Raw genomic sequence first — 56,079 nt, forward strand, 5'->3', positions numbered from 1 at the left:
TGTGAGAGTAGGTCATCGTCAAGATTAAATTCCGAAACCCCTCATCGCTTACGCGGTGAGGGGTTTTGTTTTGGGCGTCTAAAAGTCCTGGCACGGAGCTAGCGGCTTGATTGCCCAACGCAGATGGCTAAGATGCGAACCTGGTAGAAGGGCTGACGCTATGCATACATTGTTAAAGCTTCTTGGAGATGGCGAATTTCATTCGGGAGAAACATTAGGCGCCGCACTTGGGATCAGTAGGGCCGCTGTTTGGAAAAAGCTTCAGCAGGCCGAAGCTGAGCTCAGCATCGTGATCCATAAGGTTCGCGGGCGTGGTTATCGCTTGGCAAGTCCTGTGCGCCTATTGGACGCTGAATCCCTTGCGCTAGTCCTTTCCAAGCTTAAGTGGACCGTACAAGTATATGAAAGCGTCGGATCGACTAATGCTGAAGCAATGCGGTTACTAGGCAGTGGACATACCCTCCCCCTTCTCGTGTTGGCGGAGCAGCAAACCGCCGGGAGGGGGCGGCGCGGTCGGAAGTGGGTCAGCCCTTTTGGTGAGAACCTTTACTTCAGTCTGGCTTTGAGAATTGATGGGGGTATGCGCCAACTCGAAGGGCTTAGCCTTCTGGTGGGGCTCGCCGTGATTAAAACTCTTAGAGAGGCAGGGATAAGCTCGTCAGGTTTGAAATGGCCGAATGATATTTTGGTCAACCGCCACAAGCTGGCTGGCATCCTCCTGGAGCTTTCAGGAGATCCTGCAGATGTTTGTCATGTGGTCATTGGTGTGGGAATCAATGTGAACATGCGGAGTTCGGCGGAGGTTGATCAGTCATGGACGTCGATGTGTATTGAAGCAGGCAACGAGTTTGATCGTAATTTAGTGGTCTCAGCACTGGCATCGAACCTAGATAGTTACATGCGTGCGCACAAAGTCCAGGGATTTGCGGGGTTTCAAGAAGAATGGGAGCGATCGCACCTCTGGCAGGGCGCTGAAGTTAATTTGCTGGCCGGACATGCTGAGATCCAAGGCGTTGTTTTGGGCGTGGATTCGACCGGCGCTCTGCGTCTGGAGGTGGGGGGACAGGAGAGGGTGTTCAGCGGAGGTGAATTAAGTCTCCGGCTAAGAAATCCGGATAAGGACTAGCCACAATCGAAATCCAGAATATAAATAAAAAATATACAGCGATATGAAAAGGGATTGCAACTGCGGATTAGTTTGCATAGAATGGCGCCCGCTTCGCAGTGAGAGATGCACTATAATCGCCGCGAAGCAGTAGTCAACGTTTGTAACCTCAGGTTTTTTATGAGAAAACGGTTGACAGAAGGGTGGCATGAGTTGAGAATGCTGCCTCGCTTAGGAGGGGTTCCCGAGCGGCCAAAGGGATCAGACTGTAAATCTGACGTCTACGACTTCGAAGGTTCGAATCCTTCCCCCTCCACCAAATTTCGAGAGTAAGCAGCAAGTTTTGCGGGTGTAGTTTAGTGGTAGAACCTCAGCCTTCCAAGCTGATGATGCGGGTTCGATTCCCGCCACCCGCTCCAAGTTTGTTGATTGCGCAATGTGTTTTGCTCTTGTAGCTCAGTTGGTAGAGCACACCCTTGGTAAGGGTGAGGTCAGCGGTTCAAATCCGCTCAAGAGCTCCATTACTCAGGCAGATATGAAAGTATCTGCCTTTGTTTTGAGTGTCAGGTTTGGTCGTGTTGGTGTTAGGCCTCGCTTCTTTCCTGGCTCGACAGCGATTTGAGTGCGGCCATTGCTGGCTTAGGTCGATAGCTGTTGAAATGTTCTTGTTGGGTCATCATAATGGTCGGCCTGATTTTGCTTTTAGGTCAGTAGCTCAATTGGCAGAGCGACGGTCTCCAAAACCGTAGGTTGGGGGTTCGATTCCCTCCTGACCTGCCAGATTCACTAAATGTATCTGGCTTTCTTTTCACAGGATTTTAGTAGATGAATCCAAAGGCTGAAGCCCAAGACTCCCGCTTTGATCTCCTTAAATGGCTTGCAGTAGTCATTTTGATCGCAGTGGGTGTCGTCGGAAATCAATACTATTCGGCGCAGCCAATCCTGTATCGCGTGCTCGCATTGCTTGCCATTGCTTTTGTTGCCGCCTATGTAGGGCTGCAAACGGGCAAGGGCAAGGCTTTCTTTGTGTTGGCCAAGGAAGCTCGCGCCGAAATTCGTAAAGTCGTATGGCCTACTCGCCAAGAAACTACACAGACCACTCTGATTGTTGTGGCTGTGGTTCTCGTAATGGCGCTGCTCTTGTGGGGTTTAGATTCCCTGCTTGGCTGGCTTGTTTCCTTGATTGTTGGCTAAGGGTGTCCCGTGGCTAAGCGTTGGTACGTTGTTCATGCTTATTCGGGTTACGAGAAGCATGTGATGCGCTCGCTGGTCGAGCGAGTAAAGCTAGCCGGCATGGAAGATGGCTTCGGCGAGATTCTGGTTCCCACTGAAGAAGTGGTTGAAATGCGTAACGGCCAGAAGCGCAAAAGTGAGCGTAAGTTCTTTCCAGGCTATGTGCTGGTACAGATGGATATGAACGAGGGTACTTGGCATTTGGTCAAGGATACTCCGCGGGTCATGGGCTTTATTGGTGGAACTGCTGACAAGCCGGCTCCTATCACTGATAAGGAAGCTGAGGCGATCTTGCGTCGCGTTGCTGACGGCAGTGATAAACCCAAGCCTAAGACCTTGTTTGAGCCAGGTGAAGTGGTTCGGGTAACCGACGGGCCATTCGCTGACTTCAACGGTACCGTAGAAGAAGTTAACTACGAAAAAAGCCGGATTCAAGTGGCCGTGCTTATTTTCGGACGCTCCACCCCGGTGGAGCTCGAGTTCAGTCAGGTCGAAAAGGCATAACTGAACGGAAGATCCCATACCCCGCAGCCTTGGGCTGTGGGGTTTTGTCGTCACTGGGATATACGTGCAAGTAACCGGGGAGCCTTTCGAGGCGTTTGAACCCGTAATTGGAGTGCCTCATGGCCAAGAAAATTACCGCTTACATCAAGCTTCAAGTGAAGGCCGCTCAGGCTAATCCAAGTCCGCCAGTCGGTCCTGCTTTGGGTCAGCACGGCGTGAACATCATGGAATTCTGCAAGGCATTCAACGCCCGTACACAGGGTATTGAACCAGGTCTCCCTACTCCAGTGATCATCACTGTTTATAGCGACCGCAGCTTTACGTTCGAAACCAAAAGTACCCCGGCTTCGGTCCTGCTGAAAAAAGCCGCTGGCCTGACCAGTGGCTCAGCGCGCCCGAACACCGTTAAGGTCGGCACTGTCACTCGTGCTCAACTCGAAGATATCGCAAAGGCAAAAAATGCCGATCTGACTGCTGCTGATATGGACGCTGCTGTGCGTACTATCGCCGGTTCTGCTCGTAGCATGGGCCTTAACGTGGAGGGTGTGTAATGGCTAAGCTGACTAAGCGCCAAAAGGCAATTGCTGCCAAGATCGAACCAGGCAAGTCCTACAGCTTTGTTGACGCGGCAGCTTTGCTGACTGAGTTGTCGACAGTTAAGTTCAGCGAGTCCGTGGACGTTGCTGTGAACCTTGGTGTCGATCCGCGTAAATCGGATCAGGTCGTACGTAGCGCAACCGTTTTGCCGCATGGTACTGGCAAGACTGTCCGCGTTGCTGTTTTCACCCAGGGGCCAGCTGCTGAAGCTGCTTTGGCTGCCGGCGCAGACCGCGTTGGTATGGATGATCTTGCTGCCGAAATGAAGGCTGGCGATTTGAACTATGACGTTGTTATTGCCTCTCCGGACGCAATGCGCGTAGTAGGTCAATTGGGTCAGATTTTAGGTCCTCGCGGCCTGATGCCTAACCCAAAAGTCGGTACCGTTACGCCAGACGTCGCTACAGCTGTTAAGAACGCTAAAGCTGGTCAGGTTCGTTACCGCACCGACAAGAACGGCATCATCCACACTTCCGTTGGTAAAGTCGGCTTTGATGCAGACAAACTGAAGGAAAACGTCGAAGCGCTGATCGCTGATCTCAAGCGAATCAAGCCTGCTTCCTCGAAAGGTATTTACGTTAAGCGCGTTACCCTGAGCACCACAATGGGCCCGGGCTTGGTCATCGACCAAGGTTCGCTGGACGCGTAAGACTGGCATGGCATGGTAAACGTGCCCTGCACAAATTGGGGTCCCTGCTTTGCGGGGGCTATCCAAGACCGTAGGCGGCGAAAGTCTTAAAATTCAAGCCTACGCAGATGGTGCTCCCGGTTCCTTACCGAATCAGACACCAAAACGACATCTGGCTTCGGCCAGATGAAACGGTAACAAGCAGGAGTTAAACCCGTGGCAATTAAACTCGAAGACAAGAAGGCCATCGTCGCTGAAGTCAACGAGGCTGCCAAAGTCGCTCTTTCCGCTGTTGTGGCTGACGCCCGCGGTGTGACAGTAGGCGCAATGACCGGACTCCGTAAAGAGGCCCGTGAAGCTGGTGTTTACGTACGCGTTGTACGTAACACTCTGCTCCGACGTGCCGTTGCTGACACTCAATACAGTGTCCTCAACGATGCGTTCACCGGCCCGACCTTGATTGCGTTCTCCAACGAACATCCTGGTGCTGCTGCCCGTTTGTTCAAAGAGTTTGCTAAAGGTCAGGATAAGTTCGAGATCAAGGCAGCTGCGTTCGAGGGCAAGTTCCTCGCAGCTAATCAGATCGACGTGCTGGCAACTCTGCCGACCCGTGACGAAGCAATTTCCCAGCTGATGAGCGTGATTCAAGGCGCTACCAGCAAATTGGCTCGTACTTTGGCGGCTATTCGCGACCAAAAAGAAGCTGCTGCAGCGTAAAGCTCGCCACTTCCGATCGCGTATTTTTGTTTATTTCGATGGTCGCGTAGGCCGTCCCCAATTCAGGAATTAGATTCATGTCTATCTCTCAAGACGATATCCTCAACGCAGTAAGCGAGATGTCCGTTCTGCAAGTCGTTGAGCTGATCAAAGCCTTCGAAGAAAAGTTCGGCGTTACTGCTGCTGCAGCTTCGGCTGGTCCAGCTGCTGCTGCTGCTGTTGTTGAAGAGCAAACTGAATTCAACGTCATGCTGCTGGAAGCTGGCGAGAAGAAAGTTAACGTCATCAAGGCTGTACGCGAGCTGACTGGTCTGGGCTTGAAAGAAGCCAAGGCTGTAGTTGACGGCGCCCCAGGCATCGTTCTGGAAGCTGTTGCTAAAGACGCAGCTGACAAAGCCAAGGCTACCTTGGAAGAAGCAGGCGCTAAAGTCGAGCTGAAATAAGCATCGACTTTGCGTCTCCAGCCCGCGCTTCTCGCGTAAGGCTGATGGCTGGTGGCTTCTGCCACCGGCCTTTTTCCGTTATTGGCGGCCGGCTAGGTCGGCGCCTCTAACGTGCTGTAACCACCTCGAACGGTGGCGCAAACCAAGGGGTTTGCAAGATTTTCTGGCTGCTCCCGTCGGGAGGGGCCAAACAAGCAGGTGACCAAGCTGGGGAACGCTGATGGCTTACTCATATACTGAGAAAAAACGTATCCGCAAGGACTTTAGCAAGTTGCCGGACGTCATGGATGTGCCTTACCTCCTGGCCATCCAGCTGGATTCGTATCGTGAATTCTTGCAAGCGGGAGCGACTAAAGATCAGTTCCGCGACGTGGGCCTGCATGCGGCCTTCAAATCCGTTTTCCCGATCATCAGCTACTCCGGCAATGCTGCGCTGGAGTACGTCGGATATCGTCTGGGCGAGCCGGCTTTTGATGTCAAGGAATGCGTGCTGCGCGGCGTGACGTACGCTGTACCTTTGCGGGTTAAAGTGCGTCTGATCATTTTCGACAAAGAATCGTCGAACAAAGCGATCAAAGATATTAAAGAGCAAGAAGTCTACATGGGTGAAATCCCCCTGATGACTGAGAACGGTACCTTCGTTATTAATGGTACCGAGCGCGTTATCGTCTCTCAGCTGCACCGTTCCCCAGGCGTGTTCTTCGATCACGACCGTGGTAAGACTCACAGCTCCGGTAAGCTGCTTTACTCCGCTCGGATCATTCCTTATCGCGGCTCTTGGCTGGACTTCGAGTTCGATCCAAAGGACTGCGTATTCGTCCGTATCGACCGTCGTCGCAAGCTACCTGCATCGGTGCTTTTGCGTGCATTGGGTTATACGACTGAACAAGTCCTGGATGCTTTCTATACCACTAACGTTTTCCACGTTCAGGGCGAAAACCTGAGCTTGGAGTTGGTGCCTCAGCGCCTGCGCGGTGAGATTGCAGTACTCGACATCCTGGATGACAAAGGCAAGGTAATTGTCGAGCAAGGTCGTCGTATCACAGCTCGCCACATCAACCAGCTGGAAAAGGCCAACATTAAGCAGCTGGAAGTGCCGCTGGACTACGTCCTGGGCCGCACTACTGCCAAGGCTATTGTCCATCCTGCGACCGGCGAAATCATCGCTGAGTGCAATACTGAGTTGAACACCGAAATCTTGGCCAAAGTGGCTAAGGCTCAGGTAGTTCGCATCGAAACGTTGTACACCAACGATATTGACTGCGGCCCGTTCATCTCCGATACGTTGAAGATCGATTCGACCGGCAACCAACTGGAAGCGCTGGTAGAAATCTATCGAATGATGCGCCCTGGCGAGCCGCCAACCAAAGACGCAGCAGAAACTTTGTTCAACAACCTGTTCTTCAGTCCAGAGCGCTATGACCTGTCTGCGGTCGGCCGGATGAAGTTTAACCGTCGAATCGGTCGTACCGAAATCGAAGGTTCGGGTGTGTTGTGCAAGGAAGATATCGTCGCAGTCCTTAAGACGCTCGTCGATATCCGAAACGGCAAAGGCATCGTCGATGACATCGACCACCTTGGTAACCGTCGCGTGCGTTGCGTAGGTGAGATGGCCGAGAATCAGTTCCGCGTGGGCTTGGTGCGGGTAGAGCGTGCAGTCAAAGAACGTCTGTCTATGGCTGAAAGTGAAGGTCTGATGCCTCAGGACCTGATCAACGCCAAGCCAGTCGCTGCTGCGGTCAAAGAGTTCTTCGGTTCCAGCCAGCTTTCTCAGTTTATGGACCAGAACAACCCGCTCTCCGAGATCACGCACAAGCGTCGTGTTTCCGCACTTGGGCCTGGCGGTCTTACTCGTGAACGCGCCGGCTTTGAAGTTCGTGACGTACACCCGACGCACTACGGTCGAGTTTGCCCGATCGAAACGCCGGAAGGTCCTAACATCGGTCTGATCAACTCCTTGGCTGCCTATGCTCGCACCAACCAGTACGGCTTCCTTGAAAGCCCGTACCGAGTGGTAAAAGATGCGTTGGTGACTGACGAGATCGTATTCCTTTCTGCTATTGAGGAAGCGGATCACGTCATCGCCCAAGCCTCTGCGGCAATGAATGACAAGAAGCAGCTGATCGACGAGCTCGTTGCTGTTCGTCACCTGAACGAATTCACGGTGAAAGCACCGGAAGACGTTACGTTGATGGACGTCTCGCCTAAGCAGGTTGTGTCGGTAGCGGCTTCGCTTATCCCGTTCCTTGAGCACGATGACGCCAACCGTGCATTGATGGGTTCGAACATGCAGCGTCAAGCTGTTCCAACCCTGCGCGCAGACAAGCCGCTGGTTGGTACTGGCATGGAGCGCAACGTTGCTCGCGACTCCGGTGTTTGCGTTGTAGCGCGTCGTGGCGGTGTGATCGACTCTGTCGATGCCAGCCGTATCGTGGTTCGTGTTGCAGATGACGAAGTCGAGACCGGTGAAGCCGGTGTCGATATCTACAACCTGACCAAATACACCCGCTCGAACCAGAACACCTGCATCAACCAGCGTCCGCTGGTCAGCAAGGGTGATCGAGTTCAGCGCAGCGACATCATGGCCGATGGTCCTTCCACCGATATGGGTGAGCTGGCTCTTGGCCAGAATATGCGCATTGCGTTCATGGCCTGGAACGGCTTCAACTTCGAAGACTCGATCTGCCTGTCGGAGCGAGTTGTTCAGGAAGACCGTTTCACGACGATCCATATTCAGGAACTGACCTGTGTGGCGCGTGATACCAAGCTTGGGCCTGAAGAAATCACCGCTGACATCCCCAACGTGGGCGAAGCAGCGCTGAACAAGCTGGACGAAGCCGGTATCGTTTACGTCGGTGCTGAAGTCGGCGCTGGCGACATCCTGGTAGGCAAAGTCACTCCGAAAGGCGAGACTCAGCTGACTCCTGAAGAGAAGCTGTTGCGTGCAATCTTCGGCGAAAAAGCGAGTGACGTTAAAGACACATCCCTGCGCGTACCTACAGGTACCAAAGGTACTGTCATTGACGTTCAAGTCTTCACGCGTGATGGTGTAGAGCGTGACGCTCGTGCACTGTCTATCGAAAAGACTCAGCTCGACGAAATCCGTAAAGACCTGAACGAAGAGTTCCGCATCGTTGAAGGCGCGACATTCGAGCGCTTGCGTTCTGCTTTGGTCGGTCGTGTTGCCGAAGGTGGTGCTGGTCTGAAGAAAGGCCAGGAAATCACTGACGAAGTTCTTGACGGTCTTGAACATGGTCAGTGGTTCAAGCTGCGCATGGTTGAAGATGCGTTGAACGAGCAGCTCGAAAAGGCTCAGGCTTACATCGTTGACCGCCGCCGTCTGTTGGACGACAAGTTCGAAGATAAGAAACGCAAGTTGCAGCAGGGCGATGATCTGGCTCCTGGCGTCCTTAAAATCGTTAAGGTGTACCTTGCCATCCGTCGTCGTATCCAGCCAGGCGATAAAATGGCCGGACGTCACGGTAACAAAGGCGTGGTCTCCGTGATCATGCCAGTTGAAGACATGCCGCACGATGCCAATGGCACGCCCGTCGATATCGTCCTCAACCCGTTGGGTGTACCTTCGCGTATGAACGTCGGTCAAATTCTCGAAACTCACTTGGGCCTAGCAGCCAAAGGTTTGGGCGAGAAGATCAACCGCATGATCGAAGAACAGCGCAAAGTTGCCGACCTGCGTAAGTTCTTGAATGAAATTTACAACGAAATCGGTGGCCGCCAGGAAAGTCTGGAAGATTTGTCCGATCAGGAAATTCTGGATCTCGCAAAGAATCTGCGTGGCGGCGTTCCGATGGCTACCCCGGTATTCGACGGTGCCAAGGAAAGCGAAATCAAGGCCATGCTGAAGCTGGCTGACATGCCAGAAAGCGGACAGATGCAGTTGTTCGACGGCCGTACCGGCAACAAGTTTGAGCGTCCGGTTACTGTTGGCTACATGTACATGCTGAAGCTGAACCACTTGGTGGACGACAAGATGCACGCGCGTTCCACTGGTTCCTACAGCCTGGTTACCCAGCAGCCGCTGGGTGGTAAGGCGCAGTTCGGTGGTCAGCGTTTCGGTGAGATGGAGGTCTGGGCGCTGGAAGCATATGGCGCGGCTTACACGCTGCAAGAAATGCTCACAGTGAAGTCGGACGACGTGAACGGCCGTACCAAGATGTATAAAAACATCGTGGACGGTGATCACCGCATGGAGCCGGGCATGCCCGAGTCCTTCAACGTGTTGATCAAAGAAATCCGCTCACTCGGTATCGATATCGATCTGGAAACCGAATAACACGTGACGTGAATCGAGGGTGGGTCTGTACGACTGCCCTCTGCTCCGCCAGGAGGAAAGGCCTTGAAAGACCTACTGAATTTGCTGAAAAACCAGGGTCAAGTCGAAGAGTTCGACGCCATCCGTATCGGATTGGCTTCACCTGAGATGATCCGCTCATGGTCGTTCGGTGAAGTTAAAAAGCCGGAAACCATCAACTACCGTACGTTCAAACCTGAGCGTGATGGCCTGTTCTGCGCCAAAATCTTTGGCCCGGTCAAGGATTACGAGTGCCTGTGCGGTAAGTACAAGCGCTTAAAGCACCGTGGTGTGATCTGCGAGAAGTGCGGCGTTGAAGTCGCCCTGGCTAAGGTTCGCCGTGAGCGCATGGCTCACATCGAGCTCGCTTCGCCGGTTGCTCACATCTGGTTCCTGAAATCGCTGCCGTCCCGTATCGGCTTGCTGATGGACATGACGCTGCGTGATATCGAACGAGTTCTCTACTTCGAGAGCTATGTCGTTATCGATCCGGGCATGACCACTCTGGAGAAAGGTCAACTGCTCAATGACGAGCAGTACTTCGAGGCGTTGGAAGAGTTCGGCGATGACTTCGACGCCCGCATGGGTGCCGAAGCTGTTCGTGAGCTGCTGCACGCTATCGATCTTGAGCACGAGATTGGCCGTCTGCGCGAAGAAATTCCGCAAACCAACTCCGAAACAAAAATCAAGAAGCTGTCCAAGCGCCTGAAGTTGATGGAAGCCTTCCAGGGTTCCGGCAACCTGCCTGAGTGGATGGTGTTGACCGTTCTGCCGGTTCTGCCGCCGGACCTGCGTCCACTGGTCCCTCTGGATGGCGGTCGCTTCGCGACTTCCGACCTCAACGACCTGTATCGTCGAGTGATCAACCGTAACAACCGCTTGAAGCGTCTGCTCGATCTGTCCGCTCCGGACATCATCGTGCGCAACGAAAAGCGTATGTTGCAGGAAGCCGTCGATGCGTTGCTCGACAATGGTCGTCGTGGCCGCGCTATTACTGGTTCCAACAAGCGTCCTCTGAAATCCCTGGCTGACATGATCAAGGGTAAGCAAGGTCGTTTCCGTCAGAACTTGCTCGGTAAGCGCGTTGACTACTCCGGTCGTTCGGTAATTACCGTTGGTCCGACCCTGCGTTTGCACCAGTGCGGTCTGCCGAAGAAGATGGCCCTGGAACTGTTCAAGCCGTTCATTTTCGGCAAGCTGGAGATGCGTGGCCTCGCGACCACCATCAAAGCTGCCAAGAAGATGGTCGAGCGCGAGCTGCCAGAGGTTTGGGATGTTCTTGCCGAAGTGATTCGCGAACACCCAGTGCTTCTTAACCGTGCACCGACTCTTCACCGTTTGGGCATCCAGGCGTTTGAACCGGTATTGATCGAAGGTAAGGCTATCCAGCTGCACCCTCTGGTCTGTGCTGCGTACAACGCCGACTTCGACGGCGACCAGATGGCGGTACACGTACCGTTGACGCTGGAAGCTCAGCTCGAAGCCCGCGCGCTGATGATGTCGACCAACAACATCCTGTCTCCAGCGAACGGTGAACCAATCATCGTTCCTTCTCAGGACGTTGTATTGGGTCTGTACTACATGACTCGTGAAGCGATCAACGCCAAGGGCGAAGGTCGTGTGTTCGCGGATCTGCAGGAAGTTGATCGCGTATTCCGCGCCGGCGAAGCCGCGTTGCATGCCAAGGTCAAAGTGCGGATCAATGAAACGGTCAACGACCGTGACGGTGGTAGCGTCAGCGGCACCCGTATTGTCGACACTACTGTGGGCCGTGCGCTGCTGTATCAAGTTGTGCCGAAGGGTCTGTCGTACGACGTCGTCAACCAACCGATGAAGAAAAAGGCGATCTCCAAGCTGATCAACCAGTGCTATCGCGTGGTTGGCCTGAAAGAGACTGTCATCTTTGCTGACCAGTTGATGTACACCGGTTTTGCCTACTCAACGATCTCGGGCGTTTCCATCGGCGTTAACGACTTTGTTATCCCGGATGAGAAAGCTCGCATCATCGATGCCGCAACCGAAGAAGTTAAAGAGATCGAAAGCCAGTACGCGTCGGGCCTGGTTACACAGGGCGAGAAGTACAACAAGGTGATCGACCTTTGGTCCAAGGCAAACGACGAAGTCTCGAAAGCGATGATGTCGAACTTGTCCAAAGAACGTGTCATCGACCGTCACGGTGTCGAGGTTGATCAGGAATCCTTCAACTCGATGTACATGATGGCTGACTCGGGCGCCCGGGGTTCGGCTGCACAGATTCGCCAGTTGGCGGGTATGCGTGGTTTGATGGCCAAGCCGGATGGCTCGATCATCGAAACGCCGATCACAGCGAACTTCCGTGAAGGCTTGAGTGTACTTCAGTACTTCATCTCCACTCACGGTGCTCGTAAAGGCCTCGCGGATACCGCGTTGAAAACCGCGAACTCTGGATATTTGACTCGTCGTCTCGTAGACGTGGCTCAGGATCTGGTAGTGACTGAAGTCGACTGCGGTACTGAACACGGTCTGGTTATGACGCCGCACATCGAAGGTGGTGACGTAGTTGAGCCGCTGGGTGAGCGCGTATTGGGTCGAGTTATCGCTCGTGACGTATTCAAGCCAGGTACCGACGAAGTCATCGTTCCTGCGGGTTCGTTGATCGATGAGAAGTGGGTCGAGTTCATTGAGCTGAACAGCATCGATGAAGTGATCGTGCGCTCGCCAATCAGCTGTGAAACACGCTACGGCATCTGCGCCAAGTGCTACGGTCGTGATTTGGCTCGGGGTCATCAGGTGAATATCGGTGAAGCTGTGGGCGTTATTGCCGCTCAGTCGATCGGTGAGCCAGGTACTCAGCTGACGATGCGTACGTTCCACATCGGTGGTGCGGCAAGCCGGACCTCCGCTGCGGACAGTGTTCAGGTGAAAAACGGCGGTATCGTTCGCCTGCATAATCTGAAGCATGTTGAGCGTCTTGACGGTCACCTGGTAGCGGTATCCCGCTCCGGCGAACTGGCTATCGCGGACGAATTCGGTCGCGAACGTGAACGTTACAAGCTGCCGTACGGTGCGGTAATTCTGGTGAAGGAAGGCGATAAGGTCGATGCTGGCTCTATCGTTGCCAAATGGGATCCGCACACTCACCCGATCGTTACCGAAATGAAAGGTACCGTGACCTACGTAGGCATGGAAGAAGGCATTACGATCAAGCGTCAGACCGATGAACTCACAGGTTTGACCAACATCGAAGTGCTGGATGCCAAGGACCGTCCTGCTGCAGGCAAAGATATTCGTCCTGCGGTGAAGATGGTTGGTATCGACGGTAAGGATCTGTTGCTGCCGGGTACTGACGTACCTGCTCAGTACTTCTTGCCAGCCAACGCCCTGGTCGGTGTAGCGGATGGTGTGCAGGTAGGTGTCGGTGACGTCATCGCTCGTATCCCACAAGAAACTTCGAAGACTCGTGACATCACTGGTGGTTTGCCACGTGTTGCCGACTTGTTTGAAGCGCGTCGTCCGAAAGAAGCCTCGATTCTGGCTGAAGTCAGCGGCACCATCGCTTTCGGTAAAGAGACCAAAGGCAAGCGCCGGCTGGTTATTACGCCGAACGATGGTAGCGATCCGTATGAAGAGCTGATTCCGAAGTGGCGTCACCTGAACGTCTTCGAAGGCGAGCAAGTGAGCCGCGGTGAAGTCATCTCCGACGGTCCTAGCGATCCGCACGACATCCTGCGTTTGCTGGGTGTCAGTGCGTTGGCCAAGTACATCGTCAACGAGATCCAAGACGTATACCGCCTGCAAGGCGTTAAGATCAACGACAAGCACATCGAAACGATTCTTCGTCAGATGCTGCGTAAGGTCGAGATTGCCGAGTCGGGTGATTCAACCTTCATCAAGGGCGACCAGATGGAGCTGACTCACGTACTGGTAGAAAACGAGCGTTTGGCTGCAGACGAGAAGTTTGTATCCAAGTTCACCCGTGTGTTGCTTGGTATCACTAAGGCGTCGTTGTCGACTGAATCGTTTATTTCCGCAGCGTCCTTCCAAGAGACGACTCGCGTACTGACCGAGGCAGCGGTAACTGGCAAGCGCGATTACTTGCGCGGCCTGAAGGAGAACGTGGTTGTGGGTCGTTTGATCCCCGCAGGTACTGGCTTGGCGTATCACAGCGAGCGTAAGCGTCGTCGTGAAGTCGATAAGCCATTGCGTGTCAGTGCAAGTGAAGTCGAAGCAGCTTTGACTGAAGCGCTGAACTCCAGCAGTAATTGAGAGTAAGGCCCTGATCTTCATATCTACCCGGTTTTCAGCTTTAAATGCTCTGAGCCAGGTTGATGTGAAGGTTGGGGCTTTGCCTTGACTGGGGGCAGGATCCTCTTTAGACTCTTGTACCCCTAAATTTGGCGGGACGCATGTCCTGCCATTTTGCTTTTCTTGCAAGACAATAGCGTCGCAAGACAACAGTGGAGCTAGTAGATGGCAACTATCAACCAGCTGGTACGTCAGCCGCGTAAGCGTATCGTCGAGAAATCCGACGTGCCTGCGCTGCAGAACTGCCCGCAACGTCGTGGCGTATGCACTCGTGTGTATACCACTACGCCGAAAAAACCTAACTCGGCACTGCGTAAAGTATGTCGTGTACGTCTCACCAACGGTTTCGAGGTTTCCTCGTACATCGGTGGTGAAGGCCATAACCTGCAAGAGCACAGCGTCGTACTGATTCGCGGCGGCCGTGTAAAAGACTTGCCAGGTGTTCGTTATCACACCGTTCGCGGCTCCCTGGATACCTCCGGCGTTAAAGGTCGTAACCAAGGTCGTTCGAAGTACGGTACCAAGAAGCCAAAGTAGTAGCGGCTTTTTGTAAACACTGAATTATCTATTTTTCTGAGTCGATAAGAGTAAGGTCGGAGGCGCCCCGCAAAGGGCACTGATTCCGAGCGAACCTGAAGACCGTTTGAGGGCTTATCCATGCCAAGAAGACGCGTAGCAGCCAAGCGCGAAGTGCTTGACGATCCAAAATACGGCAGCCAGATTCTGGCCAAGTTCATGAACCACGTAATGGAGAGCGGCAAAAAAGCCGTTGCCGAGCGTATCGTTTATGGCGCGCTGGAGAAGGTTAAAGAACGCAAGAACAGCGATCCCCTGGAAATCTTCGAGAAAGCTCTCGACGCCATCGCTCCGCTGGTCGAAGTGAAGTCGCGCCGTGTAGGCGGTGCTACTTACCAGGTTCCGGTCGAAGTTCGTCCGTCCCGTCGTAATGCTCTGGCAATGCGTTGGCTGGTAGACTTCGCGCGCAAGCGCGGTGAGAAGTCTATGGCTCTGCGTTTGGCTGGCGAACTGTTGGACGCCGCTGAAGGTAAAGGTGCTGCAGTTAAGAAGCGTGAAGACGTGCACCGTATGGCTGAAGCCAACAAAGCTTTCTCGCACTACCGCTTCTAATCACAGCGTCACTAATTTTGCGAGGGCTTTATGGCTCGTACTACACCGATCAACCGCTACCGTAACATTGGTATCGTAGCTCACGTGGATGCTGGCAAAACCACCACCACCGAGCGCGTCCTTTTTTACACCGGCAAAAGCCACAAGATGGGCGAGGTGCATGACGGCGCCGCGACCACAGACTGGATGGTGCAGGAGCAGGAGCGTGGTATTACCATTACTTCTGCTGCTATTACCGCCTTTTGGCAAGGCTCCGAGAAGCAGCACAAAGACCAATACCGTTTTAACGTCATTGACACCCCAGGCCACGTTGACTTCACGATTGAAGTTGAGCGATCCCTGCGTGTACTCGACGGCGCGGTTGTTGTGTTCTGTGGTACTTCCGGTGTTGAACCTCAGTCCGAAACCGTATGGCGCCAAGCCAACAAATACGGCGTTCCGCGTCTCGTTTACGTGAATAAGATGGACCGTGCTGGCGCGGACTTCTTGCGCGTGATCGGTCAGATCAAGCAGCGCTTGGGTCACACTCCTGTGCCGATCCAGTTGGCTATTGGTGCTGAAGACAACTTCCAAGGTCAGATTGATCTGATGTCCATGGAAGCGGTCTACTGGAACGATTCTGACAAAGGTATGGTTCCACGTCGCGAGCCTATCCCTGCCGAGTTGCAGGAAATGGCTGACGAGTGGCGCGGCAATATGGTCGAGGCTGCGGCTGAAGCCAGTGAAGAGCTCATGAACAAATACCTCGAAGGTGAAGAACTCACCAACGAGGAAATCAAGGCTGCTCTGCGTCAGCGTACCATCGCTGGTGAGATCGTCTTGGCTGTTTGCGGTTCTTCCTTCAAGAACAAGGGTGTTCCCTTAGTTCTCGACGCCGTTATCGATTACCTGCCGGCACCTGTCGATATTCCTGCCATCAAGGGTACAGACCCAGATGACGAGACTAAAGATTTGGAGCGTCATGCAGACGACAATGAGCCGTTCTCGGCCTTGGCGTTCAAAATCGCTACTGACCCATTCGTGGGTACTTTGACCTTCGTCCGAGTCTACTCGGGTGTGTTGGCTTCCGGCGACGGCGTGATCAACTCGGTTAAAGGCAAGAAAGAGCGTGTAGGTCGTATGGTGCAAATGCACGCAAACGCCCGTGAAGAGATTAAAGAAGTTCGCGCTGGTGACATCGCGGCATTGATCGGCATGAAGGACGTCACCACTGGTGAAACTTTGTGCAATGCTGACAAGCCAATCATCCTGGTTCGCATGGACTTCCCGGAGCCTGTTATTTCGGTTGCCGTTGAGCCAAAAACCAAGGATGACCAGGAAAAAATGGGTATCGCTCTGGGCAAGCTAGCTCAGGAAGACCCTTCTTTCCGCGTCAAAACTGATGAAGAGACTGGTCAAACGATCATCTCTGGCATGGGCGAGTTGCACCTGGACATCTTGGTTGACCGGATGCGCCGTGAGTTCAACGTCGAAGCCAACATCGGTAAGCCTCAGGTTTCCTATCGTGAGCGCATCACGAAGAACTGTGAAATCGAAGGCAAGTTCGTTCGTCAGTCCGGCGGTCGTGGCCAGTTCGGTCACTGCTGGATCCGTTTTGCCCCTGCTGACGAAGGTCAGGAAGGTCTGCAATTCGTGAACGAAGTAGTGGGTGGTGTGGTTCCTAAGGAATACATTCCGGCTATCCAGAAGGGTATCGAAGAGCAGATGAAGAACGGCGTTGTTGCCGGCTATCCGCTGATCGGCCTGAAGGCTACCGTGTTTGATGGTTCTTACCACGACGTCGACTCGAACGAGATGGCGTTTAAGGTGGCTGCTTCCATGGCGACCAAGCAACTGGCCCAGAAGGGTGGTGGTGAGTTGCTTGAGCCGATCATGGCTGTAGAGGTTGTTACGCCTGAAGACTATATGGGTGACGTAATGGGCGACCTTAACCGTCGTCGCGGCATGATCCTGGGTATGGAAGATACGGTGTCCGGCAAGGTAATTCGCGCTGAGGTTCCGTTGGGTGAAATGTTCGGTTATGCGACCGACGTTCGTTCCATGTCTCAAGGTCGCGCAAGCTACTCTATGGAATTCAAAAAATACAATACAGCTCCGTCGCACATCGTCGAAACTGTAACCAAAAAACAAGGCTGATTCAGCGCCTTTAGGCTAGGAGTTATTTGTCGTGGCTAAAGAAAAATTTGAACGTAACAAACCGCACGTCAACGTTGGCACTATCGGTCACGTTGACCACGGTAAAACCACTCTGACTGCTGCTTTGACTCGCGTCTGCTCCGAAGTATTCGGTTCGGCTCGTGTTGACTTCGACAAGATCGACAGCGCACCAGAAGAAAAAGCTCGTGGTATCACCATCAACACCGCTCACGTTGAATACGATTCGGCCGTTCGCCACTACGCGCACGTTGACTGCCCAGGTCACGCCGACTACGTAAAAAACATGATCACCGGTGCTGCACAGATGGACGGCGCGATTCTGGTTTGTTCGGCTGCTGATGGTCCGATGCCTCAGACTCGTGAGCACATCCTGCTGTCACGTCAGGTTGGCGTTCCATACATCGTTGTCTTCCTGAACAAGGCTGACATGGTTGATGACGCTGAGCTGCTGGAGCTGGTTGAAATGGAAGTGCGTGACTTGCTCAGCACTTACGATTTCCCAGGTGACGACACTCCGATCATCATCGGTTCTGCTCTGATGGCTCTGAACGGCCAAGACGACAACGAGATGGGTACCACTGCTGTCAAGAAGCTGGTTGAAACTCTGGACACATACATTCCAGAGCCAGTTCGCGCGATCGACAAGCCGTTCCTGATGCCTATCGAAGACGTATTCTCGATCTCCGGTCGCGGGACTGTTGTTACTGGTCGTGTTGAGCGTGGCATCGTTAAGATCCAGGAAGAAGTAGAAATCGTGGGTCTGCGTGACACCACCAAGACTACTTGCACTGGCGTTGAGATGTTCCGCAAGCTGCTGGACGAAGGTCGTGCTGGTGAGAACTGCGGCGTTCTGCTGCGTGGCACCAAGCGTGACGACGTTGAGCGTGGCCAGGTTTTGGTCAAGCCAGGCACCGTCAAGCCGCACACTCAGTTCGAAGCTGAAATCTATGTTCTGAGCAAAGAAGAAGGCGGCCGTCATACTCCGTTCTTCAAAGGCTATCGTCCACAGTTCTACTTCCGTACTACCGACGTAACTGGTAGCTGCGAACTGCCGGAAGGCACCGAAATGGTTATGCCAGGTGATAACGTGAAAGTTTCCGTTACCCTGATCAAGCCTATCGCAATGGAAGATGGTCTGCGTTTCGCTATTCGTGAAGGCGGTCGTACCGTCGGCGCTGGCGTCGTAGCCAAAATCATCGCGTAAGCGATGATTTAAGAAAAAGCCCCCGCTTGCGGGGGCTTTTTTATTGGGTTGACACTGCGTTGGCCCGTCTATAGAATTGCGCCTCCTTTTAACGGGCGTATTGCGCTCGGTGGGAAGTAGCCTGGAGTCTGAAATCCAATGCAAAATCAGCAAATCCGTATCAGGTTGAAGGCTTTTGACCATCGCCTGATCGACCAATCAACCCAGGAAATCGTGGAAACCGCGAAACGTACTGGTGCTCAAGTGCGTGGTCCAATTCCACTGCCTACCCGTAAAGAGCGGTTCACCGTTCTGGTCTCCCCGCACGTCAACAAAGACGCGCGCGACCAGTACGAGATCCGTACTCATAAGCGTGTTCTGGACATCGTCCAGCCAACGGATAAAACCGTTGATGCACTTATGAAGCTTGATCTTGCGGCCGGTGTGGAAGTGCAGATCAGCCTCGGCTAAGACTTGGGTCTTAGTCGTGTAACGCTCTGAAATGGGCGGCCATAGCGGGTGAAAGCCCCGTACACTCATGAGGTTTACAACATGACTATTGGTGTAGTCGGTCGTAAATGCGGTATGACCCGTATTTTCACCGAAGAAGGTGTCTCCATTCCGGTTACGGTCATTGAGATCGAGCCGAATCGCGTCACCCAGTTCAAAACCGAAGAAACTGATGGCTACCGTGCAGTGCAAGTCACTGTCGGTGAGCGTCGTGCTTCGCGTGTGACTGCTGCTCAAGCTGGTCACTTCGCTAAGGCGAACGTTGCCGCAGGTCGCGGTGTTTGGGAATTCCGTCTTGAAGAAGGCGATTACCAGGCTGGCGATCTGATCAATGCTGAAATCTTCGCTGCTGGTCAGATGGTCGATGTGACCGGTCAGTCCAAAGGTAAAGGTTTCCAGGGTACGATCAAGCGCCACAATTTCCGTGGTCAAGATAATACTCACGGTAACTCCGTCTCCCACCGCGTCCCGGGCTCTATCGGCCAGTGCCAGACTCCTGGTCGTGTATTCAAGGGCAAAAAAATGTCCGGTCATATGGGCGCTGAGCGCGTGACCGTGCAGTCCTTGGAAGTGGTGCGCGTGGACGCTGAACGCAATCTGTTGCTTGTCAAGGGTGCTGTTCCTGGCGCTACTGGCGGTAACCTGGTTGTACGTCCAGCAGCCAAGGCTCGCGGTTAAGGGGAAGCTGACATGCAATTAAATGTAAATGACGCTCAAGCGATCGAAGTTTCCGAACTGACGTTTGGCGGCGAATTCAACGAGACGCTGGTTCACCAAGCAGTCGTGGCCTACATGGCTGGCGGCCGTCAGGGTAGTAAACAGCAAAAGACCCGTTCCGACGTTTCTGGTGGCGGTAAGCGCCCTTGGCGTCAGAAGGGTACTGGCCGTGCTCGTGCCGGTACTATCCGTAGCCCGATTTGGCGTGGCGGTGGTACAACTTTCGCAGCTCGTCCACAAGACCACTCTCAGAAGCTCAACAAGAAGATGTATCGCGCAGCCTTGCGCTCCATCCTTGCTGAACTGGTTCGTACTGATCGTCTGGTCGTGGTTCAGGATTTCGCTGTTGAAGCACCGAAAACCAAAGACCTGCTGAATAAGCTGAATGACATGGGTCTGACTGATGTCTTGATCGTGTCTGACGCTGTTGACCAGAATCTGTACCTGGCTGCTCGCAACCTGCCCCACGTCGATGTACGTGATGTTCAAGGTTCCGATCCAGTTAGTCTGATCGCATACGACAAAGTGTTGATCACTGTGTCGGCCGTGAAGAAATTCGAGGAGCTGCTGGGATGAACCAGGAACGCGTATTTAAAGTTCTACTTGGCCCGCACGTTTCCGAGAAGGCCACGGTTCTGGCTGACAAGAAAGGCCAGTTCGTTTTCAAGGTTGCAACCGATGCAACCAAGCTGGAAATCAAGAAGGCCGTCGAAAGCCTGTTCAGCGTGAAAGTAGAGCGTGTTACTACCCTGAATGTTCTGGGTAAGAGCAAGCGCACTGCTCGCGGTCTGGGCAAGCGTAATGACTGGAAGAAGGCAGTTATCTCCCTTCAGCCAGGCCAAGATCTCGATTTCAGCAGCAGTGCTGAGTAAGGAAGGGGTGCATCATGGCAATCGTTAAATGCAAACCGACTTCCCCTGGCCGCCGTTTCGTGGTCAAGGTGGTCAACCAGGAGCTGCATAAAGGCGCTCCTCACGCACCGCTGCTCGAGAAAAAATCGAAGACTGGTGGTCGTAACAACAATGGCCGTATTACCACGCGTCACATTGGTGGTGGTCATAAGCAACACTATCGTTTGGTCGACTTCCGTCGCAACGACAAAGATGGCATCGCTGCCACTGTTGAGCGCATTGAATACGATCCAAACCGTACTGCTCACATTGCTCTGCTGCTGTACGCAGACGGTGAGCGTCGCTATATCATCGCGCCTAAAGGTGTGAGTGCTGGCGACCAGCTGATCGCAGGCGCATTGGCTCCAATCAAGCCGGGTAACGCTCTTCAACTGCGTAACATTCCAGTTGGTAGCACAATTCACGGTATCGAATTGAAGCCGGGCAAAGGTGCTCAGATCGCCCGTTCCGCTGGTGCTTCGGCTCAGCTGATTGCGCGTGAAGGCGTCTACGTGACTCTGCGTCTTCGCTCAGGTGAAATGCGTAAAGTTCTGGCTGAATGCCGTGCAACGCTGGGTGAGGTCTCGAACTCCGAGCACAGCCTGCGTTCCCTGGGTAAAGCTGGTGCTAAGCGCTGGCGTGGCGTTCGCCCAACCGTTCGTGGTGTTGCCATGAACCCGGTTGACCACCCACATGGTGGTGGTGAAGGTCGTACCTCTGGTGGTCGTCATCCGGTATCGCCGTGGGGCTTCCCGACTAAGGGCGCGAAGACTCGTGGTAATAAGCGTACCGACAAAATGATCGTCCGTCGTCGCAAGTAAATAGAGGGATACGACAGTGCCACGTTCTCTGAAAAAAGGTCCTTTTATTGATCTTCACCTACTGAAGAAGATCGAAGTGGCGGCGGAAAAGAACGATCGCAAGCCGGTGAAAACCTGGTCGCGTCGTTCAATGATCCTGCCACAAATGGTCGGTTTGACCATCGCTGTGCATAACGGTCGTCTTCATGTCCCAGTTCTCGTGAGCGAAGACATGGTCGGCCACAAACTAGGCGAGTTTGCCGGTACCCGCACATATCGTGGGCACGTGGCAGACAAGAAAGCCAAGCGTTAAGGGGTAAGGAACGATGGAAGTAGCCGCTAAGTTGTCGGGCGCTCGAATCTCCGCCCAGAAAGCCCGCTTGGTCGCCGACCAGATCCGCGGGAAGAAGGTGGGCGAAGCGCTCAACCTGTTGGCTTTCAGCAGTAAGAAAGCCGCCGAGATCCTGAAAAAAGTGCTGGAGTCGGCCGTAGCCAACGCCGAGCATAACGAAGGCGCAGACGTTGATGACCTTAAGGTCTCCACCGTTTTCGTCAACGAAGGGCGTTCGCTGAAGCGAATCATGCCACGTGCCAAAGGCCGTGCTGATCGCATCGTCAAGCGGTCTTGCCATATCACTGTCAAGGTTGCTGACAAGTAACGGAGTCGAAGAGATGGGTCAGAAAGTACATCCCATTGGCATTCGCCTGGGAATCGTCAAGGAGCACACCTCCGTCTGGTACGCAGACGGTCGGACTTATGCGGACTATTTGTTCGCTGATCTGAAGGTGCGCGAGTATCTCCAAGACAAATTAAAAAGCGCGTCCGTAAGCCGTATCGATATTCATCGTCCGGCGCAAACTGCACGTATCACCATCCACACCGCTCGTCCCGGCATCGTGATCGGCAAGAAAGGTGAAGATGTTGAGAAACTGCGTCAGGACCTGACCAAGCAAATGGGTGTGCCTGTGCACATCAATATCGAAGAGATCCGTAAGCCGGAGCTTGACGGTATGCTGGTTGCGCAGAGCGTAGCTCAGCAGCTGGAGCGTCGCGTAATGTTCCGTCGCGCTATGAAGCGCGCAGTACAGAACGCAATGCGCATTGGTGCCAAAGGCATCAAAATCCAAGTGAGCGGTCGTCTCGGCGGTGCTGAAATCGCACGTACTGAATGGTATCGCGAAGGGCGTGTGCCACTGCACACCCTGCGTGCCGACATCGACTATGCCAACTACGAAGCTCACACCACATACGGTGTGATCGGTGTAAAGGTTTGGATCTTCAAAGGCGAAGTAATTGGTGGTCGCCAAGAAGAGCTGAAACCACAAGCACCAGCGCCTCGTAAAAAAGCTGCTAAGTAAGGGGTACGCCAAATGTTGCAACCAAAGCGTACGAAGTTCCGCAAGCAGATGACTGGCCACAACCGTGGCTTGGCACTGCGCGGTAGCAAAGTCAGCTTCGGCGAATATGCGCTGAAGTCTGTTGCTCGTGGTCGTCTCACCGCTCGTCAGATTGAGTCAGCGCGTCGTGCTCTGACCCGTCACGTTAAGCGTGGCGGTAAAATCTGGATCCGTGTATTCCCGGACAAGCCTGTAACCAAAAAGCCACTCGAAGTTCGGATGGGTAAAGGTAAGGGTAACGTGGAGTACTGGGTTGCCCAGATCCAGCCAGGAAAAGTCCTGTATGAGATCGAGGGTGTGTCTGAAGAGTTGGCGCGTGAGGCTTTCGCCCTGGCTGCTGCAAAGCTGCCGCTCGCCACCTCCTTTGTTAAGCGGACGGTGATGTGATGAAAGCGAATGAACTTCGTGAAAAATCAGCACAGCAGCTGAACGAGCAACTGCTCGGCCTGCTGCGCGACCAGTTCAATCTGCGTATGCAGAAAGCAACTGGCCAGTTGGGGCAGTCTCACCTGCTCTCGCAAGTTAAGCGTGACATCGCTCGCGTGAAGACTGTGCTCAACCAGCAGGCAGGTAAGTAATCATGGCTGAAGCCGAAAAAACCGTCCGTACGCTGACTGGCCGTGTTGTCAGCGACAAGATGGACAAGACCATCACCGTTTTGATTGAGCGTCGCGTAAAGCACCCGATCTACGGTAAATACGTTAAGCGTTCGACTAAGCTGCACGCGCACGACGAAACCAATCAGTGCCACATCGGCGACAAGGTCACGATTCGTGAAACTCGTCCGATGGCCAAGACCAAATCTTGGGCGCTGGTTGATGTTCTCGAACGCGCTGTGGAAGTCTAAGGGCTAGGGGTCGGAGAAATTATATGATTCAGACTCAATCCATGCTCGATGTGGCCGATAACAGCGGCGCTCGCCGCGTTATGTGCATCAAGGTGCTTGGTGGCTCTCATCGTCGTTACGCTGGTATCGGTGACATCATCAAAGTAACCGTGAAAGAAGCAATTCCGCGCGGTAAGGTGAAGAAAGGTCAAGTGATGACTGCTGTTGTGGTCCGCACTCGCCATGGCGTTCGTCGTGCAGACGGCTCCATCATCCGCTTCGATGGCAACGCTGCTGTTCTTTTGAACAACAAGCAAGAGCCGATCGGCACCCGTATCTTTGGGCCAGTGACACGTGAACTTCGTACTGAGAAGTTCATGAAGATTGTCTCGCTCGCCCCAGAAGTGCTGTAAGGAGATCCGACATGCAAAAGATTCGTCGTGACGACGAGATCATCGTGATCGCCGGCAAAGACAAGGGTAAGCGCGGTAAGGTGCTCAAGGTTCTCGTCGACGACCGTTTGGTCGTTGGTGGGATCAACCTGGTGAAGCGCCATACTAAGCCTAATCCGGCTGCGGGCATTCAGGGCGGTATCATCGAAAAAGAAGCGCCATTGCACGCTTCTAACGTCGCCATTTTCAACGGCGCAACCAACAAGGCTGACCGCGTTGGTTTCAAAGTTGAAGAAGGCAAAAAAATTCGTGTCTTCAAGTCGACCCAAAAAGCGGTTGATGCTTGAACACTGCTAGGTAGAAGACCATGGCACGACTAAAAGAGATTTACCGGAAGGAAATCGCTCCGAAGCTTAAGGAAGAACTTAAGCTCGCGAACGTGATGGAAGTTCCGCGCGTTACCAAAATCACCCTGAACATGGGCTTGGGCGAAGCGATCGGCGACAAAAAAGTCATCGAACACGCTGTAGCTGATTTGGAAAAGATCACCGGTCAAAAAGTTGTTGTGACTTATGCACGGAAATCCATCGCAGGCTTTAAAGTCCGCGAAGGTTGGCCGATCGGCGTTAAAGTCACTCTGCGTCGCGACCGCATGTATGAATTCCTGGATCGTCTGCTATCGATCTCCCTGCCTCGGGTTCGCGACTTCCGCGGCCTGAATGCCAAGTCCTTTGATGGTCGTGGTAACTACAGCATGGGCGTGAAAGAGCAGATCATTTTCCCGGAAATTGATTACGACAAGATCGATGCTCTGCGCGGTCTGGACATTACCCTGACCACCACTGCTCGTACGGACGACGAAGGTCGCGCATTGCTGCGCGCTTTCAAGTTCCCGTTCCGCAACTGATTGGAGTAGTTACCATGGCCAAGACGAGCATGAAAAACCGCGAGCTTAAGCGTCAGCTTACGGTCGCAAAGTACGCCAAGAAGCGTGCAGAGTTGAAAGCAATCATCGTTGATCTGAACGCAAGTCCAGAAGCACGTTGGGAAGCTCAGGTAGCTCTGCAGAAGCAACCACGTGACGCAAGTGCTGCTCGCATGCGTAACCGTTGCCGCCTGACTGGTCGTCCGCATGGCGTATACCGCAAGTTCGGCCTCGGCCGTAACATGCTGCGCCAGGCAGCAATGCGTGGTGACGTACCAGGTCTGGTTAAAGCCAGCTGGTAAGGCGTAATTCTTGGGTTTCGGCCTCTGGTTCCTAAAGAAACCGGTTGCTGTAACCCTTGAATCTGAATCAGGCCCCTTTTGGGGCTTGATTCATTTCTGGGGTGCGTCTAGAATTGCCGGCTCGCCAGAGCCCGTGTCTTCACGTGGCCAGCATTTTTCGGCGAAAAGCTGTAGCCGCAAGGCTAATTATTTTTGTATCAGGAGCGTCTAGCCCATGAGTATGCAGGACCCGTTAGCGGACATGCTAACTCGTATCCGTAATGCCCAGATGGCTGAAAAGCCCGTCGTAAGCATGCCATCTTCCACGTTGAAGGTAGCTGTAGCTAAAGTCTTGAAAGACGAAGGTTACATTGCGGGTTATCAGATCAGCAGCGAAATCAAACCGTTGCTATCCATCGAGCTGAAATACTTCGAAGGCCGTCCAGTCATCGAAGAAGTGAAGCGCGTTAGCCGTCCAGGCCTGCGTCAGTACAAGTCCGTTGAGGAATTGCCAAAAGTTCGTGGCGGCCTCGGTGTGTCTATCGTCTCCACCAACAAAGGTGTGATGACGGATCGTGCTGCGCGCGCTGCCGGTGTCGGCGGCGAAGTTCTTTGCACTGTGTTCTAAGGGGGGATAAGCATGTCACGCGTAGCTAAGAACCCCGTTAAGTTGCCATCAGGCGTCGAAGTCAAGCTCGTCGGCCAGCAACTTTCGGTGAAGGGTGCCAAGGGCACTCTCGACCTGAACATTCATTCGTCCGTTGAGATTGTTGAAGAAGCTGGTGAGCTGCGTTTTGCTGCTCGCAATGGCGATCAGCAAACTCGCGCAATGGCCGGTACCACTCGTGCGTTGGTAAACAACATGGTCCAAGGCGTAAGCCAAGGCTTCGAGCGTAAGCTCCAGCTGGTCGGTGTTGGTTACAAAGCGCAAGCTAAAGGCACGGTGCTGAACCTGGCTCTTGGCTTCTCGCACCCAGTGGATTACGAATTGCCGGAAGGCATCACCGCTGAGACGCCCAACCAAACTGATATCTTCATCCGAGGTATCGACAAGCAGTTGGTTGGTCAAGTGGCCGCTGAGATCCGCGACTTCCGCCGTCCTGAGCCTTACAAAGGCAAAGGCGTGCGTTACGCAGACGAAGTCGTCCGTCGTAAAGAAGCCAAGAAGAAGTAGGGCATAGCAAATGACCGTCAAAAAAGTTACCCGACTGCGTCGCGCTCGCAAAGCACGCCTGAAAATGCACGAGCTCGAAGTCGTGCGTCTCTGCGTGTACCGCTCTTCGCAGCACATTTATGCCCAGGTCATTTCGGCCGACGGCAGCAAAGTCTTGGCGAATGCTTCGACTTTGGACAAAGAACTGCGTGATGGTGCCACTGGCAACATCGACGCGGCCACTAAGGTTGGCCAGCTGATTGCTGAGCGTGCGAAAGCCGCCGGTGTATCGCAAGTGGCTTTCGACCGTTCTGGCTTCAAGTACCACGGCCGCGTCAAGGCGCTGGCTGATGCTGCTCGTGAAGGCGGGCTGGAGTTCTAAGTTATGTCAAATAACGACCAAAAACGCGACGAAGGTTACATCGAGAAGCTGGTTCAAGTTAATCGTGTAGCCAAGACCGTCAAAGGCGGCCGTATCTTCACTTTCACCGCGTTGACCGTGGTAGGTGATGGCAAGGGCCGTGTTGGCTTCGGCCGTGGCAAGTCACGTGAAGTGCCTGCTGCGATCCAGAAGGCAATGGAAGCTGCACGCCGCAACATGATTCAGGTTGATCTGAATGGCACCACTCTTCAGTACGCAATGAAGTCTGCCCATGGCGCCTCCAAGGTGTACATGCAGCCTGCATCTGAAGGTACTGGCATCATCGCTGGCGGCGCAATGCGCGCAGTGCTGGAAGTTGCTGGCGTTCAAAACGTTCTAGCCAAGTGCTACGGTTCGACTAACCCGGTAAACGTGGTTCACGCTACGTTCAAGGGTTTGAAAGCCATGCAGTCTCCTGAGTCCATTGCTGCCAAGCGCGGCTTGAACGTCAAGGAGATCTTCTGATCATGGCTACCGTTAAAGTCACACTGATCAAAAGCATGACCGGCCGCATCCCTAACCACAAACTTTGTGTTAAGGGTTTGGGTCTGCGTCGCATCGGTCACACTGTAGAAGTTGTTGATACTCCTGAGAATCGCGGGATGATCAACAAGGCTTACTACATGCTGCGAGTCGAGGGTTAATCGATGAAACTCAATGATCTGAGTCCTGCGCCGGGTTCCCGTCGCGAGAAGCATCGTCCGGGCCGTGGTATCGGTAGCGGTTTGGGTAAGACTGGTGGCCGTGGCCACAAAGGTCAAAGCTCCCGTTCCGGTGGCACCATTGCTCCGGGTTTCGAAGGCGGCCAACAGCCGTTGCATCGTCGTCTGCCAAAGTTTGGTTTCGTCTCTTTGAAAGCTATGGATCGTGCAGAAGTCCGCACTTCCGAGTTGGCTAAAGTTGAAGGCGTTATCACTGTGCAGTCGTTGAAGGATGCCAACGTGATCAACCAAAACGTTCAGCGTGTGAAAATCATGCTGTCCGGTGAGGTTACTCGCGCAGTCACCCTAAAAGGTATCGCAGCCACCAAAGGTGCGCGTGCGGCTATCGAAGCAGCTGGCGGCAAGTTCGAGGAATAAATGGCTAAGCAAGGTGCTCTCTCAGCGCTCAGCAAAGGCGGGTTGTCCGAACTCTGGGCCCGGCTGCGTTTCCTGTTCCTGGCGATTATCGTCTATCGGATAGGTGCGCACATCCCAGTTCCAGGTATCAATCCGGACCGGCTGGCAGAACTGTTTCGACAGAATGAGGGGACCATTCTTAGCTTGTTCAACATGTTTTCAGGCGGTGCGCTGGAGCGAATGAGCATATTTGCATTGGGGATCATGCCGTACATTTCGGCGTCGATCATCATGCAGCTCATGACCGCTGTCAGCCCACAGCTGGAGCAGTTGAAGAAGGAAGGTGAAGCTGGTCGTCGCAAGATTAGCCAGTACACCCGCTATGGCACCGTGATCCTGGCGCTGGTTCAAGCCATTGGCATGTCCATTGGCTTGGCCGGTCAGGGCGTTGCGTTCTCTGCAGACCTAGGCTTCCATTTTGTCGCAGTCACCACCTTTGTAGCCGGTGCGCTGTTCATGATGTGGCTTGGCGAGCAGATTACCGAGCGCGGTGTTGGTAACGGTATCTCGATGTTGATTTTTTCGGGTATCGTCGCCGGTCTTCCGAGAGCAATAGGGCAGTCTTTCGAGTCTGCACGTCAGGGCGATATCAATATCTTCGCTTTGGTCGCTATCGGTTTGTTGGCAGTGGCGATTATCGGTTTCGTGGTGTTCATCGAGCGTGGTCAGCGTCGTATTGCTGTTCACTACGCTAAGCGTCAGCAGGGCCGTAAGGTTTTTGCTGCGCAGACGAGCCATCTACCGTTGAAGGTGAATATGGCTGGCGTAATTCCAGCTATTTTCGCGAGCAGCATTTTGCTGTTCCCTGCTTCGTTAGGTGCCTGGTTTGGTCAGTCTGAAGGTATGGGCTGGTTGCAGGACATCTCGCAGTCGATCGCTCCTGGTCAGCCGTTGAATATTCTGCTGTTTAGTGCAGGGATTATTTTCTTCTGCTTCTTCTATACGGCGTTGATGTTCAATCCGAAAGACGTAGCGGAAAACCTGAAGAAGTCCGGTGCCTTTATTCCGGGTATCCGTCCTGGTGAACAGTCTGCACGCTACATTGATGGTGTGCTAACGCGTTTGACCATGTTCGGTGCTCTCTATATGACGGCCGTGTGCTTGCTTCCCCAGTTCCTGGTGGTTGCAGCAAACGTACCGTTCTACCTTGGCGGGACCTCGTTGCTGATCGTGGTCGTGGTTGTGATGGACTTTATGTCGCAAGTGCAATCTCACCTCGTTTCGCACCAGTACGAATCCCTGATGAAGAAAGCCAACCTGAAGGGTTACGGCAGCGGCATGTTGCGCTGAGGTACCCATAAGGTTCGAGGAGTTGGTGATGAAAGTTCGTGCATCGGTGAAAAAGCTGTGCCGTAACTGCAAGATTATTCGCCGCGAAGGTGTTGTTCGAGTAATTTGCAGCGCGGAACCACGTCACAAACAGCGCCAAGGCTGAGTGTGATCTGTGCTTAAGCCCAGCAGCTAGTGCGCTGCTGGGTTGATTATTTGTTATTACAGCGATATTATCTCGCGCCCTATTTCTTGGCTTCCGGGGCGTAGGTAGCTGTCAATTGGAGTCCCACTGAATGGCCCGTATTGCAGGCGTTAACATTCCAGATAACAAGCATACTGTTATCTCGCTGACCTACATCTATGGTGTTGGTCGCACCACTGCACAGAATATCTGTGCAACCACTGGGGTTAACCCAGCGGCGAAGATCAAAGATCTGAGCGACGAGCAGATTGAACAGCTGCGTGGCGAAGTGGCGAAGTTCACCACTGAAGGTGACCTGCGTCGCGAAATCAACATGAAAATCAAGCGCTTGATGGATTTGGGCTGCTACCGCGGTCTGCGCCATCGTCGTGGTCTTCCAGTACGCGGTCAGCGTACCAAGACCAACGCGCGTACTCGCAAAGGTCCGCGTAAGCCGATCCGCAAGTAATCGCACCAGCGCATCGACAGGAATTTAGTCATGGCAAAACCTGCTGCTCGTCCTCGTAAAAAAGTTAAAAAGACAGTGGTTGATGGCATCGCCCACATCCACGCGTCGTTTAACAACACAATCGTCACCATCACCGATCGTCAAGGTAACGCGCTTTCTTGGGCTACCTCCGGCGGCTCGGGTTTCCGCGGTTCACGCAAGTCCACCCCGTTTGCTGCTCAAGTAGCTGCTGAACGTGCTGGTCAAGCTGCGCTGGAATACGGTCTGAAGAACCTCGACGTTAACGTCAAAGGTCCAGGCCCAGGTCGTGAGTCCGCTGTCCGTGCTTTGAACGGCTGTGGCTATAAGATCGCCAGCATCACCGACGTGACGCCAATCCCGCACAACGGGTGCCGTCCGCCGAAGAAGCGCCGCGTGTAATCCAGGAGACTGTAAGAAATGGCTCGTTACATTGGTCCAAAATGCAAACTTGCTCGTCGTGAAGGCACCGATCTCTTTTTGAAGAGCGGCGTTCGCGCTATCGAATCCAAGTGCAACATCGAAGCAGCTCCGGGCATCCACGGCCAACGCCGCGGTCGCCAGTCCGATTACGGTACTCAGCTGCGTGAAAAGCAGAAGGTTCGTCGTATCTACGGCGTTCTCGAGCGTCAATTCAGCGGTTACTACAAAGAAGCTGCCGGCAAGAAAGGCGCTACTGGTGAGAACCTGCTGCAACTGCTCGAATGCCGTCTGGACAACGTCGTATACCGTATGGGTTTTGGCTCTACTCGTGCCGAATCCCGTCAGCTGGTATCGCACAAGTCGGTTAGCGTAAACGGCAAAACCGTTAACGTTCCTTCCTACCAGGTTCGTGCTGGTGACGTGGTAGCTATTCGCGAAAAGGCGAAGAACCAACTGCGTATTGTGCAGGCTCTCGATCTGTGTGCCCAACGTGGCCGCGTAGAATGGGTAGAAGTAGACACTGAGAAAAAATCTGGCGTCTTCAAAAACGTTCCAGCTCGCAGTGATCTGTCCGCCGACATCAACGAAAGCCTGATTGTCGAGCTCTACTCCAAGTAAGGGCTAGAAAATAGGTGCATCCATGCAGATTTCGGTAAATGAGTTCCTGACACCCCGCCACATTGATGTGCAGGTTGTCAGTCCAACCCGCGCCAAAATCACACTCGAGCCTCTCGAGCGTGGTTTCGGCCATACCCTGGGCAACGCGCTGCGCCGCATCCTGTTGTCCTCCATGCCCGGCTGTGCAGTAGTCGAGGCCGAGATTGACGGTGTACTCCATGAGTACAGCGCCATCGAAGGTGTACAGGAAGATGTCATTGAAATCCTGTTGAACCTTAAAGGTCTGGCTATCAAGCTGCACGGTCGAGACGAAGTTACGCTGACCTTGTCGAAGAAGGGTTCGGGGGTGGTTACCGCTGCCGATATTCAGCTGGATCATGATGTCGAGATCGTTAACCCCGATCACGTAATCGCTAACCTGGCGTCTAACGGCGCCCTGAACATGAAGCTCGTTGTAGCTCGTGGTCGCGGTTATGAACCAGCAGACTCGCGTCAGAGCGATGAAGACGAAAGCCGCAGCATTGGTCGCTTGCAGCTAGATTCTTCGTTCAGCCCGGTCCGTCGTATCGCATACGTGGTGGAAAACGCCCGTGTCGAGCAACGTACCAACCTGGACAAGCTGGTTATAGATCTGGAAACCAACGGTACTCTGGATCCTGAAGAGGCAATCCGTCGTGCAGCAACCATTCTGCAACAGCAGTTGGCTGCGTTCGTCGACCTCAAAGGTGACAGCGAACCAGTGGTAGTCGAACAGGAAGACGAGATTGATCCGATCCTGCTTCGTCCGGTTGACGATTTGGAACTGACCGTACGTTCGGCCAACTGCCTTAAGGCGGAGAACATTTACTACATCGGCGACCTGATTCAGCGGACCGAAGTAGAACTGTTGAAGACTCCGAACCTAGGCAAGAAATCCTTGACCGAGATCAAGGACGTTCTGGCTTCTCGTGGTCTCTCCCTCGGCATGCGCCTGGATAACTGGCCGCCGGCAAGTCTTAAGAAGGACGACAAGGCTACGGCCTGATCGTCGTAATCACCGAACGTGAGTTTGGTAAGGAATGAACCATGCGTCATCGTAAAAGTGGACGTCACCTGAGCCGTACCAGCTCGCACCGCAAGGCCATGTTTCAAAACATGGCGGTGTCGCTGTTCGAGCACGAGCTGATCAAGACTACCCTGCCGAAAGCCAAAGAACTGCGCCGCGTTGCCGAGCCGCTGATCACCTTGGCTAAGGAAGACAGCGTAGCTAACCGCCGTTTGGCTTTCGACCGTACTCGTTCGAAAGAAATCGTCGGTAAGCTGTTCAACGATCTGGGCAAACGCTATGCAACCCGTCAGGGCGGCTATTTGCGTATCCTCAAGTGCGGTTTCCGCACTGGCGACAACGCGCCTATGGCGTATGTCGAGCTGGTTGATCGTCCTGTCGGTGGTTCTGTAGAAGCCGCTGAATAAGACATCAGTCTTACGAAGAACCGGGCCTAGTGCCCGGTTTTTTGTTTCTAAAATTCGTGTATTTCCATTTCCCAAACCTCCATTCGCGGAATTTATTGCGCTAAGTCGTAGTGATAAACGGAAGCTTCCTCATTTACCCGGGTTTTCGGCACCAAATATCAGATTTTCACCTCATTTGTTGGTTTTTTTACCTATCGTGAAGTGACCGCACCGTTTGCTTGGTTCAGACTATGCCTTTGATGAGGAGAAGTGCGGCGATGCTAGGCCATCCGGATGTAATTGATTATCTCAACACGCTGCTGACCGGCGAGCTCGCAGCGCGTGACCAATATTTCGTCCACTCGCGGATGTATGAGGATTGGGGTTTCAGCAAGCTCTACGAGCGTATCAATCATGAGATGGAAGAAGAGGCACAGCACGCTGATGCGTTGATGCGCCGGATTCTGATGCTCGAAGGTACGCCGCGTATGCGCCCGGATGATCTGGATGTCGGCACTACGGTGCCTGAGATGCTCGCCAGCGATCTTCGATTGGAATACAAGGTGCGAGCCGCGCTCTGTAGAGGCATCGAGCTCTGTGAGGTGCACAAGGATTACGTGAGTCGCGAGATCCTGCGTATTCAGCTGGCGGACACGGAAGAGGATCACACCTACTGGTTGGAAAAACAGCTCGGTTTGATTAAATCCATTGGCCTGGATAATTACCTGCAGTCTCAATTCTGATCCGCCAGATACTAAAAAGCCCCTGTCGCGGACAACACGACAGGGGCTTTTTCATTTCAAAGACTCAGCCTTTCAAGCCTTGTCTCGTTCGAGCAACGGTTTCAGGTAATGACCGGTATACGACTGCTTCATATCGGCGACCTGCTCCGGCGTACCGGTGGCAATGATCTGCCCTCCTTTAGATCCACCTTCTGGCCCTAGATCCACCAGCCAGTCCGCAGTTTTGATAACGTCCAGGTTGTGCTCGATCACGACCACCGTGTTGCCGTGGTCGCGCAGGCGATGCAGCACGTCCAGTAATTGCTGAATGTCTGCAAAATGCAGCCCGGTGGTAGGTTCATCGAGGATGTATAGCGTTTTACCGGTATCGCGCTTGGAGAGCTCGCGGGACAGCTTGACCCGCTGCGCCTCACCCCCTGACAACGTTGTAGCCGATTGCCCGAGCTTGATATAGGAAAGCCCTACATCCATAAGAGTTTGAAGCTTGCGAGCCAGAGCAGGAACGGCATCGAAGAACGTCCGGGCTTCTTCGATGGTCATCTCTAAGACTTCGTGAACGTTCTTGCCCTTGTATTTTATCTCGAGAGTTTCACGGTTGTAACGCTTGCTCTTGCAGACATCGCAGGGGACATAGATATCTGGCAAGAAGTGCATCTCAACCTTGATCAGGCCATCGCCCTGACAGGCCTCGCACCGACCACCCTTCACGTTGAACGAGAAACGACCCGGGCCGTACCCCCGCGAGCGGGACTCAGGTACACCTGAGAAAAGCTCCCGAATTGGTGTGAACAAGCCGGTGTACGTTGCCGGGTTCGAGCGCGGAGTTCGGCCAATGGGGCTTTGATCGATATCAACGACCTTGTCCAGATGCTGCAAGCCATCGATGCTGTCATGGGCTGACGCTTCCAGCGTCGTTGCGCCGTTGAGTGCCGTAGCGCTGAGCGGGAACAACGTGTTGTTGATCAGCGTCGATTTCCCCGAGCCTGAAACCCCGGTAACGCAGGTAAGCAGACCGATCGGGATTTCCAGATCAACGTTACGCAGATTGTTGCCGCGTGCACCCTTGAGCTTCAAAGACAGCTTTTTGTTGCGAGGGGTGCGCTTGGCTGGAACAGCAATCTTGACGCGGCCGGAGAGGTATTTGCCAGTCAGGGAATCAGGATGCGACATGACCTCGGCCGGAGTGCCCTCAGCGACAATGTGCCCGCCGTGAATGCCTGCGCCTGGCCCAATATCGACCACGTAGTCAGCCATGCGAATGGCGTCTTCGTCGTGCTCCACGACGATCACCGTATTGCCGATATCGCGCAGATGACGAAGGGTATCCAGCAATCGGTCGTTGTCCCGCTGATGCAGGCCAATGCTCGGCTCATCGAGGATGTACATCACGCCAACCAAGCCTGCGCCAATCTGACTGGCGAGACGAATACGCTGCGCTTCACCCCCGGACAATGTATCGGCGCTGCGGTCCAGCGTCAGGTAATCAAGCCCGACGTTGACCAGAAACAGCAGGCGCTCGCGGATCTCTTTGAGAATCTTGTCGGCAATTTCCCCACGCCGCCCCGTCAGCTTCAACTGGCCGAAGTAGTCAGTGGCATCGCCGATGGGCATGTTGGTCACTGCCGGTAGCGTCTTCTCGCCGACCCACACGTGGCGTGCTTCACGGCGCAGGCGCGTACCACGGCAATCCGGGCAAGGTTGAGTACTGAGAAACTTGGCGAGTTCTTCACGCACCGTTGTAGATTCGGTCTCGCGATAACGGCGCTCCAGATTTGGCACGATGCCTTCAAAGGGATGCGCTCGTTTAACGATGTCGCCACGGTCATTGAGGTAGCGGAAGTCGACGTTCTGCGAGCCGCTGCCATTGAGCAGGGTCTTCTGCTGATCGGCCGGCAAGTCTTTGAACGGAACTTCCAGGCTGAAACCATAGTGCTTTGCTAACGACCCGAGCATCTGGAAGTAATAGACGTTTCGCCGGTCCCAGCCGCGAATCGCGCCCTCCGCCAATGTCAGTTCCCCGTTGACCAGACGCTTGATATCAAAAAACTGCTTAACGCCCAGACCGTCGCAGGTCGGGCACGCGCCCGCCGGGTTGTTGAACGAAAACAGCTTAGGCTCAAGCTCGCTGATCGCATGACCGCAAATCGGGCAAGCGAAACGCGCGGAGAAAATGATCTCTTCGCCCGGCTCGTCGTCCATCGGGGCGACCAATGCAATGCCATCAGCCAGCTTCAGCGCGGTCTCGAAAGATTCAGCCAAGCGCTGCTGCAGATCCGCCCGAACCTTGAAACGGTCGACGACGACATCGATGGAGTGCTTCTTCTGCTTGTCGAGCTTGGGCAGCTCATCGAGTTCACACAGCCGACCGTTGACCCGCGCACGCACAAAACCCTGGGCGCGCAGCTCTTCAAAGATCGCCAGATGCTCACCTTTGCGCTCACGGATAACCGGAGCCAGCAACATTAGCTTGCTGCCTTCCGGTTGCGCCATGACGAGGTCGACCATCTGGCTGACCGTCTGCGCTTCCAGCGGGATGTCGTGATCCGGGCAACGCGGCTGACCCACGCGGGCATACAGCAGACGCAGGTAGTCGTAAATCTCGGTGATCGTACCCACGGTGGAGCGCGGGTTGTGAGAGGTCGATTTTTGCTCGATGGAAATGGCTGGCGACAGACCTTCAATGGTGTCGACGTCCGGCTTTTCCATCATCGACAGGAACTGTCGAGCGTATGCGGACAGGGATTCGACGTAGCGTCGTTGCCCTTCGGCGTACAGCGTGTCGAAGGCCAGCGACGATTTACCAGAACCGGAAAGCCCGGTAATGACGATCAGTTTGTCGCGTGGCAGGGTGAGGTCGATATTCTTCAGGTTGTGGGTGCGGGCCCCACGAATCAGGATCTTGTCCAAAATGGCCTCGCGCGGCGGGCGTCGTAAAACGAAGGAGTATACGGTCAAATACTGGATGGATGCACACTATCAAACAATGAGTCGCAGGCTTACATGAAGACTGCTTCATCTACGCGCGGCAAAGCGTCGCGTGTGTGCTGTACACCGATGGGACTGGTAGAATCGCCGCCGGTTCACACGAGGTTCTTCCATGCACGATTCACACAGCGAGCGCATGAGTGGCAGCGAGACCCGCGCGGCAGGGGGGCTGGCCTTGGTGTTCGCGTTCCGTATGCTTGGCATGTTCATGGTGTTGCCCGTCCTGGCGACCTACGGCATGGACCTGGCGGGCGCGAGCCCGGCACTTATCGGCCTGGCCATCGGTGCTTACGGGCTGACACAGGCCGTTCTGCAAATACCGTTCGGCATGATTTCCGACCGTATTGGCCGGCGTCCCGTGATTTATTTCGGGCTGATCGTTTTCGCCATCGGCAGTTTACTGGCCGCCGATGCAACTTCCATCTGGGGCGTGATCGCCGGACGGGTGCTCCAGGGTGCCGGAGCTATCTCGGCCGCTGTGATGGCGCTGCTGTCGGACTTGACCCGTGAGCAGCATCGCACCAAAGCCATGGCGATGATTGGCATGACCATCGGTTTGTCATTTGCCGTGGCAATGGTAGTGGGCCCGATCATTACTGGCGCATTTGGATTGTCCGGGTTGTTCTTGGCAACGGGTGCGATGGCGTTGGTCGGAATTATCATCACCGCGTTTGTCGTCCCCAAGTCCACTGTCACGTTGCAGCATCGTGAATCCGGCCTGGCCAAGCAGGCGTTGCGAGCGACCCTGCGTCATCCCGACTTGCTGCGTCTGGATTTAGGTATCTTCGCGTTGCACGCCATGCTGATGTCCAGCTTCGTCGCGCTGCCGTTGGCACTGGTGGAAAAGGCCGGTTTGCCCAAGGAACAACACTGGTGGGTCTATCTGACTGCTCTGGTGATTTCATTCTTCGCCATGATCCCGTTCATCATCTACGGCGAGAAGAAGCGTCAAATGAAGCGCATTTTGCTCGGCGCCGTGACGGTGCTGATGCTCACTGAGCTATTCTTCTGGGAGTTCGGCAACACGCTTCGGGCGCTGGTCATCGGCACGGTAGTGTTCTTTACCGCGTTCAATCTGCTGGAGGCGTCATTGCCCTCACTGATCAGCAAGGTGTCGCCAGCGGGCGGGAAGGGCACGGCGATGGGGATTTATTCCACCAGCCAGTTCCTGGGTTCGGCCGTCGGCGGCATCCTTGGAGGCTGGTTATTTCAGCACGGGGGCTTAAGCGTTGTGTTCCTCGGCGGCGCTGGGTTGGCCGCCATATGGCTTGGGTTTGCTGTTACCATGCGCGAACCTCCCTACGTCACAAGCCTGCGCTTGCCGCTGTCGCCCGAGGCTCAACGCGACACTGGTCTGGCCGAACGATTGCTGGCTGTACGCGGAGTAACAGATGCAGTAGTGGTGCCCGACGAGGGCGCCATCTATATCAAATTTGACAAAGAACTGTTGGATCGGGCGTCTTTCGACGAATTGGTCAATCCAGCGTCGCAAACGTGTGAAGCCTAGGAGAACGTTATGGCCCGTGGGGTTAACAAAGTCATATTGGTCGGTACTTGTGGCCAGGATCCCGAAGTTCGCTACATGCCGAACGGTAATGCCGTGACCAACCTGAGTCTGGCGACAAGCGAGCAGTGGACCGACAAACAAACCGGTCAGAAAGTCGAAAAGACCGAATGGCACCGCGTCTCGATGTTCGGCAAAGTCGCCGAGATCGCCGGTGAGTACCTGCGCAAAGGCTCGCAGGTCTACATCGAAGGCAAGCTGCAAACCCGCGAGTGGGAAAAGGACGGCATCAAGCGCTACACCACTGAAATCGTCGTGGACATGCAAGGCACCATGCAATTGTTGGGCGGCCGTCCTCAGGGCGAAGGCGCTCCACAGGGTCAAGGCGGTGGCGGTTATCAGAACTCCGCGCCGCGCCCACAGCAGTCGCGTCCGCAGCAGTCCGCGCCTCAGCAGTCCAATTCGCAGCCGCAACAGCCACAACGCGAATCCCGTCCAGCTCCGCAACAGTCGCCACAACCGGCTCCTGATTTCGACAGCTTTGATGACGACATCCCGTTCTAGGCCTTAACGCCACCTGGAACCGAATTGAAAAGCCCCCCACCGCTCAGCGGTCGGGGGCTTTTCTTATGGCCGTCGCCCGAAGCGATCAGCGCTGGCTGGTCACGACCGGCTTGGCCTCCAGCGCTGTGCGTGCCTTGGCAACCTGATCGCTGGACACCGCCGGGGCGGCATTTCCCCAGCTATTGCGCACGTAGCTCAGCACCGCAGCGATGTCGGCGTCGTTGAGTTTCCAGTCGAACGATGGCATGCCCGCAGCGGTGATGTTGCCCTCCGTCGCCACGGCCCGGCCGCCTTTGAGTACGGTGCTGATGAGATTGGATGCGCTGGTGGCGCGTATCCCCGGATTGTCGGAAAAGGTTGTCACCATCCCGCCGATGCCTTCGCCTTTCTGGTTGTGACACGCCATGCAGTTGGTCTCGTAGACCATCGAGCCCCGCTTCATGACCGGGTCGTTACCCGCCAGAGCTTCAGGTGCCTGAGCCTCAGAACCTGTCAGCGATTTGAGATACAGCGCAATGGCGGCAAGATCGGTGTCATTGAGGTATTGGGTCGAATGCTCGACCGCTTCGCCCATCGCTCCAGCGGCTACTGCCTGATGGTTGCTGCCCGTCTTCAGATATTGCTGGACCTGTGCGCTGGTCCAATTGCCAAGCCCCAAATGAGCGTTGCCGGTGATCTCGGGCGCATAGCCGCCCAGTAACTGCGCGCCTTGAAGGTACGCAGAGGTATCGCCGCCCAGCGCATTTTTTGGCGTGTGGCAGGCGGCGCAGTGACCCGCACCATCGACCAGATAGCGACCTCGATTCCATTGGTCCCCTTCGCCGGCTTTTGCTACAAAGGGCGCGTTATCGAAGAACAACAGGTTCCAGCCGAGCATCGCCAGACGGATGTTGTACGGGAAGCCCAGCGTATTGGGCACCTGCGCCTGTTCGACCGATTTGATCGAGCGCATGTAGGCCCACAAATCATGCAGGTCGTCGTCGCTCATTTTGACGTACGCGTTGTAAGGCATCGCCGGATAGAGCAGTTGTCCGTCCTCGCGTTTGCCATGCCGCACTGCGCGGAAGAAGTCGCGTTCGGTCCAGTTGCCGATGCCAGTCTTGACGTCAGGCGTGATGTTGGTCGAGTTGATCACGCCGAACGGGGTCTGCAATCCATAACCGCCAGCGAATGCCAGGCCTCCCGGCGTTGTGTGGCAGGCCGCGCAATCGCCTTGCACCGCCACATACGCGCCCCGGCTGACCGCCGCCGGATTAAGGGCCCCGGCATCTGCAGCCTTCAACTGGTCGTTGGCGACGTTATCGGCGCTGCTGCTGCCATTGAGATAAAGGGCGACGCCCAGGCCCGCCACTAACACGACCGCCAGTCCTGCGAATATCGTTCGTTTCATCGAGGATGCTCTCATGCCTGAACCAGCGGGCCAGGATTTGGCAGGTAGTGTTCCTTGATCGCCTTGGCCGTCCACAGCGCAAGCGCGCCGATGGTGACGGTTGGATTGAAGCCGCCGTTATTGGGGAACGACGAAGCACCCAGGACGAAAACGTTATGCACGTCCCAGCTCTGCTGATAGCGATTCAGGGCGCTGGTTTTAGGGTCCGTCCCCATCACCACGCCACCGATGGTGTGAGAGGAGTCGTTAGCACGAAACGGCGTGTAATGGTCGTCGGCGAAGTTGTAAGACTCGATGTGGGTGCCGCCCACCGCTTTGGCGATTGACTCGCATTGCTTGCGCACGAACTCGCCGGAGCGCTTGTCGTTGAGGTTGTAGTCGAACGTCATGCGCATGAGGGGCCGACCGAAGTTGTCCTTATAGGTCGGGTCCAGATCGAAATACATGTCTTCGTGGGAGTAACTGGTGCCCTGGCCCTGAACCATCGCCCAGTTCTGATAGCTGTGCTGAAAGGCTTTCTTCCAGCCCTTGCCCCAGGTCGGGGCTTTTTTGGGTAGGACCCCGGCCATGCCGATCGGCAGGCCGTTGTTGGAAAGCGACTGAATACCCGCGCCGCCAATGAAGCCCAGGCCGGTGTGGTCGAAATTGTCGGCGTTGAAATCATCGATCTGTATCGCCAGGCAGCCGGTGTTGATGAATGGATTGAGGTATTCGTTCTCGAACCAGAGGTAGGCGTATGAGAGGGTCTGAAAGCTGTAGTTACGGCCGATGACCCCGGTTCTGCTGCGCGGATCGTACGGTTGGCCAATGCCTGAGAGCAGCATCAACCGCACGTTGTCCAGTTGATACGCTGCGACGATCACGATGTCGGCCGGTTGCTCGCCGGTAACGCCGTCCCTGCCAATGAACGTCACGCCGGTAGCGGTCTTGCCGTCCGCGGCTTTGTTGATGTGCAGGACTTCGGTTTCGGTCATCACCTCGAACGTGGGCTGGCGCATCAGTGCCGGCACGACGCAGGCGTTGGGGCTGCTTTTGGACCAGTTGCCGCAGCCGAACATCTGGCAATAACCGCAGTAGGTGCACGGGCCCATGCGCACGCCCAGCGAATTGACGTAGGCGCTTGAAATCGTCCCCGCCGGCACCGGGAACGGGTGATAGCCCATTTCGGTGGTCTTCTGGGTGAAGATGTCGTTCCAGTGGCTGGGCACTAACGGCGGGGTCGGAAAATCCCGGCTGCGCGACCCCTCGAACGGATTGCCGCCCGCAATCACCTTGCCATTGATGACCCCGGCCTGACCGCTGGTGCCGGCGATGCGCTCGAAGCGATCGTAAAACGGTTCGAGTTCATCGTAGGTGATGCCCCAATCCTGCACCTGCAGGCCCGGCACCAATTGCTGTTTGCCGTAGCGCTCGATGGTCTTGCTGTAGGGCTGGAAGTCGAACGGGTTGAAGCGCCACGATGCCGCCGCCCAGTGAGTCCCCGCGCCGCCCACGTTGAAACCCAGCGTCAGGTTGCTCCACTCGCGCACCGGCAGCGCCTCCTGCGAAGCGTTGTTGCGAAAGGTGTAGGTTTCCAGTTTGGGTGGCTGAAGGATTTCCTTGCGCGTGGACCAGCGCAGCTCATCGGTGTCCACCGACGGCGGGAAATCGGTAGCCGTGTCACGCCAGGCGCCGCGCTCGATGGCGACGACCTTGAGCCCAGCCCGCGCCAGTTCTTCGGCAATCACCGAGCCTGACCAGCCCAGGCCGATCACCACCACGTCCGCTTTGGGTCTTGCATTTGCCATGAGTCGATCCTTTATTGCGCGCAGCCGGACACCGAGCCAAGCGGGCGCCCGCCTGCGAAAAATGAGCTGAAATCAGTGTGGGAAAGCGGCGTTTCAGCCGGCGTTGTCGAACAGGCTCACGGGGTCGAGATTGAGCGGCACGCCCTTCTTGTGGACATAGGGGCGATAGTCATAGCGCGCTCCCGGAAAACCGACCAGCTTCCAGCCCACCATGTCGCGATTGCCGCCATACATGGGGTCAGCCAGATAGCCTTCGCGCACGTTTTGCAGCAGCAGGGCGAAGAAATCGGCGGAGGGAGTCGAGGGGAAATCTGGCTTGCCCGCTTCCAGGTCATGCAGCAGCGCATCCTGGGTGTCGCCATCCAAAGCGCTGAAGATGTTGCCGTGCTGACTGGAGCAGTAACGGCCCAGGTCCTTGAGCCCGGTGCGATAGCGCTCAGCTGGCGTCTGCTTGAACTGCGGGCCTTGTTGGGCGGTACCGGTTTTGTACGGCCCGAGGCGGTAAGTACTGGCGGCCTCGCCGAAAGCGCCGGCCAGTTCACGGTCGATGAAGTCGACACAACCTGCCTGGCTGGCGCTCATGCCCAATTCATCTTCGGGAATCAATCGGTCAAAGATCGCCGCCACTTCTCGGGCTTCGTCTGGCGTCAGGTAGGCCAACTCACCTTTGGCCGGTGGCTTGGGCAGCGCATCTGAACGGGTGCCGACAGGCATTAACGTGCCCGAGTTGATGACACTGGCCCCGGCGGTGCTGGCAACGCTCAATGCAGTCAGTTGCACGAGCGAGATCAAGGCGTCTCGTCGATTCATAGGGTTCCTCAGGTCTCACGGTGTGCTGCGGGCGTAGCTTTGATTTTTCGCGCAGACCCATCCGGCAGGCCCTGTCTAGAGGGCTCTCCGCGCAACGTTTGCAGCCATGGCGGGCGAGTCTAGGGTGCGACATATCAGCGCGCTACTAACTATTTGACGGGTTTACGTCAAATTACTTTGAGACCCCCGCCAGCCGCGCCATTGGCTGATATGGATAACGCTAACATTGCGCGGAAACGCGTCAATCTAACCAATTTTTACTTGTTGCAGCCAAATTCATAGGGTAGGTTCTGGATCGCCGATGGTAACGCTACCATTGTCTTTTTCGAGGCGGTTGGTGCAGGCGCAGGACTTACTCAGGAGAACAATAAAAAATGCTGAACAGACGACATTTTTGCAAGGCTGTGGCTGTCACCGGTGGTGCAATGGCTCTGGCCAGCGGGGCGGCTGCGAAGGCGGCTGCTTTGCTCAAGGCAGGCCAACCCTTGATCGAAGTGGCGAGCCTGGACTGGCTCTGCAACGCCGTGGCCCTCACGTCGACCGGCCGGTTATTTGTCGGACTGCCACGTTGGCCGGGCTTTGAAAAAACGCCCTCCATTGCCGAAGTGATGCCCGACGGTCGGCTCAGGCCTTTCCCCGGCGGTCATTGGAACGAGTGGGTGCCGGGCAAATCCGGCGCGAATGCCCTGGTGAAAATCAACACGCTTCACATCTTTGACGATGACACTTTGTGGGCCATCGATCAGGGCGAGGACGCAGGCCCGACCGGCATCAATCCCGACCAGAAAATCCTGCAGTTCGACACCCGCAACGGCAAGTTGCCGCGCAGCTACACGTTGCCGGCCAGCGTGTTGCCTGCTGGCGCGAACCTCAATGACCTGCGCCTGGACAGTGAGCACGCCTACGTCACCGATTCCGGTCTGGGCGCGATCATCGTGATCAATCTGCGCACCGGTGTATCCCTGAGGCGCCTGGCCAATCACCCGTCAACCAAGATGATTCCCGAGCGTCGTCCTATTGGCGAAGCGGGGCACGTGCTGTTGATGCCGGACGGCAGCGATCATCAGGTTCATTCGGACCCTATTGAAATCAGTCCGGACGGTCAGTGGCTGTATTACCAAGCGCTCAGCGGCCCGTTGTGGCGAGTTCCAACCAGAGCGCTGCGCGACACGCAGGTCACGGAAAAGGCACTGGGTGATCTGGTGGAGTTTGTGTACGACACCGGCCCGCTGACCGGCACAGCCATCGACAGCGCCGGCAATCTGTATCTGGCCGAGTACGACAAACCGCGAGTGACGGTGTTATCCCCCGACGGCACGCTGCGCGTCGTAGTGGAAGACGTCCAGCTGTGGAATCCGGATGCGATGTTCATCTCCGATCAGGGTGAGCTGTACATCCCCGTTCCCCAGAGCGCGCGCATGGCCTCGAACCGGGGCCCCGGCGGCGTTGATGGCCTGCAAATGCCCTTCAAGATTTTCAAGGTGCAATTGCCTCCCGGCCTGGGCGGTCGCGAAAAAGTGCCCGCCATGGTGGGCGCTCCCCTGGCATCGGTGCCCGGATAAGCCGCAAGCGGTCCTCTTTTCAGACGGTCCGCTTCATCGGCAGGGCCGTTTAACCCCAGGAGATGTCGCTACATGAAAAAAACCAACGTACTGCTCGGCGCTTTGATGTTCGCCGCCCTTATCCCCGCTTTTGCTCAGGCACAAACCCCGGCGCCTGCCAGCGCCTCAGTTGTCGCTCAAGAGAACGTTTCCACCGCGGCAGCGTTGCAGCTGGCGGCGCAGGCGACCCAGCTGGCGGCCTCGCGCAATATGAACATCTGTATCGCCGTGACCGATGCAGACGGCCATTTGCTGGCGTTCACTCGCATGCAGGGCGCCTACGCAGGCTGCGTGGATGCCTCGATTGCCAAGGCAACGTCTGCCGCGCGCTTTGCCATCAATACCATCACTTTTTACGACCTGGCGCGTAAGGAAAACCTGGCCATTGGCACCATTCCCGGAATTCTGCCGGCAGTGGGCGGGGTGGTCCTCAAGCACGATGGCCTGGTGGTTGGCAGCGTCGGCATCAGCGGCGCTACCGACCTGACCGAGCAAAAGCTGGCCGAAGACGTGTCCGCGACCTTCCGCTGACACACCTGCATCTGACCTGCCCAGCCGGCGCGGGTCAGGCGCAACTGCGAAATCCCCGTTAACTCATTTTCAAGGTTTTCCATGAACAGTCCGTCCGCTCAACTGGACGTAGTCGACGGGGCTTATGCCCGCGACTATCGCCTGCTCAAACCATCGGTCATCGCGCAATGGCCCGCCGTCCTTGGCATTGGCGCAACCCTGGCCGCCTCGGTGTACTGCAGCTGGATCGACCACTCATTGCCTGATTTTGCTGCCTGGGCCAGCACGCTCTGGCTGGTGATCGCTTTGCTTTCAGCCGTGTTGATTACACCGCGGGTATTCACTGTTGGATTTCTGATCTCGCTGCTGCCGTTTCTGATCGCCTGGCGCGTGGCAGTCATGAACGATGCCCGATTGCTGATCTGGGTCGCCAGCATTGCGGCCATCCCACTGGTGTTGCAGTTCATCGATTGCGTGATCAGCGACTGGCAGCGCAACCGGGGTCAATCTGGCGCCTGGCTCGGCACGCTGTTGTGGCAGGCCACACTGGTGCGCATGTGTTTTGGCCTGAACGAGCTGTGCCATTCCACCGAAAAAATCTTCGCAGGCCTGGGCTCGTTTCATACGCTGGAGCACGGCTTTCAGGGCTTTGGCATCACCCATGGCGTGGCGGCGTTCGTGATACTGGGCGGTCTGACTGAGCTGGCCTCAGCCATCAGTGTCGGGCTGGGCTTGTTTGCACGATTGGGCGCGGCGGTCAGCCTGTTCTACTTCCTCGTCGCCACTTTGGGTTTTGGCGGGGAATGGACGCGCGGCTATGCATGGGCAACAGCGGGCGGCGGCGGGTGGGAGTACGTGATGATGCTGCTGGTGGTGTTCGGCGGTGTGATGATGACCGGCGCGGGAAAGTTTTCCCTGGACGGCTGGCTGCTGCAGCGGGGCGCGCTGCCCCAAATGCTGCTGCCGCTGGTGACCAATGCCCAGGGCGTCAAACGCCGATAGGGCATTGTTTTCAGGGTTTAGCGAATCAAAGCCCCAGCTCGGACAACCCTGGGTGATCATCCGGGCGACGTCCCAGCGGCCAGTGGAATTTTCGCTCCGATTCCTTGATCGGCAGGTCATTGATGCAAGCGAAGCGGTTGGCCATTAAGCCGTCTTCGGCGAATTCCCAGTTTTCATTGCCGTAGGAGCGGAACCAGTTCCCCGAGTCGTCATGCCATTCATATGCGTACCGAACGGCGATGCGGTTATCAGTGAATGCCCACAGCTCTTTGATCAGCCGGTAATCCAGTTCCTTCTTCCACTTGCGGGCCAGAAAGGCTTGGGCGTCGTTGCGGTTGGTCACGAACTCAGCGCGATTACGCCATTGAGTGTCGACGGTGTAGGCGAGGGCGACCTTTTCCGGATCGCGACTGTTCCAGCCGTCTTCAGCGAGACGAACCTTCTGGATGGCCGATTCTCGGGTGAAAGGGGGAAGTGGCGGGCGAGTTTGGGCAGTGGACGACATGGCGGAGCCTCCAGGCAGATTGGGTCAACGGTGGGTAATGCCTTTCTATTCGGCGGACTTGAGCGGCAAAGCCCGTTCCAGCAACAACTGCGCAACATCCTTGGCGCTATCGGCGGCGCTGAAATCACCCATGACGCGGGCCATGGTGATGGCGCCATCCATCAGAATCAGTAGCTGTTTAGCCAGCGTTTCGGGTCGTTCGACCGGCAACTGCTCGCACAGTGAAAGCGTGTAATCCAGCAGCTTCTGTTTGTGCAATTGCGCAATCAGGCGAATCGGGTCGATCGGGTCTCCAATCTCACCAGCCGTATTGATGAACGCACAGCCGCGAAATCCTTCGGATTCAAACCAGCCTGTAAACACGTCGAACATCTTCAGAATGCGCGCCTGCGGGGTTGCAGCTTTATCGGACTCACTGCTAAACCAGGCCATCCAGCGTACATCGCGCGCGTTCAAGGCCGCCGCTGCCACTTCGTCTTTGGTTGCGAAGTAGCGGTAGATGCTCTTGCGCGCCACGCCGGAGGTTTTGACCAAAAGATCCATGCCCATAGCATGTATGCCATGTTCATAAATCAACTGCTCGGCGGTTACGAGAATTTTATCGCGGGTTTCAGTGTTGGCTGTATTCATGGGATGGAAAGGTAGAACGATCGTTCTCCTTGGTCAAGCAGATTATTCAAGTGCGCTGGAGGCCTTCGGATGTGTAGGCGCGCACTGGCCCGCCAATGAAATCTGTCAGTCGAAGTATCTGGCAAAGGTCAAACGCTCTCGCGGGCAAGCGCGCTCCTACAAAACGGGTGATTCACCGCACCTGATCAGTCTCCGGTAACGCCCGCTTCATGTCTTGAGCACTCGGCACAGCCGGGCTTAGCACCACCGGAACTGATTTAGCCGCAGGCACTTTGCTGCCTTCAGCGTGATGCCACAACGGCACCAGCGGATTGCATTCGGGGTAATAGGCTGCGCTGCAACCTTCGGGGATGTCGTAGGCGATGATTTGCAACGGGCCCACCTGACGCTTGATTTCAGGTTCGATGGCCGTTGTGACATTCACCCAGTCTCCGGCTTTGAAACCCAGCCTGATCACATCGTTGCGGTTCAAAAAAATCACACTGCGCGTCCCGCTCACCCCGCGAAATCGATCCTCGTAGCCGTAGATCGTCGTATTGAATTGATCGTTGCTGCGGATCGTCATCAGTTGCAGCACATCGCGGTGATGGTGATCCGGGAACACATCCGGATCGACCTCAAGTGATTTGGGCGTAATAAACTGCGCGCGGCCACTCTCGGTTTTCCATTCGCGCTTGGCCGCAGGCAATGGCCGATGAAAACCACCGGGCTCCCACATGCGTGTCTCCATGTCATGAAAAATCTCGGGATAAACCTGGGCGATGCCTTGGCGGATCAGCGAGTAGTCACTGCGCCACGCTTCCCAGTCTAGCCGCTCTGCGCCCGATAAGGTGGCTTGGGCCAACCCCGCCAGAATAGCCGTCTCCGAACGAGCTTCAGCGCTGATCGGCTCACTTTGCCCGCGCCAGCCATGCACGCATCCTGTGCTGTCCTCCGTGCTGTAAACCTGCTCGATACCGTTTTGCAGGTCCCGTTCGATGCGCCCCAGGCAAGGCAGCAGCCACGCATTCTTGCCAGTCACCAGATGCGTGCGATTGAGCTTGGTCGCGATCTGCACGTTAAGCTGCAAATTCGCCCAGGCCGGTTCCATGCGCGATGTATCCGGGATGGCCCGCAGGAAATTGCCACCCAGACCAATGAAGCCACGCACGCTGCCATCGAGAATGCCTTCACAGACCTCCACCGTATTGCGGCCCTTTTTCTCAGGAACGTGAAAACCGTACAACTCGTGGATCTTCTCGACAGGCACCTTCTTTGGGTCTTCAGTGATCCCGACCGTGCGCTGCCCTTGCACGTTCGAATGGCCGCGTACCGGACAAATGCCTGCGCCGCGCTTGCCAATATTGCCCCGTAACAGCAGCAGGTTGACCAGCATCTGCACACTCTGAACGCCCAGACGATGCTGAGTGATGCCCATCCCGTAAACCAGCATCACGCGATCATGCTGAGCGTAAACAGTCGCCGCCGCCTCCAGCGCGCTGCGGCTCAATCCTGCCGTGTGCTCAATGGTTTCCCACGACGTGTCCATGACCGCCGTCAGAAATCCTGAAAAGCCTTCGGTGTGTTCAGCGATAAACGCTTGGTCGATGATCGCTGGTTTGCCTTCGACCAGTGCCGCACGGTCCATCTCGAACAGCGCCTTGGCGATGCCCATGACCGCAGCGGTGTCGCCGCCGATTGCCAACTGGTGATATTGAGTACTGATGACGGTCGACTTCGGTCCGAGCATTTCCACCGGTGATTGCGGATTGACGAAGCGCTCCAGACCCCGTTCGCGGATTGGATTGAACGTGATGATCGGCACATTTCGCTTCCGCGCTTCCTGCAACGGATGCAGCATGCGCGGGCTATTGCTGCCCACGTTTTGACCGAAAAACAGAACGCAATCGGTATGTTCAAAGTCGTCCAGTGTGACGGTGCCCACCGGTACGCCAATGCTGGCCTGCAAGCCGACCGATGTGCTCTCGTGGCACATGTTCGAACTGTCCGGGAGATTGTTCGTGCCGTATGCCCGGGCGAAGAGCTGGTACATGAACGAGGTCTCCAGCGACGCGCGGCCCGAGGCGTAAAACGCCACGCTGTCAGGCTCCAGTGCTCGAAGCTGAGCACCGATGTCGTGCCAGGCTTCGGTCCAGGTCGTCTCGCGGTAGCGGTCAGTGACGGGGTCGTAGCGCAGTGGGTGTGTCAGGCGGCCGTGCTGTTCGAGGTCGTAATCTGACCATTGCAGCAACTCACTCACGGAGTGTTTCTCAAAAAACGCCGGGCTGGTCTTGAGTGAGGTCAGTTCCCAGGCCGTGGCCTTTGCTCCGTTTTCGCAGAACTCCAGATGATGCGGTTTGCCGGGCTTGGCCCACGCACAACTCACGCAGGCAAAGCCTCCGTGCTTATTTTGCTTGACCAGTGGCAGCGCGGATCGCGTCATCGTCTGCTCGCGCCAGAGAATCTCCATCACCGACTTGGCCGAACCCCAACCGCCGGACGACGAGGTGTAGGGACGGAAATGGGCCTTTGGAAAAATGAGCGTCATCTTTGCTGCCTCGGGAGCGCGGGCGTGCCCGGAACAGGCCCCCTTAAAGCTGTGACGAAGCGGCCGCTCAAAGGTTCGTTACATTTTATTTCGGTTGATTGCGCCATGCCTCCCGCGTTGATTGCAGGCAAAAACCGAACTTGCTGCATGAAATCCGATCAGTTTCTGTGGGTTTTGTCCCAGGCCCCCGTCATCCACTATCCCGCGAGTGAGGAGTGATCAGCGTTTTGTCGAACTTCAAGACCGCCATGTTGCTGTGCATCATGTTTTTCATCGGCAGCTCCAATCTACTGGCCGCCGATGCTCCCGCCGCTGCAGCGCCCGCTTCTACGGCCGCCGCCCCCGCCGTTGAAGCTGAACCTGAGAAACCCGAAATCCTTCTTCAGGGCGGATTGCTTGGGGCCATCAGTTCCAGCATCGATGACGTGCAGGACAAGCTCAATCTGGACGACAATTTGTTTGATTCATGGCGCCTGCGGGCGGACCGTGCCGCAGACGAATTGGACAAGCTGGTCAACAAGCCATCGCCGCGTAGCAAAGTGAGCGTCGCTGGTGACTTCGCGATCCTGTCCGCAGCCTGGATCAGCGCCTTCGCGCTGTTGCACCTACTGGGTAAATTTATCGCCGCTCGAATCAACCGCTACCGTTATCTGCTCAAGCGCGAGCGCGTACGAGGCGTATTGGGTTACCTGATTCCATTCACGATTCCGGCGATGATCAGCCTGCCGCTAACACTTTATGTCAGCCACTTCCTGCAGCTGTCAGCCGGACGCGCTCTGGCGCTGTGCCTGGCGTACGCCACAAGCAGTGGCATCTTTTCGACCTCGATTATTTTGAGCGTGATCGTGCTGTTCAACAGCGGCCACAAGCGTCCAGCCGTACGTTTGATTCGGCGGCTCAGCCCGAAACCGCTGTTCGTCGTGGGCTTTCTTGCAGCACTCAGCGACGCCCTGACCAGCCCACAAATTGCACGGCAGATCGGCAATAACGTCACCACCAGCATCGCCGTATTCACCGGGCTTTTTGCCTCGGCGGTGTTTTGCATGTTGATACTTCGCGTTCGGCGCCCCGTTGCGCACCTTATTCGCAATCGGTCGTTGGCGAGTCGCCTGGCGCGGCCAGCGTTACAAGAAACGCTGAAGATTTTCTCCAGCCTGTGGCACTGGCCGATTCTGCTGATGATTCTGGTGTCGGCGGTCAACCTGATCGGCGCAGGCGAAGACAGCCAGAAGGCGTTGCGTTGTGCCTTGCTGACCACCGTTTTGCTGATTTCGACGGTGTTCCTCAGCACGCTGTTCCAGCACATGTTCAAACCCACCGATGCGCGGGTCGAGCATGCTTACAAAGAGCGGCTTTTGAGTTTGCTGCACGCGTTGATGCGCATCGGGCTGGCGATTGGTTTCATCGAATTGCTGGGGCGGATCTGGGGTTTTTCGCTGTTCGAATTCGCCCAGCGCAATGCCTTGGGAAAAGTGATCAGCGACTCACTGAGCAGCATCGGCCTGATCTTTCTGGTGACCTGGCTGCTTTGGGTTGTGATGGACACCGCGATTCAAGAGGCCCTGAAACCGCCGGTCAGCAGTCGCTCCTCCCGGCAGCCAAGCACGCGGGTCAAAACCATCCTGCCGCTGCTGCGCAACGCGATCAAAATCGTGCTGGTGGTGATTTGTGCGATCACCACCATGGCGAACCTGGGCATCAACGTCGCGCCGTTGTTGGCGGGTGCCGGTGTCGTCGGTCTGGCGATTGGTTTCGGTTCCCAGCAACTGGTGCAGGACGTGATCACGGGTTTGTTCATCATCATCGAGGACACCATCTCGATTGGCGACTGGGTGGTGCTGGATTCCGGCCACGCAGGCACAGTCGAGAGCTTGACCATTCGCACACTGCGTTTGCGCGACGGCAAAGGGTTCGTGCACTCAGTGCCATTCGGGCAGATCAAGGCGGTTACCAACCAGTCTCGTCAGTTCGCCTACGCCTTCTTCTCGTTCCAGTTCACTTACGATTCGGACGTCGATTCGGCCACTTCGTTGATTCGTGAAGCGGGGCAGTCGATCAGCGACGATTTGCTGCTCAAGGGCAAGCTGCAAGGGCCGCTGGAAGTGTTCGGGCTCGATCGAATGGACATGAACGGGATCGTAATTACCGCGCAGTTCCGCACTTCATCCGGTGGGCAATATGCGGTGAGTCGCGCGTTCAACGACCGACTCAAGCGGCTTGTGGATAAGTCAGGCGATGTGCGCTTTGCGCAAACTTATCCACAACTGGTGATGAGCCCGCATACCGGCCCGGCGCCGCAGCTCGAACAAGAGGGCGCCGAACAACAACCGGCGCCAGGCAAGGCAACCCTCGTCAATAAGGACGGCTCCGAAACCCCGGTCTAAATTGGATTCGGGACCGACTCCGGACAGTAGGAGCGCGCTTGCCCGCGATTGAGGTGTGCCAGTCGAAAGATTTGGGGCAGGTAAAAAGCTATCGCGGGCAAGCGCGCTCCTACAGGGAGGTGCGCAGCATCACCGCAACAACCGATCCCTGACCTGCGCGGTGGCCGCGGCATCAAGCTCCAGCCAGTAAACCGGTTTACCGGCGATCACCGCCGCTGCCGCAATACCGTCCCGATACACCAACCGATTGCCCACCAGCGCAGGCACTTTGGCGCCGGGCAACAATGTCCCAACCAGATTAAGCGGGTCAGTGCCGCTGATGCTGATTACGCTGCCATCCAATGGCCGCTTGCGAATCTCACGCAGCAAAGGAATGGCCTCCGGCAACGCAAACTGTTCGCCCGCCAGACCACTGATAAACCGCCCGCCGCGAATCTCCCCGCGTGCTTCCAGCCGATGGAACGTGCGCAGCAACTCTCGCCAACTCGGCAACCAATCCGCCTCGCGCTCCAGCACCCGCCAGAACACCACGCCGTAACGACGCAGCAAGGTCATGGCGATATGTTCCAGCGTCGTCGGATCGGTGGGCGGCGCACGTTTTGAATCCACCGCCGATGGCGCCGAAGCCCGACGCAATAAAGCCCAGCGCCCGGCGTCATCCATGCCGCCAATGAACGCCCCACGATTACGCCGACTGGTGTGGGCCGAGCGTTTGCTGGCAGGCGTGATCAGTGCGCGCAAACCAGCGAAGCTGTCGGCGTTCACCAACCCCGCACCGACCAACTCCTGCAGCGCATTCTCCAGTTCCGTACGCAGTAGGTGGGCCTCGGAGGTCAACTCATCGAAAAACATCGCGCCATGCAGTGTCAGCGTTTCGTGAACCTTCTGCGCACGTAACGACAGTTCGGTGGGCGCGGGCTGCTCGGTCAAGCCGCTCCAGAGACTCACCTGGGATCGTGGCAGCAACACAATCGGCGTACTTCGCAGTGCAGCGGCGCCAACTTTGTTTCTTGCTGCCAAACGCATCCACACCACTTTGCCGGACCGGCAAATATCATCAAGCCAACTCTGGGAATAGTCCTTCAGCCGCGCGGGCAAAATGTCGCCGTCCCATGAGCCCGCAGCGGCGCAAAAACCTTCCAGCTGATCGAGCACTTCCGGCAGTGCAGCCTTGCCTTGGCTCTGCGTCGAGCTGGACAAATGCTGCCAATCGAAGAGAAAACGCATGAAGTCCTGCAACGACACCGGTTCGATTTCCCGACGCAGACGCTTGACCGTGTAACGATGAATGCGCGACAGCAAATGCCGCTCACACCATTGATCATCGTTGGCGCCGGGGCTGAAACGACCGCGTAGCACGTAGCCTTCAGCCTCCAGAATTGCCAGGGCTTGGGCGATCTGGCTGTCAGACATCGCCAGCGGTTCAGCAATGGCCGAGAGCGTCAAAGGGCCGAAGCCGCTCAAGCGCGCACGGAGAATTTCCACTGCCGCCTCTTCTTCGCTCCAAACGTCGTTGAAACCGGCGAGCGCGGCTAGGGGAGGATGCATTTCTGCCGTCGGGTAAAGCGCTTGAACGCACGTCAGGCGTTCCAGTGGGATCCATAGGGCGTGTTCAGGATTTACCTGCAAACGAGTCGCGCGCCCGGCTGTTGCCAAGGTTTCCAGCCATTTCATCCAGTCTTGTTGCTGGCGGGCCTCAGCGCCGCTGACGCAACCGAGCGTCATCAACGCTTCGTGCATTTCATCGGGGTTTTGCGGCTGCGGCCAGGCTTCCTCGCCCACTGCCTTGATAGCCTCGGCATCCAGCGCGCCCAAGTCGTCCGAAGATTGCGCATCGCTCCAGCGCCGGTTCAATACTGCTTGAGTACGGCGTTCTTCGAGTGGTGCGTCATCAAGGAACGCGTAAGGGCGGGCGCTGAGCATTTCTGCCGCCAAAGGGGAGGGCGCAGGAAGATCGCGACTGATCAGCCGCACGTCGCCGTTTTCCATGCGCCGCAACAAGTTGAGCCAGCCTTCGGCGTCCATCGCTTCATGCAGGCAATCGTCCAGGGTTTGCTCTACCAGCGGATGGTCCGGGACTTCGCGCTCTCCCACCAGATTTTCCAGGCACGCGATCTGATCGGGGAAGACAGTGGCGATCAAGTCTTCGCTTTTCATGCGCTGCAATTGCGGCGCGACTTTACGACCGCCGGTGTAACGCGGCAGCGCCAGTGCAACCCCTGCGTTCCAGCGCCAGCGCACGCCAAAAAGTGGCGCATCCAGCACGGCCTGAATCAGCAAGTGTTCGGCGGTTTGGGAATTCAGATAGCGCCACACTTCTTCCAGCGCGAAGCTGTGGCTGGTGGACAGCGACAAGACGATGGCGTCTTCGCTGGCGGCGGCTTGCAACTCGAAATTGAAGGTGCGGCAAAACCGTTTGCGCAGCGCCAGGCCCCAAGCCCGATTGATGCGGCTGCCAAAAGGCGTGTGAATCACCAGTTGCGTGCCGCCGGATTCGTCGAAAAAGCGCTCCATCACCAACGTGTTTTGCGAGGGCAGGGCGCCCAGCACCGAGTGCGCGCGGGCCAGGTATTCGACGATCTGCTCGGCGCTGGCGTAATCCAGACCGAGAGTGTCCATCAGCCATTCCATGCAGCGCGATAACTCACTAGGGTGCGCGGTCAGCAGCTCGTCCAGATGCTCTTGCAAACGCGCCACGGCGAACGACAATTCAGCGCTGCGTCCCGGCGCCTCACCCAGCCAGAAAGGAATGTTCGGCGGCATGCCTTGGGCATCCTCGACCCGCACGCGACCAGCCTCGATGCGCAGGATGCGGTAGGACGTGTTGCCCAGCTGAAAGATGTCGCCCGCCAGACTTTCAACGGCAAAGTCTTCGTTGACCGTGCCGATGTTCAGCGCCTGGGGTTCGAGCATCACGCTGTAGTCGGCGTTGTCCGGAATCGTCCCGCCGCTGGTGACGGCTGTCAGCTTGCTGCCACGCCGCCCGCGCAAAGTCCGAGTGATCGCATCGCGGTGCAGATACGCGCTGCGCACGCCTTGGCGCCCGGTATAACCCTCGGCCAGCATGCGCAGCAGCGCCTGATAATGTTCTTCGTTGACGCTGGCGTAGGGCGAGGCCTGCCGAAACATATTCAGCAGCGCTTGTTCTTCCCACTCCTGGCAGCTGACTTCGGCGATGATCTGTTGCGCCAATACATCCAACGGAGCGCTGGGAATCAGCAGTGTGTCCAGTTCGCCCCGGCGCACGCAGTCGAGCAACGCGGTGCATTCGATCAAGTCGTCGCGGGAAGTCGCGAACAGACGACCTTTTGGCGTGCCGCCCACCTGATGCCCCGAGCGACCGACGCGCTGCAAAAACGAGGCGATCGAACGGGGCGAACCGATCTGGCAGACCAAGTCCACATCACCGATATCAATGCCCAATTCCAGGGAAGCAGTGGCGATCAGCACTTGTAAATCGCCACGCTTGAGCCGCTGTTCGGCGTCCAGACGCTGCTCTTTTGCCAGGCTGCCGTGGTGGGCGGCGACGGCCTGTTTGCCCAAGCGTTCGCTCAAATGCCGCGCCATGCGTTCAGCCATGCGCCGGGTGTTGACGAAAATCAGCGTGGTGCGATGTTTGCGGGCGAGGTCCGCGAGGCGGTCGTAGACCAGTTCCCACACGTCATTGGCCATGATCGCGGTCAATGCCACGGGTGGGACTTCGATGGCCAGATCCCGAGGACGCGCATGGCCGATGTCGACGATGGCGCACGGCCGTTTGACCGGATCACTGCCCACTAGAAAACGCGACACCCGCTCGATGGGTTTTTGCGTAGCGGACAGGCCGATGCGCAATAACGGCGTGCTGCACAAGGCCTGCAAGCGCTCCAGGCTCAGGGCCAGGTGACTGCCGCGTTTGCTGGCGGCGATGGCGTGGATTTCATCGACGATGACCGTCTCGGTACTCGACAACATGCGTCGGCCGGAGTCGGAGCCCAGCAGCACGTACAACGATTCCGGGGTGGTGACCAGAATGTGCGGCGCCGTCTTGCGCATCGACGTGCGTTCTTTCTGCGGCGTATCCCCGGTGCGCACTGCAGTGCTGATGCGCAGTTCCGGCAGGCCCATGCGAGATAGATGATCGGTGATGCCCGTGAGCGGGTTTTGCAGGTTGATCTGGATGTCGTTGGACAGTGCCTTGAGCGGCGAAATGTAGACCACGAACGTTTGATCCGGCAGCGCGCCGCCCGAGTCGAGGCCCTTGTGAACCAGATCATCGATCACCGCAAGAAACGCCGTTAAGGTTTTGCCCGAGCCGGTCGGCGCTGCGATCAGCGTTGACTGGCGCTGCTTTATCAACGGCCACGCCTGGGCCTGAGCGGGCGTAACCGCCGGGAAGGTGCTGCGAAACCAGGCGCTGACAGCGGGATGGAAATCGCCGAGCACCGGGTTGAGCGTCTGGGGTAGGTTCATGTCTGATTTTATGAGGGCGCCGCCGTGCAGATGCAAGCGCCGGTGATCGGCGCGCATGACGGCAAAACCCGTGGGAGCGGACCTGTCCGCGAAGGGGCCGGTAGATCCACTGCATCTTTATTGTCTGAACGTTAGTCTTCGCGGACGAGTCCGCTCCCACAGGATTATCGTAACGGCCATTGGTGACGGCGTTCGCTGGACAGCCGGTGCCTGTTGGGAGAAAACACATGACGTGTTATGTTTGCGGGCGGTTTTCACCCGTTTTTTCAACTGATTCCTGAGACTGAGCCAACTGACTTTATGCGAATGCGCCTTATGCTGTTGGGCGGCGGGAATGCCCTTGGGCAGGCGTTGATTCGTCTGGGTGCCGAGGAGGACATTGGCTTCCTAGCACCGCGTCCACCGCAAGACGGTTGGGATGCGGCAAGCCTGACGCAACTGCTCGACGACACCCGCCCGGATGCCTTGATCAATCTGGCTTACTACTTCGACTGGTTTCAGGCGCAGAGTGTGAGCGCAGAGCGTCTTGCCAGCCAGGAACGCTCGGTCGA

Annotated in this window: 57 protein-coding genes and 4 tRNA genes (1 of these 61 only partly in view); 53 read left to right on the plus strand and 8 right to left on the minus strand. The window is 56.0% G+C overall.

Features of this window, described 5'->3' with window-relative positions:
• Positions 1-160: 160 nt before the first annotated feature.
• The 46 genes from birA to bfr all read left to right on the plus strand — a co-directional run bounded on the left by birA (position 161) and on the right by bfr (position 32,877).
• A complete protein-coding gene (birA, locus tag ACWKV9_RS21215) occupies positions 161-1,126 on the plus strand; it encodes a bifunctional biotin--[acetyl-CoA-carboxylase] ligase/biotin operon repressor BirA (RefSeq protein WP_483838094.1) in 966 nt (321 codons plus the stop codon).
• A gap of 213 nt (positions 1,127-1,339) precedes the next feature.
• A tRNA-Tyr gene (locus tag ACWKV9_RS21220) sits at positions 1,340-1,424 on the plus strand.
• Between the two features lie 26 nt (positions 1,425-1,450).
• Positions 1,451-1,524, plus strand: a tRNA-Gly gene (locus tag ACWKV9_RS21225).
• Between the two features lie 26 nt (positions 1,525-1,550).
• A tRNA-Thr gene (locus tag ACWKV9_RS21230) sits at positions 1,551-1,626 on the plus strand.
• Between the two features lie 183 nt (positions 1,627-1,809).
• Positions 1,810-1,885: transfer RNA gene (locus tag ACWKV9_RS21235), tRNA-Trp, on the plus strand.
• 45 nt (positions 1,886-1,930) lie between these two features.
• Entirely contained in the window at positions 1,931-2,299 is a 369-nt protein-coding gene (gene secE / locus ACWKV9_RS21240) for a preprotein translocase subunit SecE (RefSeq protein WP_483838095.1), read from the plus strand.
• A gap of 9 nt (positions 2,300-2,308) precedes the next feature.
• On the plus strand, positions 2,309-2,842 hold the full coding sequence (gene nusG, locus ACWKV9_RS21245; RefSeq protein ID WP_003317113.1) for a transcription termination/antitermination protein NusG: 534 nt from the start codon (positions 2,309-2,311) through the stop codon (positions 2,840-2,842).
• 119 nt (positions 2,843-2,961) lie between these two features.
• Positions 2,962-3,393, plus strand: a complete 432-nt coding sequence (gene rplK, locus ACWKV9_RS21250) for a 50S ribosomal protein L11 (RefSeq protein ID WP_065833634.1) — start codon at positions 2,962-2,964, stop codon at positions 3,391-3,393.
• Positions 3,393-4,088, plus strand: a complete 696-nt coding sequence (gene rplA / locus ACWKV9_RS21255) for a 50S ribosomal protein L1 (RefSeq protein WP_483838096.1) — start codon at positions 3,393-3,395, stop codon at positions 4,086-4,088. The genes rplK and rplA overlap by 1 nt, the downstream gene beginning before the upstream one ends.
• 195 nt (positions 4,089-4,283) lie before the next feature.
• A complete protein-coding gene (rplJ, locus tag ACWKV9_RS21260) occupies positions 4,284-4,784 on the plus strand; it encodes a 50S ribosomal protein L10 (protein WP_331185423.1) in 501 nt (166 codons plus the stop codon).
• A gap of 77 nt (positions 4,785-4,861) precedes the next feature.
• A complete protein-coding gene (gene rplL, locus ACWKV9_RS21265) occupies positions 4,862-5,227 on the plus strand; it encodes a 50S ribosomal protein L7/L12 (RefSeq protein WP_268798246.1) in 366 nt (121 codons plus the stop codon).
• A 220-nt stretch (positions 5,228-5,447) separates the two neighbouring features.
• The gene (rpoB, locus tag ACWKV9_RS21270; protein WP_483838097.1) at positions 5,448-9,521 is read left to right on the plus strand and encodes a DNA-directed RNA polymerase subunit beta; all 4,074 of its coding nucleotides are present in this window, start codon (positions 5,448-5,450) and stop codon (positions 9,519-9,521) included.
• Positions 9,522-9,584: 63 nt separating this feature from the next.
• Positions 9,585-13,784 carry a DNA-directed RNA polymerase subunit beta' gene (gene rpoC, locus ACWKV9_RS21275; protein WP_483838098.1) on the plus strand — a complete coding sequence of 1,400 codons (4,200 nt, stop codon included), beginning with the start codon at positions 9,585-9,587 and terminating at the stop codon, positions 13,782-13,784.
• A 204-nt stretch (positions 13,785-13,988) separates the two neighbouring features.
• A complete protein-coding gene (gene rpsL / locus ACWKV9_RS21280; RefSeq protein ID WP_002555494.1) occupies positions 13,989-14,360 on the plus strand; it encodes a 30S ribosomal protein S12 in 372 nt (123 codons plus the stop codon).
• Between the two features lie 120 nt (positions 14,361-14,480).
• Positions 14,481-14,951, plus strand: coding sequence for a 30S ribosomal protein S7 (gene rpsG / locus ACWKV9_RS21285; protein ID WP_002555493.1), 471 nt, complete (start codon positions 14,481-14,483; stop codon positions 14,949-14,951).
• Positions 14,952-14,981: 30 nt separating this feature from the next.
• Entirely contained in the window at positions 14,982-17,087 is a 2,106-nt protein-coding gene (fusA, locus tag ACWKV9_RS21290; protein ID WP_483838099.1) for an elongation factor G, read from the plus strand.
• A gap of 31 nt (positions 17,088-17,118) precedes the next feature.
• Positions 17,119-18,312 (plus strand): elongation factor Tu, encoded by a 1,194-nt coding sequence (tuf, locus tag ACWKV9_RS21295; RefSeq protein WP_483838100.1) that lies wholly within the window; start codon positions 17,119-17,121, stop codon positions 18,310-18,312.
• Positions 18,313-18,450: 138 nt separating this feature from the next.
• Entirely contained in the window at positions 18,451-18,762 is a 312-nt protein-coding gene (gene rpsJ / locus ACWKV9_RS21300) for a 30S ribosomal protein S10 (protein ID WP_003186070.1), read from the plus strand.
• A gap of 81 nt (positions 18,763-18,843) precedes the next feature.
• A complete protein-coding gene (gene rplC / locus ACWKV9_RS21305) occupies positions 18,844-19,479 on the plus strand; it encodes a 50S ribosomal protein L3 (RefSeq protein ID WP_268798241.1) in 636 nt (211 codons plus the stop codon).
• 12 nt (positions 19,480-19,491) lie between these two features.
• Positions 19,492-20,094: a 50S ribosomal protein L4 gene (rplD, locus tag ACWKV9_RS21310; protein WP_483838101.1), complete on the plus strand. Its 603-nt coding sequence runs from the start codon at positions 19,492-19,494 to the stop codon at positions 20,092-20,094.
• Positions 20,091-20,390: a 50S ribosomal protein L23 gene (rplW, locus tag ACWKV9_RS21315; protein ID WP_002555488.1), complete on the plus strand. Its 300-nt coding sequence runs from the start codon at positions 20,091-20,093 to the stop codon at positions 20,388-20,390. Before rplD ends, rplW begins: the two co-directional genes overlap by 4 nt.
• A 14-nt stretch (positions 20,391-20,404) precedes the next feature.
• Positions 20,405-21,229, plus strand: coding sequence for a 50S ribosomal protein L2 (rplB, locus tag ACWKV9_RS21320; protein WP_483838102.1), 825 nt, complete (start codon positions 20,405-20,407; stop codon positions 21,227-21,229).
• A 16-nt stretch (positions 21,230-21,245) separates the two neighbouring features.
• On the plus strand, positions 21,246-21,521 hold the full coding sequence (gene rpsS, locus ACWKV9_RS21325; protein ID WP_426143576.1) for a 30S ribosomal protein S19: 276 nt from the start codon (positions 21,246-21,248) through the stop codon (positions 21,519-21,521).
• Between the two features lie 13 nt (positions 21,522-21,534).
• Positions 21,535-21,867, plus strand: a complete 333-nt coding sequence (rplV, locus tag ACWKV9_RS21330; protein ID WP_002555485.1) for a 50S ribosomal protein L22 — start codon at positions 21,535-21,537, stop codon at positions 21,865-21,867.
• A 13-nt stretch (positions 21,868-21,880) separates the two neighbouring features.
• Positions 21,881-22,567, plus strand: coding sequence for a 30S ribosomal protein S3 (gene rpsC / locus ACWKV9_RS21335; RefSeq protein ID WP_003176422.1), 687 nt, complete (start codon positions 21,881-21,883; stop codon positions 22,565-22,567).
• 12 nt (positions 22,568-22,579) lie between these two features.
• Positions 22,580-22,993: a 50S ribosomal protein L16 gene (gene rplP / locus ACWKV9_RS21340; protein WP_027898303.1), complete on the plus strand. Its 414-nt coding sequence runs from the start codon at positions 22,580-22,582 to the stop codon at positions 22,991-22,993.
• Positions 22,993-23,184 (plus strand): 50S ribosomal protein L29, encoded by a 192-nt coding sequence (rpmC, locus tag ACWKV9_RS21345; protein WP_002555481.1) that lies wholly within the window; start codon positions 22,993-22,995, stop codon positions 23,182-23,184. The genes rplP and rpmC overlap by 1 nt, the downstream gene beginning before the upstream one ends.
• Before the next feature lie 2 nt (positions 23,185-23,186).
• Positions 23,187-23,453, plus strand: a complete 267-nt coding sequence (rpsQ, locus tag ACWKV9_RS21350; protein ID WP_003194644.1) for a 30S ribosomal protein S17 — start codon at positions 23,187-23,189, stop codon at positions 23,451-23,453.
• 23 nt (positions 23,454-23,476) lie between these two features.
• Entirely contained in the window at positions 23,477-23,845 is a 369-nt protein-coding gene (rplN, locus tag ACWKV9_RS21355) for a 50S ribosomal protein L14 (RefSeq protein ID WP_002555479.1), read from the plus strand.
• Between the two features lie 11 nt (positions 23,846-23,856).
• Complete coding sequence (gene rplX / locus ACWKV9_RS21360) at positions 23,857-24,171, plus strand: 50S ribosomal protein L24 (RefSeq protein WP_483838103.1); 315 nt, start codon at positions 23,857-23,859, stop codon at positions 24,169-24,171.
• 20 nt (positions 24,172-24,191) lie between these two features.
• On the plus strand, positions 24,192-24,731 hold the full coding sequence (gene rplE / locus ACWKV9_RS21365) for a 50S ribosomal protein L5 (RefSeq protein ID WP_397451125.1): 540 nt from the start codon (positions 24,192-24,194) through the stop codon (positions 24,729-24,731).
• Positions 24,732-24,745: 14 nt separating this feature from the next.
• Entirely contained in the window at positions 24,746-25,051 is a 306-nt protein-coding gene (rpsN, locus tag ACWKV9_RS21370; protein WP_483838104.1) for a 30S ribosomal protein S14, read from the plus strand.
• A 214-nt stretch (positions 25,052-25,265) separates the two neighbouring features.
• The gene (rpsH, locus tag ACWKV9_RS21375; protein ID WP_349802591.1) at positions 25,266-25,658 is read left to right on the plus strand and encodes a 30S ribosomal protein S8; all 393 of its coding nucleotides are present in this window, start codon (positions 25,266-25,268) and stop codon (positions 25,656-25,658) included.
• A 12-nt stretch (positions 25,659-25,670) separates the two neighbouring features.
• Positions 25,671-26,204 (plus strand): 50S ribosomal protein L6, encoded by a 534-nt coding sequence (rplF, locus tag ACWKV9_RS21380; RefSeq protein WP_032626504.1) that lies wholly within the window; start codon positions 25,671-25,673, stop codon positions 26,202-26,204.
• A gap of 10 nt (positions 26,205-26,214) precedes the next feature.
• Positions 26,215-26,565, plus strand: a complete 351-nt coding sequence (gene rplR / locus ACWKV9_RS21385; protein ID WP_037017727.1) for a 50S ribosomal protein L18 — start codon at positions 26,215-26,217, stop codon at positions 26,563-26,565.
• A 3-nt stretch (positions 26,566-26,568) separates the two neighbouring features.
• Positions 26,569-27,069 carry a 30S ribosomal protein S5 gene (gene rpsE, locus ACWKV9_RS21390; RefSeq protein WP_093514287.1) on the plus strand — a complete coding sequence of 167 codons (501 nt, stop codon included), beginning with the start codon at positions 26,569-26,571 and terminating at the stop codon, positions 27,067-27,069.
• Positions 27,070-27,071: 2 nt separating this feature from the next.
• On the plus strand, positions 27,072-27,248 hold the full coding sequence (rpmD, locus tag ACWKV9_RS21395) for a 50S ribosomal protein L30 (protein WP_028621547.1): 177 nt from the start codon (positions 27,072-27,074) through the stop codon (positions 27,246-27,248).
• A 3-nt stretch (positions 27,249-27,251) separates the two neighbouring features.
• On the plus strand, positions 27,252-27,683 hold the full coding sequence (gene rplO / locus ACWKV9_RS21400) for a 50S ribosomal protein L15 (protein ID WP_483838105.1): 432 nt from the start codon (positions 27,252-27,254) through the stop codon (positions 27,681-27,683).
• Positions 27,684-29,012 (plus strand): preprotein translocase subunit SecY, encoded by a 1,329-nt coding sequence (gene secY, locus ACWKV9_RS21405; protein WP_483838106.1) that lies wholly within the window; start codon positions 27,684-27,686, stop codon positions 29,010-29,012.
• 28 nt (positions 29,013-29,040) lie between these two features.
• Positions 29,041-29,157: a 50S ribosomal protein L36 gene (gene rpmJ / locus ACWKV9_RS21410; protein WP_002555468.1), complete on the plus strand. Its 117-nt coding sequence runs from the start codon at positions 29,041-29,043 to the stop codon at positions 29,155-29,157.
• Positions 29,158-29,287: 130 nt separating this feature from the next.
• Positions 29,288-29,644 (plus strand): 30S ribosomal protein S13, encoded by a 357-nt coding sequence (gene rpsM / locus ACWKV9_RS21415; RefSeq protein WP_483838107.1) that lies wholly within the window; start codon positions 29,288-29,290, stop codon positions 29,642-29,644.
• Between the two features lie 30 nt (positions 29,645-29,674).
• A complete protein-coding gene (rpsK, locus tag ACWKV9_RS21420) occupies positions 29,675-30,064 on the plus strand; it encodes a 30S ribosomal protein S11 (protein ID WP_002555466.1) in 390 nt (129 codons plus the stop codon).
• A gap of 18 nt (positions 30,065-30,082) precedes the next feature.
• The gene (gene rpsD, locus ACWKV9_RS21425; protein ID WP_002555465.1) at positions 30,083-30,703 is read left to right on the plus strand and encodes a 30S ribosomal protein S4; all 621 of its coding nucleotides are present in this window, start codon (positions 30,083-30,085) and stop codon (positions 30,701-30,703) included.
• Between the two features lie 22 nt (positions 30,704-30,725).
• Positions 30,726-31,727 carry a DNA-directed RNA polymerase subunit alpha gene (locus ACWKV9_RS21430; protein WP_007970428.1) on the plus strand — a complete coding sequence of 334 codons (1,002 nt, stop codon included), beginning with the start codon at positions 30,726-30,728 and terminating at the stop codon, positions 31,725-31,727.
• 41 nt (positions 31,728-31,768) lie between these two features.
• Entirely contained in the window at positions 31,769-32,155 is a 387-nt protein-coding gene (gene rplQ, locus ACWKV9_RS21435; RefSeq protein WP_004397026.1) for a 50S ribosomal protein L17, read from the plus strand.
• Between the two features lie 257 nt (positions 32,156-32,412).
• Positions 32,413-32,877 carry a bacterioferritin gene (gene bfr / locus ACWKV9_RS21440; RefSeq protein ID WP_483838108.1) on the plus strand — a complete coding sequence of 155 codons (465 nt, stop codon included), beginning with the start codon at positions 32,413-32,415 and terminating at the stop codon, positions 32,875-32,877.
• A 72-nt stretch (positions 32,878-32,949) separates the two neighbouring features.
• Here bfr and uvrA read toward each other — a convergent pair whose 3' ends face one another.
• Positions 32,950-35,784, minus strand: a complete 2,835-nt coding sequence (gene uvrA, locus ACWKV9_RS21445) for an excinuclease ABC subunit UvrA (protein WP_483838109.1) — start codon at positions 35,782-35,784, stop codon at positions 32,950-32,952.
• Positions 35,785-35,974: 190 nt separating this feature from the next.
• Here uvrA and ACWKV9_RS21450 point away from each other — a divergent pair, with 190 nt between their 5' ends.
• A complete protein-coding gene (locus tag ACWKV9_RS21450) occupies positions 35,975-37,369 on the plus strand; it encodes an MFS transporter (protein ID WP_483838110.1) in 1,395 nt (464 codons plus the stop codon).
• A 9-nt stretch (positions 37,370-37,378) separates the two neighbouring features.
• On the plus strand, positions 37,379-37,930 hold the full coding sequence (locus tag ACWKV9_RS21455; protein WP_349802581.1) for a single-stranded DNA-binding protein: 552 nt from the start codon (positions 37,379-37,381) through the stop codon (positions 37,928-37,930).
• Positions 37,931-38,015: 85 nt separating this feature from the next.
• Here the strand turns inward: ACWKV9_RS21455 and ACWKV9_RS21460 are convergent, their stop codons facing one another.
• The 3 genes from ACWKV9_RS21460 to ACWKV9_RS21470 all read right to left on the minus strand — a co-directional run bounded on the left by ACWKV9_RS21460 (position 38,016) and on the right by ACWKV9_RS21470 (position 41,917).
• A complete protein-coding gene (locus ACWKV9_RS21460; RefSeq protein ID WP_483838111.1) occupies positions 38,016-39,320 on the minus strand; it encodes a c-type cytochrome in 1,305 nt (434 codons plus the stop codon).
• 11 nt (positions 39,321-39,331) lie between these two features.
• Entirely contained in the window at positions 39,332-41,107 is a 1,776-nt protein-coding gene (locus ACWKV9_RS21465; protein WP_483838112.1) for a GMC family oxidoreductase, read from the minus strand.
• Positions 41,108-41,200: 93 nt separating this feature from the next.
• The gene (locus ACWKV9_RS21470) at positions 41,201-41,917 is read right to left on the minus strand and encodes a gluconate 2-dehydrogenase subunit 3 family protein (RefSeq protein ID WP_483838113.1); all 717 of its coding nucleotides are present in this window, start codon (positions 41,915-41,917) and stop codon (positions 41,201-41,203) included.
• Positions 41,918-42,291: 374 nt separating this feature from the next.
• Between ACWKV9_RS21470 and ACWKV9_RS21475 the strand changes: the two genes are divergently transcribed.
• The 3 genes from ACWKV9_RS21475 to ACWKV9_RS21485 all read left to right on the plus strand — a co-directional run bounded on the left by ACWKV9_RS21475 (position 42,292) and on the right by ACWKV9_RS21485 (position 45,030).
• A complete protein-coding gene (locus tag ACWKV9_RS21475) occupies positions 42,292-43,479 on the plus strand; it encodes an L-dopachrome tautomerase-related protein (RefSeq protein ID WP_483838114.1) in 1,188 nt (395 codons plus the stop codon).
• A 72-nt stretch (positions 43,480-43,551) separates the two neighbouring features.
• Positions 43,552-44,049 carry a GlcG/HbpS family heme-binding protein gene (locus tag ACWKV9_RS21480; RefSeq protein ID WP_483838115.1) on the plus strand — a complete coding sequence of 166 codons (498 nt, stop codon included), beginning with the start codon at positions 43,552-43,554 and terminating at the stop codon, positions 44,047-44,049.
• A gap of 81 nt (positions 44,050-44,130) precedes the next feature.
• On the plus strand, positions 44,131-45,030 hold the full coding sequence (locus tag ACWKV9_RS21485) for a DoxX family protein (RefSeq protein ID WP_483838116.1): 900 nt from the start codon (positions 44,131-44,133) through the stop codon (positions 45,028-45,030).
• Between the two features lie 25 nt (positions 45,031-45,055).
• Here the strand turns inward: ACWKV9_RS21485 and ACWKV9_RS21490 are convergent, their stop codons facing one another.
• The 3 genes from ACWKV9_RS21490 to ACWKV9_RS21500 all read right to left on the minus strand — a co-directional run bounded on the left by ACWKV9_RS21490 (position 45,056) and on the right by ACWKV9_RS21500 (position 48,692).
• Positions 45,056-45,535 (minus strand): nuclear transport factor 2 family protein, encoded by a 480-nt coding sequence (locus ACWKV9_RS21490; RefSeq protein ID WP_483838117.1) that lies wholly within the window; start codon positions 45,533-45,535, stop codon positions 45,056-45,058.
• A 45-nt stretch (positions 45,536-45,580) separates the two neighbouring features.
• On the minus strand, positions 45,581-46,165 hold the full coding sequence (locus ACWKV9_RS21495; RefSeq protein ID WP_483838118.1) for a TetR/AcrR family transcriptional regulator: 585 nt from the start codon (positions 46,163-46,165) through the stop codon (positions 45,581-45,583).
• 172 nt (positions 46,166-46,337) lie between these two features.
• Entirely contained in the window at positions 46,338-48,692 is a 2,355-nt protein-coding gene (locus ACWKV9_RS21500; protein ID WP_483838119.1) for an FdhF/YdeP family oxidoreductase, read from the minus strand.
• Between the two features lie 248 nt (positions 48,693-48,940).
• Between ACWKV9_RS21500 and ACWKV9_RS21505 the strand changes: the two genes are divergently transcribed.
• Positions 48,941-51,076 (plus strand): mechanosensitive ion channel family protein, encoded by a 2,136-nt coding sequence (locus tag ACWKV9_RS21505; protein WP_483838200.1) that lies wholly within the window; start codon positions 48,941-48,943, stop codon positions 51,074-51,076.
• Positions 51,077-51,205: 129 nt separating this feature from the next.
• Here the strand turns inward: ACWKV9_RS21505 and ACWKV9_RS21510 are convergent, their stop codons facing one another.
• Positions 51,206-55,528, minus strand: coding sequence for an Lhr family helicase (locus ACWKV9_RS21510; RefSeq protein ID WP_483838120.1), 4,323 nt, complete (start codon positions 55,526-55,528; stop codon positions 51,206-51,208).
• A 300-nt stretch (positions 55,529-55,828) separates the two neighbouring features.
• Here ACWKV9_RS21510 and ACWKV9_RS21515 point away from each other — a divergent pair, with 300 nt between their 5' ends.
• Positions 55,829-56,079, plus strand: partial view of a sugar nucleotide-binding protein gene (locus ACWKV9_RS21515; protein ID WP_483838121.1) — the beginning only. The gene runs 634 nt beyond the window's last position; only the first 251 of its 885 coding nucleotides appear in the window; its start codon is at positions 55,829-55,831; its stop codon lies beyond the right edge, outside the window.

The sequence above is a fragment of the Pseudomonas corni genome, from assembly GCF_057128765.1.

What these genes read in the sequence shown, in the direction of transcription:
- rplC (WP_268798241.1), top strand. Translation starts at nt 18,844, where the DNA reads ATGACTATTGGTGTAGTCGGTCGTAAATGCGGTATGACCCGTATTTTC.
- ACWKV9_RS21510 (WP_483838120.1), bottom strand. Translation starts at nt 55,528, where the DNA reads ATGAACCTACCCCAGACGCTCAACCCGGTGCTCGGCGATTTCCATCCC.
- ACWKV9_RS21475 (WP_483838114.1), top strand. Translation starts at nt 42,292, where the DNA reads ATGCTGAACAGACGACATTTTTGCAAGGCTGTGGCTGTCACCGGTGGT.
- rpsM (WP_483838107.1), top strand. Translation starts at nt 29,288, where the DNA reads ATGGCCCGTATTGCAGGCGTTAACATTCCAGATAACAAGCATACTGTT.
- rplX (WP_483838103.1), top strand. Translation starts at nt 23,857, where the DNA reads ATGCAAAAGATTCGTCGTGACGACGAGATCATCGTGATCGCCGGCAAA.
- rpsG (WP_002555493.1), top strand. Translation starts at nt 14,481, where the DNA reads ATGCCAAGAAGACGCGTAGCAGCCAAGCGCGAAGTGCTTGACGATCCA.
- ACWKV9_RS21495 (WP_483838118.1), bottom strand. Translation starts at nt 46,165, where the DNA reads ATGAATACAGCCAACACTGAAACCCGCGATAAAATTCTCGTAACCGCC.
- rplF (WP_032626504.1), top strand. Translation starts at nt 25,671, where the DNA reads ATGTCACGCGTAGCTAAGAACCCCGTTAAGTTGCCATCAGGCGTCGAA.
- rpsK (WP_002555466.1), top strand. Translation starts at nt 29,675, where the DNA reads ATGGCAAAACCTGCTGCTCGTCCTCGTAAAAAAGTTAAAAAGACAGTG.
- rplR (WP_037017727.1), top strand. Translation starts at nt 26,215, where the DNA reads ATGACCGTCAAAAAAGTTACCCGACTGCGTCGCGCTCGCAAAGCACGC.
- rplD (WP_483838101.1), top strand. Translation starts at nt 19,492, where the DNA reads ATGCAATTAAATGTAAATGACGCTCAAGCGATCGAAGTTTCCGAACTG.
- ACWKV9_RS21505 (WP_483838200.1), top strand. Translation starts at nt 48,941, where the DNA reads ATGTTGCTGTGCATCATGTTTTTCATCGGCAGCTCCAATCTACTGGCC.
- rpsD (WP_002555465.1), top strand. Translation starts at nt 30,083, where the DNA reads ATGGCTCGTTACATTGGTCCAAAATGCAAACTTGCTCGTCGTGAAGGC.
- rpsH (WP_349802591.1), top strand. Translation starts at nt 25,266, where the DNA reads ATGAGTATGCAGGACCCGTTAGCGGACATGCTAACTCGTATCCGTAAT.
- rplB (WP_483838102.1), top strand. Translation starts at nt 20,405, where the DNA reads ATGGCAATCGTTAAATGCAAACCGACTTCCCCTGGCCGCCGTTTCGTG.
- ACWKV9_RS21455 (WP_349802581.1), top strand. Translation starts at nt 37,379, where the DNA reads ATGGCCCGTGGGGTTAACAAAGTCATATTGGTCGGTACTTGTGGCCAG.
- ACWKV9_RS21430 (WP_007970428.1), top strand. Translation starts at nt 30,726, where the DNA reads ATGCAGATTTCGGTAAATGAGTTCCTGACACCCCGCCACATTGATGTG.
- rplK (WP_065833634.1), top strand. Translation starts at nt 2,962, where the DNA reads ATGGCCAAGAAAATTACCGCTTACATCAAGCTTCAAGTGAAGGCCGCT.
- rplO (WP_483838105.1), top strand. Translation starts at nt 27,252, where the DNA reads ATGAAACTCAATGATCTGAGTCCTGCGCCGGGTTCCCGTCGCGAGAAG.
- rplP (WP_027898303.1), top strand. Translation starts at nt 22,580, where the DNA reads ATGTTGCAACCAAAGCGTACGAAGTTCCGCAAGCAGATGACTGGCCAC.
- ACWKV9_RS21460 (WP_483838111.1), bottom strand. Translation starts at nt 39,320, where the DNA reads ATGAAACGAACGATATTCGCAGGACTGGCGGTCGTGTTAGTGGCGGGC.
- birA (WP_483838094.1), top strand. Translation starts at nt 161, where the DNA reads ATGCATACATTGTTAAAGCTTCTTGGAGATGGCGAATTTCATTCGGGA.
- ACWKV9_RS21480 (WP_483838115.1), top strand. Translation starts at nt 43,552, where the DNA reads ATGAAAAAAACCAACGTACTGCTCGGCGCTTTGATGTTCGCCGCCCTT.
- ACWKV9_RS21450 (WP_483838110.1), top strand. Translation starts at nt 35,975, where the DNA reads ATGCACGATTCACACAGCGAGCGCATGAGTGGCAGCGAGACCCGCGCG.
- rplW (WP_002555488.1), top strand. Translation starts at nt 20,091, where the DNA reads ATGAACCAGGAACGCGTATTTAAAGTTCTACTTGGCCCGCACGTTTCC.
- rpmC (WP_002555481.1), top strand. Translation starts at nt 22,993, where the DNA reads ATGAAAGCGAATGAACTTCGTGAAAAATCAGCACAGCAGCTGAACGAG.
- ACWKV9_RS21500 (WP_483838119.1), bottom strand. Translation starts at nt 48,692, where the DNA reads ATGACGCTCATTTTTCCAAAGGCCCATTTCCGTCCCTACACCTCGTCG.
- ACWKV9_RS21470 (WP_483838113.1), bottom strand. Translation starts at nt 41,917, where the DNA reads ATGAATCGACGAGACGCCTTGATCTCGCTCGTGCAACTGACTGCATTG.
- rpmJ (WP_002555468.1), top strand. Translation starts at nt 29,041, where the DNA reads ATGAAAGTTCGTGCATCGGTGAAAAAGCTGTGCCGTAACTGCAAGATT.
- rplA (WP_483838096.1), top strand. Translation starts at nt 3,393, where the DNA reads ATGGCTAAGCTGACTAAGCGCCAAAAGGCAATTGCTGCCAAGATCGAA.
- ACWKV9_RS21465 (WP_483838112.1), bottom strand. Translation starts at nt 41,107, where the DNA reads ATGGCAAATGCAAGACCCAAAGCGGACGTGGTGGTGATCGGCCTGGGC.
- fusA (WP_483838099.1), top strand. Translation starts at nt 14,982, where the DNA reads ATGGCTCGTACTACACCGATCAACCGCTACCGTAACATTGGTATCGTA.
- rplV (WP_002555485.1), top strand. Translation starts at nt 21,535, where the DNA reads ATGGAAGTAGCCGCTAAGTTGTCGGGCGCTCGAATCTCCGCCCAGAAA.
- rpsL (WP_002555494.1), top strand. Translation starts at nt 13,989, where the DNA reads ATGGCAACTATCAACCAGCTGGTACGTCAGCCGCGTAAGCGTATCGTC.
- rpsC (WP_003176422.1), top strand. Translation starts at nt 21,881, where the DNA reads ATGGGTCAGAAAGTACATCCCATTGGCATTCGCCTGGGAATCGTCAAG.
- rpsQ (WP_003194644.1), top strand. Translation starts at nt 23,187, where the DNA reads ATGGCTGAAGCCGAAAAAACCGTCCGTACGCTGACTGGCCGTGTTGTC.
- rpoB (WP_483838097.1), top strand. Translation starts at nt 5,448, where the DNA reads ATGGCTTACTCATATACTGAGAAAAAACGTATCCGCAAGGACTTTAGC.
- rpsN (WP_483838104.1), top strand. Translation starts at nt 24,746, where the DNA reads ATGGCCAAGACGAGCATGAAAAACCGCGAGCTTAAGCGTCAGCTTACG.
- rplN (WP_002555479.1), top strand. Translation starts at nt 23,477, where the DNA reads ATGATTCAGACTCAATCCATGCTCGATGTGGCCGATAACAGCGGCGCT.
- rplL (WP_268798246.1), top strand. Translation starts at nt 4,862, where the DNA reads ATGTCTATCTCTCAAGACGATATCCTCAACGCAGTAAGCGAGATGTCC.
- rpmD (WP_028621547.1), top strand. Translation starts at nt 27,072, where the DNA reads ATGGCTACCGTTAAAGTCACACTGATCAAAAGCATGACCGGCCGCATC.
- rpsE (WP_093514287.1), top strand. Translation starts at nt 26,569, where the DNA reads ATGTCAAATAACGACCAAAAACGCGACGAAGGTTACATCGAGAAGCTG.
- rplQ (WP_004397026.1), top strand. Translation starts at nt 31,769, where the DNA reads ATGCGTCATCGTAAAAGTGGACGTCACCTGAGCCGTACCAGCTCGCAC.
- ACWKV9_RS21490 (WP_483838117.1), bottom strand. Translation starts at nt 45,535, where the DNA reads ATGTCGTCCACTGCCCAAACTCGCCCGCCACTTCCCCCTTTCACCCGA.
- bfr (WP_483838108.1), top strand. Translation starts at nt 32,413, where the DNA reads ATGCTAGGCCATCCGGATGTAATTGATTATCTCAACACGCTGCTGACC.
- rpsJ (WP_003186070.1), top strand. Translation starts at nt 18,451, where the DNA reads ATGCAAAATCAGCAAATCCGTATCAGGTTGAAGGCTTTTGACCATCGC.
- secY (WP_483838106.1), top strand. Translation starts at nt 27,684, where the DNA reads ATGGCTAAGCAAGGTGCTCTCTCAGCGCTCAGCAAAGGCGGGTTGTCC.
- rplE (WP_397451125.1), top strand. Translation starts at nt 24,192, where the DNA reads ATGGCACGACTAAAAGAGATTTACCGGAAGGAAATCGCTCCGAAGCTT.
- secE (WP_483838095.1), top strand. Translation starts at nt 1,931, where the DNA reads ATGAATCCAAAGGCTGAAGCCCAAGACTCCCGCTTTGATCTCCTTAAA.
- ACWKV9_RS21485 (WP_483838116.1), top strand. Translation starts at nt 44,131, where the DNA reads ATGAACAGTCCGTCCGCTCAACTGGACGTAGTCGACGGGGCTTATGCC.